51 protein-coding genes, 1 tRNA gene and 1 other RNA gene (2 of these 53 cut by a window edge) are annotated in these 57,479 nt (G+C 70.5%); 33 read left to right on the forward strand and 20 right to left on the reverse strand.

Annotation, left to right across the window (positions count from 1 at the left end; translation table 11 throughout):
• Positions 1–91, forward strand: the end of a protein-coding gene (locus tag O3597_RS04490; protein WP_281603318.1) for a copper resistance CopC family protein. It extends 500 nt beyond the left edge of the window; 91 of the gene's 591 nt are visible here — the last part of the coding sequence; the start codon falls outside the window, past its left edge; its stop codon occupies positions 89–91.
• A gap of 59 nt (positions 92–150) precedes the next feature.
• Here the strand turns inward: O3597_RS04490 and gltX are convergent, their stop codons facing one another.
• Genes gltX through O3597_RS04505 form a run of 3 tightly spaced genes read right to left on the reverse strand, consistent with a single transcriptional unit; the run spans position 151 to position 4,225 of the window.
• Complete coding sequence (gltX, locus tag O3597_RS04495) at positions 151–1,560, reverse strand: glutamate--tRNA ligase (protein WP_281603319.1); 1,410 nt, start codon at positions 1,558–1,560, stop codon at positions 151–153.
• 50 nt (positions 1,561–1,610) lie between these two features.
• A complete protein-coding gene (locus O3597_RS04500; RefSeq protein WP_164449328.1) occupies positions 1,611–2,882 on the reverse strand; it encodes an MFS transporter in 1,272 nt (423 codons plus the stop codon).
• Positions 2,879–4,225, reverse strand: coding sequence for a GH1 family beta-glucosidase (locus O3597_RS04505; RefSeq protein ID WP_281603320.1), 1,347 nt, complete (start codon positions 4,223–4,225; stop codon positions 2,879–2,881). The genes O3597_RS04500 and O3597_RS04505 overlap by 4 nt, the downstream gene beginning before the upstream one ends.
• Positions 4,226–4,416: 191 nt before the next feature.
• Here O3597_RS04505 and O3597_RS04510 point away from each other — a divergent pair, with 191 nt between their 5' ends.
• Positions 4,417–4,863: an SRPBCC family protein gene (locus tag O3597_RS04510; RefSeq protein WP_093401307.1), complete on the forward strand. Its 447-nt coding sequence runs from the start codon at positions 4,417–4,419 to the stop codon at positions 4,861–4,863.
• 95 nt (positions 4,864–4,958) lie between these two features.
• On the opposite strand, the gene O3597_RS04515 is transcribed toward O3597_RS04510, so the two are convergent.
• The 3 genes from O3597_RS04515 to aceE form a co-directional block, all read right to left on the reverse strand.
• Entirely contained in the window at positions 4,959–5,885 is a 927-nt protein-coding gene (locus tag O3597_RS04515; RefSeq protein WP_164449327.1) for a hypothetical protein, read from the reverse strand.
• Positions 5,882–7,171, reverse strand: coding sequence for a choice-of-anchor B family protein (locus O3597_RS04520; RefSeq protein ID WP_164449326.1), 1,290 nt, complete (start codon positions 7,169–7,171; stop codon positions 5,882–5,884). Before O3597_RS04520 ends, O3597_RS04515 begins: the two co-directional genes overlap by 4 nt.
• 305 nt (positions 7,172–7,476) lie before the next feature.
• Entirely contained in the window at positions 7,477–10,221 is a 2,745-nt protein-coding gene (gene aceE, locus O3597_RS04525; protein WP_164449325.1) for a pyruvate dehydrogenase (acetyl-transferring), homodimeric type, read from the reverse strand.
• A 174-nt stretch (positions 10,222–10,395) separates the two neighbouring features.
• Here aceE and O3597_RS04530 point away from each other — a divergent pair, with 174 nt between their 5' ends.
• Positions 10,396–10,800 (forward strand): YjbQ family protein, encoded by a 405-nt coding sequence (locus O3597_RS04530; protein ID WP_281603321.1) that lies wholly within the window; start codon positions 10,396–10,398, stop codon positions 10,798–10,800.
• Positions 10,801–10,935: 135 nt separating this feature from the next.
• On the opposite strand, the gene O3597_RS04535 is transcribed toward O3597_RS04530, so the two are convergent.
• On the reverse strand, positions 10,936–12,594 hold the full coding sequence (locus tag O3597_RS04535; protein ID WP_164449323.1) for an alkaline phosphatase D family protein: 1,659 nt from the start codon (positions 12,592–12,594) through the stop codon (positions 10,936–10,938).
• 192 nt (positions 12,595–12,786) lie between these two features.
• Here O3597_RS04535 and O3597_RS04540 point away from each other — a divergent pair, with 192 nt between their 5' ends.
• The 5 genes from O3597_RS04540 (at position 12,787) to O3597_RS04560 (ending at position 17,401) form a co-directional block, all read left to right on the forward strand.
• Positions 12,787–13,278 (forward strand): MarR family winged helix-turn-helix transcriptional regulator, encoded by a 492-nt coding sequence (locus tag O3597_RS04540; protein WP_164449322.1) that lies wholly within the window; start codon positions 12,787–12,789, stop codon positions 13,276–13,278.
• 37 nt (positions 13,279–13,315) lie between these two features.
• A complete protein-coding gene (locus O3597_RS04545) occupies positions 13,316–16,174 on the forward strand; it encodes a thiamine pyrophosphate-dependent enzyme (RefSeq protein WP_281604474.1) in 2,859 nt (952 codons plus the stop codon).
• A gap of 109 nt (positions 16,175–16,283) precedes the next feature.
• Positions 16,284–16,721, forward strand: coding sequence for a DUF3052 domain-containing protein (locus O3597_RS04550; RefSeq protein WP_164449321.1), 438 nt, complete (start codon positions 16,284–16,286; stop codon positions 16,719–16,721).
• Positions 16,722–16,774: 53 nt separating this feature from the next.
• Entirely contained in the window at positions 16,775–17,239 is a 465-nt protein-coding gene (locus O3597_RS04555) for a peroxiredoxin (RefSeq protein ID WP_164449320.1), read from the forward strand.
• Positions 17,240–17,326: 87 nt separating this feature from the next.
• Positions 17,327–17,401, forward strand: a tRNA-Val gene (locus tag O3597_RS04560).
• A 6-nt stretch (positions 17,402–17,407) separates the two neighbouring features.
• Here the strand turns inward: O3597_RS04560 and O3597_RS04565 are convergent.
• Entirely contained in the window at positions 17,408–18,268 is an 861-nt protein-coding gene (locus tag O3597_RS04565) for a hypothetical protein (protein WP_281603322.1), read from the reverse strand.
• Between the two features lie 144 nt (positions 18,269–18,412).
• Here O3597_RS04565 and O3597_RS04570 point away from each other — a divergent pair, with 144 nt between their 5' ends.
• On the forward strand, positions 18,413–19,210 hold the full coding sequence (locus O3597_RS04570; RefSeq protein WP_281603323.1) for an alpha/beta hydrolase: 798 nt from the start codon (positions 18,413–18,415) through the stop codon (positions 19,208–19,210).
• A gap of 395 nt (positions 19,211–19,605) precedes the next feature.
• On the opposite strand, the gene O3597_RS04580 is transcribed toward O3597_RS04570, so the two are convergent.
• Both O3597_RS04580 and O3597_RS04585 read right to left on the reverse strand, forming a co-directional pair.
• The gene (locus tag O3597_RS04580; RefSeq protein ID WP_281603325.1) at positions 19,606–20,952 is read right to left on the reverse strand and encodes a glycosyltransferase; all 1,347 of its coding nucleotides are present in this window, start codon (positions 20,950–20,952) and stop codon (positions 19,606–19,608) included.
• The gene (locus O3597_RS04585) at positions 20,949–21,134 is read right to left on the reverse strand and encodes a hypothetical protein (RefSeq protein WP_164449316.1); all 186 of its coding nucleotides are present in this window, start codon (positions 21,132–21,134) and stop codon (positions 20,949–20,951) included. Before O3597_RS04585 ends, O3597_RS04580 begins: the two co-directional genes overlap by 4 nt.
• A gap of 389 nt (positions 21,135–21,523) precedes the next feature.
• Here O3597_RS04585 and O3597_RS04590 point away from each other — a divergent pair, with 389 nt between their 5' ends.
• Complete coding sequence (locus tag O3597_RS04590) at positions 21,524–22,669, forward strand: polysaccharide pyruvyl transferase family protein (protein WP_164449315.1); 1,146 nt, start codon at positions 21,524–21,526, stop codon at positions 22,667–22,669.
• A gap of 17 nt (positions 22,670–22,686) precedes the next feature.
• Here the strand turns inward: O3597_RS04590 and O3597_RS04595 are convergent, their stop codons facing one another.
• Together O3597_RS04595 and O3597_RS04600 are read right to left on the reverse strand one after the other, a co-directional pair.
• Complete coding sequence (locus O3597_RS04595) at positions 22,687–22,893, reverse strand: hypothetical protein (RefSeq protein ID WP_164449314.1); 207 nt, start codon at positions 22,891–22,893, stop codon at positions 22,687–22,689.
• Between the two features lie 108 nt (positions 22,894–23,001).
• Positions 23,002–23,871: a PfkB family carbohydrate kinase gene (locus tag O3597_RS04600; protein ID WP_281603326.1), complete on the reverse strand. Its 870-nt coding sequence runs from the start codon at positions 23,869–23,871 to the stop codon at positions 23,002–23,004.
• 89 nt (positions 23,872–23,960) lie between these two features.
• Here O3597_RS04600 and O3597_RS04605 point away from each other — a divergent pair, with 89 nt between their 5' ends.
• Positions 23,961–27,074, forward strand: a complete 3,114-nt coding sequence (locus tag O3597_RS04605; RefSeq protein ID WP_281603327.1) for a DEAD/DEAH box helicase — start codon at positions 23,961–23,963, stop codon at positions 27,072–27,074.
• A complete protein-coding gene (locus tag O3597_RS04610) occupies positions 27,071–28,093 on the forward strand; it encodes an SWIM zinc finger family protein (RefSeq protein WP_281603328.1) in 1,023 nt (340 codons plus the stop codon). The genes O3597_RS04605 and O3597_RS04610 overlap by 4 nt, the downstream gene beginning before the upstream one ends.
• 99 nt (positions 28,094–28,192) lie before the next feature.
• Here the strand turns inward: O3597_RS04610 and O3597_RS04615 are convergent, their stop codons facing one another.
• A complete protein-coding gene (locus tag O3597_RS04615) occupies positions 28,193–28,450 on the reverse strand; it encodes a DUF3040 domain-containing protein (protein ID WP_164449311.1) in 258 nt (85 codons plus the stop codon).
• 623 nt (positions 28,451–29,073) lie between these two features.
• On the opposite strand from O3597_RS04615, the gene O3597_RS04620 reads away from it, so the two are divergent.
• Genes O3597_RS04620 through O3597_RS04640 form a run of 5 tightly spaced genes read left to right on the forward strand, consistent with a single transcriptional unit; the run spans position 29,074 to position 35,111 of the window.
• Complete coding sequence (locus tag O3597_RS04620; protein ID WP_281603329.1) at positions 29,074–30,918, forward strand: DUF1800 domain-containing protein; 1,845 nt, start codon at positions 29,074–29,076, stop codon at positions 30,916–30,918.
• A gap of 8 nt (positions 30,919–30,926) precedes the next feature.
• A complete protein-coding gene (locus O3597_RS04625; protein ID WP_281603330.1) occupies positions 30,927–32,306 on the forward strand; it encodes a DUF1501 domain-containing protein in 1,380 nt (459 codons plus the stop codon).
• Entirely contained in the window at positions 32,303–33,718 is a 1,416-nt protein-coding gene (locus O3597_RS04630; protein ID WP_281603331.1) for a ferredoxin reductase family protein, read from the forward strand. Before O3597_RS04625 ends, O3597_RS04630 begins: the two co-directional genes overlap by 4 nt.
• A 14-nt stretch (positions 33,719–33,732) precedes the next feature.
• The gene (locus O3597_RS04635) at positions 33,733–34,341 is read left to right on the forward strand and encodes an FMN-binding protein (RefSeq protein WP_281603332.1); all 609 of its coding nucleotides are present in this window, start codon (positions 33,733–33,735) and stop codon (positions 34,339–34,341) included.
• A 47-nt stretch (positions 34,342–34,388) separates the two neighbouring features.
• Entirely contained in the window at positions 34,389–35,111 is a 723-nt protein-coding gene (locus tag O3597_RS04640) for an FAD:protein FMN transferase (protein ID WP_281604475.1), read from the forward strand.
• 416 nt (positions 35,112–35,527) lie between these two features.
• Here the strand turns inward: O3597_RS04640 and O3597_RS04645 are convergent, their stop codons facing one another.
• Positions 35,528–36,199 (reverse strand): bifunctional DNA primase/polymerase, encoded by a 672-nt coding sequence (locus O3597_RS04645; protein WP_164449367.1) that lies wholly within the window; start codon positions 36,197–36,199, stop codon positions 35,528–35,530.
• 250 nt (positions 36,200–36,449) lie between these two features.
• Here O3597_RS04645 and O3597_RS04650 point away from each other — a divergent pair, with 250 nt between their 5' ends.
• From O3597_RS04650 to O3597_RS04670, 5 genes are all read left to right on the forward strand, one after another.
• Positions 36,450–37,679 (forward strand): helix-turn-helix domain-containing protein, encoded by a 1,230-nt coding sequence (locus O3597_RS04650; protein ID WP_164449306.1) that lies wholly within the window; start codon positions 36,450–36,452, stop codon positions 37,677–37,679.
• 13 nt (positions 37,680–37,692) lie between these two features.
• Positions 37,693–38,265, forward strand: coding sequence for a flavoprotein (locus O3597_RS04655; protein WP_281603333.1), 573 nt, complete (start codon positions 37,693–37,695; stop codon positions 38,263–38,265).
• Positions 38,266–38,461: 196 nt separating this feature from the next.
• Positions 38,462–39,364: a Nif3-like dinuclear metal center hexameric protein gene (locus O3597_RS04660; protein WP_281603334.1), complete on the forward strand. Its 903-nt coding sequence runs from the start codon at positions 38,462–38,464 to the stop codon at positions 39,362–39,364.
• A complete protein-coding gene (locus tag O3597_RS04665) occupies positions 39,354–40,091 on the forward strand; it encodes a C4-type zinc ribbon domain-containing protein (protein ID WP_164449304.1) in 738 nt (245 codons plus the stop codon). The genes O3597_RS04660 and O3597_RS04665 overlap by 11 nt, the downstream gene beginning before the upstream one ends.
• Before the next feature lie 3 nt (positions 40,092–40,094).
• Positions 40,095–41,303 (forward strand): bifunctional RNase H/acid phosphatase, encoded by a 1,209-nt coding sequence (locus O3597_RS04670; RefSeq protein ID WP_281603335.1) that lies wholly within the window; start codon positions 40,095–40,097, stop codon positions 41,301–41,303.
• Positions 41,304–41,409: 106 nt separating this feature from the next.
• Here O3597_RS04670 and O3597_RS04675 read toward each other — a convergent pair whose 3' ends face one another.
• A complete protein-coding gene (locus tag O3597_RS04675) occupies positions 41,410–42,171 on the reverse strand; it encodes a sulfite exporter TauE/SafE family protein (RefSeq protein WP_164449302.1) in 762 nt (253 codons plus the stop codon).
• A 47-nt stretch (positions 42,172–42,218) separates the two neighbouring features.
• The gene (locus tag O3597_RS04680; protein WP_281604476.1) at positions 42,219–42,725 is read right to left on the reverse strand and encodes a DinB family protein; all 507 of its coding nucleotides are present in this window, start codon (positions 42,723–42,725) and stop codon (positions 42,219–42,221) included.
• 200 nt (positions 42,726–42,925) lie between these two features.
• Between O3597_RS04680 and rnpB the strand changes: the two genes are divergently transcribed.
• Positions 42,926–43,335, forward strand: an RNA gene (gene rnpB / locus O3597_RS04685) — RNase P RNA component class A.
• 659 nt (positions 43,336–43,994) lie between these two features.
• On the opposite strand, the gene O3597_RS04690 is transcribed toward rnpB, so the two are convergent.
• The 3 genes from O3597_RS04690 to O3597_RS04700 all read right to left on the reverse strand — a co-directional run bounded on the left by O3597_RS04690 (position 43,995) and on the right by O3597_RS04700 (position 48,876).
• Positions 43,995–46,532, reverse strand: coding sequence for an N-6 DNA methylase (locus tag O3597_RS04690; protein WP_281603336.1), 2,538 nt, complete (start codon positions 46,530–46,532; stop codon positions 43,995–43,997).
• A 695-nt stretch (positions 46,533–47,227) separates the two neighbouring features.
• Positions 47,228–47,467 carry a hypothetical protein gene (locus O3597_RS04695; RefSeq protein WP_281603337.1) on the reverse strand — a complete coding sequence of 80 codons (240 nt, stop codon included), beginning with the start codon at positions 47,465–47,467 and terminating at the stop codon, positions 47,228–47,230.
• A 995-nt stretch (positions 47,468–48,462) separates the two neighbouring features.
• Positions 48,463–48,876: a GntR family transcriptional regulator gene (locus tag O3597_RS04700; protein ID WP_281603338.1), complete on the reverse strand. Its 414-nt coding sequence runs from the start codon at positions 48,874–48,876 to the stop codon at positions 48,463–48,465.
• Between the two features lie 645 nt (positions 48,877–49,521).
• On the opposite strand from O3597_RS04700, the gene O3597_RS04705 reads away from it, so the two are divergent.
• From O3597_RS04705 to O3597_RS04720, 4 genes are all read left to right on the forward strand, one after another.
• Positions 49,522–49,764, forward strand: a complete 243-nt coding sequence (locus tag O3597_RS04705; RefSeq protein WP_281603339.1) for a hypothetical protein — start codon at positions 49,522–49,524, stop codon at positions 49,762–49,764.
• Positions 49,751–50,095: a hypothetical protein gene (locus O3597_RS04710; RefSeq protein ID WP_281603340.1), complete on the forward strand. Its 345-nt coding sequence runs from the start codon at positions 49,751–49,753 to the stop codon at positions 50,093–50,095. The genes O3597_RS04705 and O3597_RS04710 overlap by 14 nt, the downstream gene beginning before the upstream one ends.
• Before the next feature lie 127 nt (positions 50,096–50,222).
• Positions 50,223–51,044, forward strand: a complete 822-nt coding sequence (locus O3597_RS04715; RefSeq protein WP_281603341.1) for a GntR family transcriptional regulator — start codon at positions 50,223–50,225, stop codon at positions 51,042–51,044.
• On the forward strand, positions 51,032–51,808 hold the full coding sequence (locus tag O3597_RS04720; RefSeq protein WP_281603342.1) for a glycosyltransferase: 777 nt from the start codon (positions 51,032–51,034) through the stop codon (positions 51,806–51,808). The genes O3597_RS04715 and O3597_RS04720 overlap by 13 nt, the downstream gene beginning before the upstream one ends.
• Here the strand turns inward: O3597_RS04720 and O3597_RS04725 are convergent.
• A complete protein-coding gene (locus O3597_RS04725) occupies positions 51,792–52,241 on the reverse strand; it encodes a hypothetical protein (protein ID WP_281603343.1) in 450 nt (149 codons plus the stop codon). The genes O3597_RS04720 and O3597_RS04725 overlap by 17 nt on opposite strands.
• A 459-nt stretch (positions 52,242–52,700) precedes the next feature.
• On the opposite strand from O3597_RS04725, the gene O3597_RS04730 reads away from it, so the two are divergent.
• The 6 genes from O3597_RS04730 to O3597_RS04755 form a co-directional block, all read left to right on the forward strand.
• Positions 52,701–53,096, forward strand: a complete 396-nt coding sequence (locus O3597_RS04730; protein WP_269737608.1) for a transcriptional regulator — start codon at positions 52,701–52,703, stop codon at positions 53,094–53,096.
• A gap of 183 nt (positions 53,097–53,279) precedes the next feature.
• Entirely contained in the window at positions 53,280–54,869 is a 1,590-nt protein-coding gene (locus O3597_RS04735; protein ID WP_281603344.1) for an FtsK/SpoIIIE domain-containing protein, read from the forward strand.
• Complete coding sequence (locus tag O3597_RS04740; protein ID WP_281603345.1) at positions 54,866–55,120, forward strand: hypothetical protein; 255 nt, start codon at positions 54,866–54,868, stop codon at positions 55,118–55,120. The genes O3597_RS04735 and O3597_RS04740 overlap by 4 nt, the downstream gene beginning before the upstream one ends.
• A gap of 3 nt (positions 55,121–55,123) precedes the next feature.
• On the forward strand, positions 55,124–55,312 hold the full coding sequence (locus O3597_RS04745) for a hypothetical protein (RefSeq protein WP_269737606.1): 189 nt from the start codon (positions 55,124–55,126) through the stop codon (positions 55,310–55,312).
• Positions 55,309–55,842 (forward strand): DUF2637 domain-containing protein, encoded by a 534-nt coding sequence (locus tag O3597_RS04750; protein ID WP_281603346.1) that lies wholly within the window; start codon positions 55,309–55,311, stop codon positions 55,840–55,842. Before O3597_RS04745 ends, O3597_RS04750 begins: the two co-directional genes overlap by 4 nt.
• Positions 55,839–57,479, forward strand: partial view of a replication initiator gene (locus tag O3597_RS04755; RefSeq protein WP_281603347.1) — the 5' portion only. It continues 111 nt past the right edge of the window; only the first 1,641 of its 1,752 coding nucleotides appear in the window; its start codon is at positions 55,839–55,841; its stop codon lies beyond the right edge, outside the window. Before O3597_RS04750 ends, O3597_RS04755 begins: the two co-directional genes overlap by 4 nt.

Genomic DNA, 57,479 nt, shown 5'->3' on the forward strand with positions numbered 1-57,479 from the left:
ATGGTGGTGGGCGGCCGTCGCGGTGCTGCTGTTGCTGGCCGTCCTGGCCGCTGCCCGGCTGATCCGCCGTCGCTCTGCCGGCCGCCGCTGAACGCTTCCGGCCCAGCCACGCGGGCCGGTGCGCCGGGCCCGGCGCACCGGCGTGGAGGGTCAGACCAGGCGGACCCGGGCCGCGCGCATCCGGGTCAGGGCGCGTTCGCGCCCGAGCACCTCCAGCGACTCGAACAGCGGCAGACCGACGGTACGACCGGTGACCGCCACGCGTACCGGCGCCTGGGCCTTGCCGAGCTTGAGCCCGCGCTCCGCGCCGACCGCCTCCAGCGTTGCCTTGAGCGTCTCCGCGTCCCACGAATCGACCGCCTCGAAGGCGGCGACGGCGGCGTCGAGCAGCTCCGCCGACCCCTCCTTCATCGCCTTCGTCCAGGCCGCCTCGTCGATCAGCGGTGAGTCGACGAAGAGGAAGTCGACATTCGGCACGATCTCGCTGAGCACCGCGATGCGGGTCTGCGCCAGCGGGGCCACCGCGGCGAACACGGCCGCGTCGAACTCGGCCGGCTGCCAGGGCGGCGGCGCGATGGTGCCGGTGCCGGTCAGCCAGGGCTGGCAGGCCTCGACGAACTCGGCCACGGGCAGCGCCCGGATGTACTCACCGTTGAACGCGCGCAGCTTCTTCTCATCGAAGAACGCCGGTGAGGGGTTGACCTCGGTCAGCCGGAACTCGTCCTCGATGACCGACCAGGGGACGATCTCCCGGTCGCCGGAGGGTGCCCAGCCGAGCAGCATCAGATAGTTGCGCATCGCCGCGGCGAGATAACCCTCGTCCCGGTACGCCTCCAGGGCGACCTTGTCGCGGCGCTTGGAGAGCTTCTGCCGCTTCTCGTTGACCACCACCGGCACGTGCGCCCAGATCGGCGGCTTCACCCCGAGCGCGTCCCAGAGCAACTGCTGCTTCGGGGTGTTGGGCAGGTGCTCCTCGGCCCGGATCACGTGGGTGATGCCCATTGTCATGTCGTCGACGACGTTGGCCAGCAGGAAAACCGGCGAGCCGTCACCCCGGGCGATGACGAAGTCCTCGATGAGCTTGTTCTCGAAGGTCGGCTCGCCCCGGATCAGGTCCGTCACCACGGTGGCGCCCTCGTCGGGGGTGCGGAAGCGCAGCGCCCGGCCGTCGCCGGGCGGCAGCCCCCGGTCGCGGCAGTAGCCGTCGTAGCCGGTGTACTGGTTGCCGGTGCGGGCCTGCACCGCCTCGCGGGTGCAGTCGCAGTAGTACGCCCGACCCGCCTCGTACAGCCGCCGCGCGGCGTCCCGGTGCTCAGCGGCGTACGAGGACTGGAAGTAGGGTCCTTCGTAACTGCCCCGTTCGATGCCGATCCAGTCCAGCGCGGACAGGATGCCCTCGGTCCACTCCGGGGAGTTACGGGCCGCGTCGGTGTCCTCGATGCGCAGCACGAACACCCCGCCCTGCTGCCTGGCGTAGATCCAGTTCTGGAGTGCCGAGCGGGCACCGCCGACGTGGAACATACCGGTCGGGGAGGGGGCGAAGCGCACACGTACCGTCACGACCTCCAGCCTACGGCGACCCGCTACCGCATTCGGCCAAGGGGTGCGCCTCAGGGCACCGAGCGGATCTTCAGGACCAGGACGCTACCGAGCAGGGTCACCGCCGCGGTGGTCGCGTACAGCGCCGGGTATCCGCCCAGGTGCACCACGATCGGCGCGGAGACGGCCGGACCGAGCACCTGCGGCGCCGAGTTGGCGATGTTGATCACGCCGAGGTCCTTGGCGCGGTCGGTGGCTCTCGGCAGCACCTGGGTGATCAGCGCGGCGTCGACCGACAGGTACACCCCGTAGCCGGCACCGAGGACCAGCGCGGCGACCACCGCCACCGGCCAGGTGGGCGCGGCGGCCAGCAGCAGCGCGGCCACGGCCATCACCACGCCCGCGGCGATCACGAACACCTTCCGCCGGCCGGAGCGGTCGGAGAGCCGGCCGGCGATGACCGTGGTGGCCATCAACCCGGCGGTGTAGAGCAGGATCAGCACCAGCAGCCCGCCCTCGGGGTCGGCGACGCGGACCTCGTCGGTGAGGAAGTAGAGCAGGTAGAGCGTGCCGAAGGCGTTGCCCAACTGGACCAGGAACCGGGTGATCCAGGCCCAGCCGAAGTCCGGGTACCGGCGCGGTGAGACCCACATCCCGGCGAGCAGGCCGCGCAGCGCCGGACGGTGGGTGCGGGGCAGCGGATCGTCGACCGTGCGCAGGGCGAACGGCAGGGCGAGCAGCAGGACGGCGGCGGCCACGGCCAGGTAACCGGCGGTGTTGCCGGTGACCAGGACGGTGACCAGCACGACGCCGAGGACCAGTCCCAGCGCCTGCGGGATGCCGACCCAGCCGGAGACGCCGCCCCGCTGGGCGACCGGAACCCGGTCCGGCACCGCGGCGGTCAGGCTGGCCAGCATCGCGTTGAAACAGACCTGCGCGGCCACCCAGCCGACGGTCACCGCGAGGACGGTACGCGCCTGGGCGAGCAGCACCAGGGCCAGCGCGCCGAGCACCGCGCCGCCGAGGGTCCAGACGTGCCGGCGACCGAACTCCCACCGGCCCAGGCGCAGGCAGGTGCGGTCCGACAGGGCACCGGCGAGCGGGTTGGCGAGCACCGCCGCGAGGGCGCCGAAGCCGGTGACCACGGCCAGCATGGTCTCCTTGTCCGTCGGTGCGATCTGCCCGATCTGCTGCGGCAGCAGCACCTGGATCGGGGTGAAGAAGGCCATCCAGACGCCGAGGTTGGCGGCGAACAGCAGCGCGATCCATCCGCGCCGGACCGGCACGGTCGGCTCGGCGAGCGCGGCCGGCAGCGAGGCCGGGGTGGGGTCGACGGTGGTCACCGAGGTTCCCGCCGGTTGGTCGCGATCACCTCACGCAGCCAGGCGTACGAAGACTTGGGCGTGCGCCGCCCGGTCTCGAAGTCCACGTGCACCAGGCCGAATCGCTTGGTGAAGCCCTCGGCCCACTCCCAGTTGTCCAGAAATGACCAGACGAAGTAGCCGGTCACGTCGACCCCGTCGTCGATGGCGCCGCGGACGGCCCGCAGGTGACCGTCGAGGTAGGCGATCCGGTCCGGGTCGGGCACCTGCCCGTCGGTGTCGGGAGCGTCGTCGTAGGCGCAGCCACTCTCGGTGACCTGGATCGGCGGCAGCGCCGTGCCGTAGCGGTCACGCAGCCGGCCGAGCAGCTCGCGCAGTCCGTCCGGTACCACCGGCCAGTCGAACGCGGTACGCGGGTAGCCGGTGAGCGGCACCAGCTCGAAGGGCAGCGGCGAGCCCTCCTCGGGGGCGCGTACCGCCGTGGGGTTGTAGTAGTTGACGCCGAGCACGTCGATCGGCGCGGCGATCACCTCCAGGTCGCCGTCGCGGACCACGGCGGTGTCGAAGCCCAGCTGCGCCGGGTACCCGCGACCGAGCAGCGGGTCGGTGAAGAGGTGGTTGTGCAGGGCGTCGTAGGTCGCCGCCGCGGCGGCATCGGCCGGGTCGGCGCCGACGACGCGTACCGGAGAGTAGTTGTTGGCGATGGCCACCGGGCTGGTGCTGCGGGCGCGCAGTGCGGCGACCGCGAGGCCGTGGCCGAGCAGCTGGTGGTGGGCGACCGGGAAGGCGTCGAAGAGCAGCATTCGGCCGGGGGCGTGGACACCGGTGGCGTGCCCGAGGCTCATGTGGATGAACGGTTCGTTGAGGGTGATCCAGAGCCGGACCCGGTCGCCGAGGCGGGCGGCCACCAGGTCGGCGTACTCGGCGAAGCGGTGCGCGGTGTCCCGATTCAGCCAGCCTCCGGCGTCCTCCAGCGACAGGGGCAGGTCCCAGTGGAAGAGGGTGGCGACCGGATCGATGCCGTGCGCGAGCAGTTCGTCGACCAGCCGCTCGTAGAAGTCCAGCCCCGCGGAGTTGACCGCACCGGTGCCGCCGGGCAGCACCCGGGGCCAGGCGATCGAGAAGCGGTACGCGCCGACGCCCAGCCCGGCCATCAGGGCGACGTCCTCGGCGTACCGGTGGTAGTGGTCGCAGGCCACGTCGCCGGTGCTGCCGTCGACGATCCGGCCGGGCGTGTGGGCGAAGGTGTCCCAGATGGACGGTCCCCGTCCGTCGGTGCCGGCGGCGCCCTCGATCTGGTACGCGGAGGTGGAGACGCCCCACCGGAAGCCGGTGGGGAACTCGGGCATCGGTGCGGTCGACATACGCCCTCCCGGTCGCTCTAACGCGAAATGTGCTCGGAACTCTAGGGGGCGGCGAGACCGTGCGCCATAGGCTCCCGAGCGGCCAGGGGCAATACCTTTCGGCGTGTCTTTTACGAACCCGTCCATATACGTCCGTTTTTGCGCATAGAGTGCCGAATATCGTGGGATGTCCTCACTGGAGGAAGACGGAAATGATCCTCGTGGAACGCAGCGCGCACGTGGCGGCGCCGGTGGAAGCGGTCTGGGACGTGGTGCAGCGGGCCGAGCAGTTGCCGGCCTGGCTGGCCGGGGTCCGTGCGGCCGAGGTCCTCTCGGGGGAGGGCTTCGGTCGGCGGCAGCTGGTCCAGGCCGGACGCGGAGCCGCGCATGAGGCTGAAGTGATCGCCTATCAGGAGCCGACCCTGATCGGCTGGCGCGAACGCGCCAAGGGCGCCGGTGCCCGAGCGGAGGCGCGCACCGAGATATACGTCCAGCTCACACCCGACGAACAGGAGGGTGGCACGGTCGTCCGGCTCATCGTCGTGCGCTGGCCGGCCGGCCCGGTCAAGGCCGCCCTGCTCCGGCTCGGCCTGCGTCGGGTCGGCGCCGACCTGGAGGACTCGCTGGCCCGGCTGACCGACCTGGCCGCCGTCGGCTGACGGGCCGCGTCCCGGCGTCACCCGCGAAGGTGGCGGCCCCGGTGCCCCCCTCCAGAGGCACCCGGGCCGCCACCGCTCGTCGCAGCCCTGTCACCTCACACGATCACGGTGAACGCGGCGACGCGGACCTCGTCGAGGTGCCGGAACTCGAAGAACAGCCGGTAGGTGCCGGCCGACGGCACGGTGACACCGAACGCCACCACCGAACTGGGCTGGCTGGCCGCTGCCGGGTGCACGTGCAGGTACGCCAGGTCGCCCTGGCGCAGCGCCACCAGGTGCCCGTACGCGCCCAGGTGGCGTTGCAGGTCGTCGACCGGCCGCCCGCCGTGGCCGAGCCAGACGAGCACCTGGTTGGACTCGCCCGCCCGCAACCCACCGTCGAGGGTGACCGTGTAGCCGTCCACCAGGATCGTCTCCTCCGGTGGTGCCAGCGGGCCGGCGGCGTACCGCCCGGGGACCGGCACGTCGACGCCGAGCGTGACGCCCGCGGGCGCACCCTGCGGCCAGAAGTCCGCGATGGCCCGGAGCGGGCCGGGCCTGGCCGGCGTGACCGTGACCCGCCAGGTGCCGTCGGCCGACATCTCCGGATGCACGTGCTGGTAGCCGGAGAGGTCCCGACCGACCAGGATCAGGTGCATCCGGCGCTCGTGGTTCTCCTGGAACGTGGTGAGCGCCGCGCCGGACGCGTCGGTGATCCGGAAGGCCAGTTCGCCCGGCCGGCCGACGGCCAGGCTCGGCGTGTCCAGGGCCAGCGTCCAGCCGTCGCGGGACACCTCCAGCCCGCCCGGGCCGTGGCCGAGGTGCGCGGTGGACGCCGCCTGCGGCACCGGGCCGGAGGCCGGCGCACCGGCGCGACCGGCGAAGAACCCGACGGCCAGGGTCAGGCTGAGCACCAGCGCGGCGGCGACGTACCGCCACACCGGGCCGCCCGCCGGCGACAGGTCGGGGCGGGGGCGCCCCGGGTGGGACGCCCCCTCGACCTGGCCGGCGGCCGTTGCCGGCCGATGGTCGGTGGTGGTCATGACAAGCGGGGCTGGAGGACGAACAGCCCCTGCTCGATGCCGCTGACCACCACGATGCCGCTCGGGTAGTACGGATAGGTGCTCCACGCCCCGTTCATCGAGGCGCTGTTGCTCGACGGGTAGATGTCGAAGTACCCGGCCTCGGTGGCCTGACCGCTGGCCACGTTGCGCAGGTCCAGGATGCGCAACCCGGCCCGGTAGTTGGCCTGGTAGCTGTAGCTGCCCTTGACGTACTGGTTGTGGTCGGTGGCCTGCACCCCGGACGGGGCGCTGTAGGTGCCGATGTGCCGAGGCGCGTCGAGGTCGGCCAGATCCCAGATGTAGGTCTGCGTCCGCACCCCGCGCCGGGTCTCGTCCAACTCGTCGTCCAGCAGGAAGTACCGCTGGTTGTCGGTGAACCAGCCCTGGTGGGTGTACGCCCGCCCGCTGTAGCCGATGCGGGACAGCTGCCGGGGAGCCGACTTGGTGGTCACGTCGACCACGGTCACCGTGTCCTCGTTCGAGCTGACGCAGATCTCCCGCCCGGTGTAGGTGGTGTCCGGACCCCGGTAGACCACGCACTGGGTGTCGTGGGTGTAGCCGTCGTTGCTGACACAGCCGGCGTACACCGGCGACTTCGGGGTGCGGATGTCGATCATGTGCAGGCCGCCGCTGCACGTGTTGGTGCCGACCGCGTAGGCGTACCCGGTCTGCTCGTTGATGGCGATGTTGTGCGAGTTGCCGAACCGGCTGTAGTGCACGTTGGCCGTCCAGGTCTGCGGCGCGGTGACGCCGCGGAGCCGGGTCAGGTCGAACACCTGCATGCCGTGCCCGGAGACGTCCGCCACCACGTACGCGTGGTCCCGGTAGACCTTGATGTCCCGCCAGATCGCGGTGCGGTTCTGGTACGCGGGCAGGTTGCCCAGGTAGACCGGAGCGGTCGGGTTGGACACGTCCACGAACGAGGTGCCGTTGCGCCGGCCGACGAGCGCGTACTCCTTGCCGGTCTGCGGGTCCGTCCAGCCCCAGATGTCGTTGGCCTGGCTGCCGCCGATGCTGGACAGCGGCATGAACGACAGCAGGTCCACGTTGCGGCAGGGGTAGCCCGACGCCTGGCCGTTGGTGCAGGTCGCGGCGGCGGCCGCGACGAGTTGCTGAGTCGGTTCGCGCTGGGCCATGAACTCCTGGGCCGACGCGCGTCCGGCCGGAGTGGCCGGGTCGTGTGCCACCGACGGCGAGCTCGCCGGGAGCATCGACACCACCAGGGCGCCGACGGCCAGGGCGAGACCGATCCGGACGATTCGCATGAACGCTCCCTCCCGTCGCGCGCCGAGGCGGCGGTGACGTCCCGGCCGGCGGTGGACGGGCGCGACGGGGGTGGCTCCACCGGCCGGCCTGGTGTCCCCGGGTACCACTGAAACACCTATCGGCAATTGTGGATGCGCTGTGTTACATGAAACAGATGTCCATCGATACCGGATGGGTCATATCTGCGGACCGCCGCGGCGATCGCGGCGCCGGGCCCACCGCGCCGTGCTCCGCCGTCACACGCGGAAGGGCCCGGCGCGGTGTGACACCGCGCCGGGCCCTCCAGGAAGACCTTTCCCCTGGTTCAGCTGTCGCCGCCGGTCTCGCCGACCGGGGCGGCGGTGACGTCGTCGATGGCGTACTTCTTGGCCGCCTCGGCAGGCACGTGGGCCGGCACCGCCCCGCGCAGCGCGAGCTGCCGCAGCGTCGCGACCGCGACCGACTCGGCGTCGACGTGGAAGTGCCGCCGCAGCGCGTGTCGGGTGTCGGACAACCCGAAACCGTCGGTACCCAGCGAGGTCCAGTCACCCGGCACCCACCGGGAGATCAGGTCCGGTACCGCGCGCATCCAGTCGCTGACCGCGACCTTCGGCCCGTCGGCGTCGGCCAACTTGCGCTGGATGTACGGCACCCGCTGCTCGGCGCCCGGGTGCAGGAGGTTGTACTCCTCGCACTCCACCGCGTCCCGGCGCAGCTCCGTCCAGGACGTCACCGACCAGACGTCGGCGGCCACCCCCCAGTCCTGCGCCAGCAACTGCTGCGCCTTGAGCGCCCACTGCATGCCGGTGCCGGAGGCCAGCAGGTTCGCCCGGGGGGCGTCTCCGTCCAGCGACGGGGCGGGGGAGTAGCGGTGGATGCCCTTGACGATGCCCTCGACGTCCACACCGTCGGGTTCCGCCGGCTGGTGGATCGGCTCGTTGTAGACGGTGAGGTAGTAGAAGACGTTCTCCTGCTCCTCGCCGTACATCCGGTGCAGGCCGCTCTCCATGATGTGCGCGATCTCGAACGCGAACGCCGGATCGTACGCGACCACCGCCGGGTTGGTGGCGGCCAGCAGCAGGGAGTGCCCGTCCTCGTGCTGGAGGCCCTCACCGTTGAGCGTGGTGCGTCCGGCGGTGGCGCCGAGCACGAAGCCCCGGGTCATCTGGTCCGCGGCAGCCCAGAAGCCGTCGCCGGTGCGCTGGAACCCGAACATCGAGTAGAAGATGTACATCGGGATCATCGGCTCGTCGTGGGTGGCGTACGACGTGCCGGCCGCGGTGAACGAGGCGACCGAACCCGCCTCGTTGATCCCCTCGTGCAGGATCTGCCCGGCGGTCGACTCCTTGTACGACAGGAACAGCTCCCGGTCCACCGAGGTGTACCGCTGGCCGTGCGGCGAGTAGATCTTGGCGGTCGGGAAGATGGAGTCCAGGCCGAAGGTGCGCGCCTCGTCAGGGATGATCGGCACCCAGCGCCGGCCGAACTCCTTGTCCTTCATCAGGTCCTTGAGCAGCCGGACGAAGGCCATCGTGGTGGCCACCTTCTGCTTGCCCGAACCGCGCTTGACGTCGGCGAAGCGCTCCGCGCCGGGGATGGCGAGCGTCTTGGCGCTGGTCCGCCGGGTCGGCAGGTAACCGCCGAGCTGCTTGCGCCGCTCGTGCAGGTACTGCATCTCGTCGGACTTCTCGTCCGGCCGCAGGTACGGCGGCAGGTAGGGGTTCTCCTCCAGCGCCGAGTCCGGGATGTCGAGGTAGAGCCGGTCGCGGAAGGTCTTCAGGTCCTCCAGCGTCAGCTTCTTCATCTGGTGCGTGGCGTTGCGGCCCTCGAAGTGCGAGCCGAGCGTCCAGCCCTTGATCGTCTTGGCCAGGATCACGGTCGGCTGGCCGGTGTGCTCGGTGGCCGCCTTGTAGGCCGCGTACAGCTTGCGGTAGTCGTGCCCGCCCCGCTTGAGATTCCAGATCTCGTCGTCGGTCAGCCCCTCGACCATCTTGCGGGTACGCGGGTCACGGCCGAAGAAGTGCTCCCGCACGTACGCGCCGGACTCCGCCTTGTAGGTCTGGTAGTCACCGTCGGGCGTGGTGTTCATCAGGTTGACCAGCGCGCCGTCGGTGTCGGCGGCGAGCAGCGGATCCCACTCCCGCCCCCAGACCACCTTGATGACGTTCCAGCCGGCGCCCCGGAAGAACGCCTCCAGCTCCTGCATGACCTTGCCGTTGCCGCGTACCGGCCCGTCCAGCCGCTGCAGGTTGCAGTTGATGACGAAAGTGAGGTTGTCCAGCTCCTCGCGGGCGGCCACGCCGATCGCGCCCAGGGTCTCCGGCTCGTCCATCTCGCCGTCGCCGAGGAAGGCCCAGACGTGCTGGTCGGAGGTGTCCTTGATGCCCCGGTGGTGCAGGTACCGGTTGAACCGGGCCTGGTAGATGGCGTTCAGACCGCCCAGACCCATGGAGACCGTGGGGAACTCCCAGAAGTCCGGCATCAGCCGGGGGTGCGGGTACGAGGGCAGGCCGCCGCCGGGGTGGGACAGCTCCTGCCGGAAGCCGTCGAGCTGGTTCTCGCTGAGCCGGCCCTCCAGGTACGCGCGCGCGTACATGCCGGGGGAGGCGTGCCCCTGGTAGAAGAGGTGGTCGCCGCCACCCGGGTGGTCCTTGCCCCGGAAGAAGTGGTTGAAGCCGACCTCGTAGAGCGAGGCCGAACTGGCGTAGGTCGAGATGTGACCACCGACGCCGATCTCCGGCCGCTGCGCGCGGTGCACCAGCATCGCGGCGTTCCACCGCACGTACGCCCGGATCCGGCGCTCGACGTGCTCGTCGCCGGGGAACCACGGTTCACGCTCCGGCGGAATGGTGTTGATGTAGTCGGTGGTGGTCAGCGACGGCACGCCGACCTGACGTTCCCGGGCGCGCTCGAGCAGCCGCAGCATGACGTAGCGGGCTCGCTTGGTGCCACGGTCGCCAATGACACCGTCGAGCGACTCGACCCACTCGCTGGTTTCTTCGGGGTCGATGTCCGGAAGCTGGCTCGGCAGGCCGGCCGTGATCACCGGGCGCTTGCGTTCCGTAGCCACAGGCGTTCCCTCGGTTGTGTGTGGGATAGGTCTCTAGCGCCATCCTGCCCCGTCGTGGCACTCGCCGTCACGTCCACCCGGCTTAAGGGCGACGCTCGACACAGGTACCAATCAGTAACTTTGCCGTTCCACGGCGGTGCGGCGGGCCGCTGCCCGGTGCGGAAGAATGCGGGTGTGCGCAGCGAGCTGATCACCGTCCGGACCGGTTCCCGGCCGACCGTCCGGGACATCACCGCCGAGGCCGAGCAGTTCCTCGCCGGCTGCGGCGACGGGCTGCTGCACGTCTTCGTGCCGCACGCCACCGCCGGCGTGGCCATCATCGAGACCGGGGCAGGCTCGGACGACGACCTGCTCACCGCGCTGGACGCCGTGCTGCCGACCGACGAGCGGTGGCGGCACCGGCACGGCTCACCGGGACACGGTCGTGATCACGTGCTGCCCGCCTTCGTCGCCCCGTACGTGACGCTGCCCGTGCTCGGTGGGCGGCTGGCCCTCGGCACCTGGCAGTCGATCTGCCTGGTCGACACCAACGGTGACAACCCCACCCGGCAGGTCCGCTTCTCCTTCCTGTCCGGCTGACCCCCGTCCGCCCTCCGGCCCACCCGTCACCCAGCCGGCTCGCCCGCCCCCGTCCCGCCGCCGCCCGTGACCGCGTCGCCCCGATGGAGACGGCGCGGTCACGGGCGGCCCCGCGAACCCTGCCGGGCGCACCGGTCAGGGCCGACGGGTCTCGCTCTCCACGGTGCGTTGCCCGGCGTCGACGTCCGCACCGGCGGCCCGCGCGGCGGCCGGCGGGTCGTCCCGGGTCAGGTGCAGCCCCGGGACCCGGTCCTCGATGACGAACCGGGCGCGGGTACGGGCCGGGGCACCCGGGCTGCTCACGAACGGCAGCACGTCGAAGTCGGCGGTGAGCTGTTCCCTGGTGAGCGTGGTCCGGACGTAACCCCGCAGGTTGTTGTGGAAGCGCAGGTGCGGATTCCAGGCCAGCCACGGGTGCGTGCCGGTCGCCGAGTCCGCCCCGTCGCCACCCGAGGTGATCGAGGAGCACACCAACTCGCTGCCGACGGTGCGTGAGGTCGGATCGGCGTAGTCGAGCTTCAGGTCGCTGGCCCAGTGCGCGTGCACGTCGCCGGTGAGCACGACCGGGTTGCGTACCCCGGCCGCCAGCCAGCCCCGCGTGATCCGGTCCCGCGAGGCGAGGTAACCGTCCCAGGCGTCCATGCTGGTCACCGTGAGTGGTCCGGAGTCGCGGTCCCGTTGGGCGAAGAAGACCTGCTGGGCGAGGAGGTCCCAGCGGGCCGAGGAGCGGCGGAACCCGTCCAGCAGCCACGCCTCCTGCCGCCCGCCGAGGATGGAACGGCTCGGCTCGGCCGCCTCCGGGCACGACTGGTAACCGTCACCGCAGGCCTGGTCGTCGCGGTACTGCCGGGTGTCGAGCAGGTGGAAGGTGGCCAGCCGGCCCCAGCGCAGCCGCCGGTAGAGCTGCATGTCGACACCGCGCGGTAGCGAGGTGCGGCGCAGCGGCATGTTCTCGTAGTACGCGCGGAAGGCGGCCGCCCGCCGGGCCGGAAATTCCGGGTCGGGTGCCTCCGGCACGTCGTCGGCCCAGTTGTTCTCCACCTCGTGGTCGTCGAAGACCACCGCCCACGGCGCGACGGCGTGCGCCGCCTGAAGATCCGGGTCGGTCTTGTACTGGGCGTGCCGCTGCCGGTAGTTGGCGAGCGTGCGGGTCTCCGGACCCTCGTGGTCGCGCGGATTCCCACCGGGTGCGTTGTAGGTGTCCCGGGCGTACTCGTACTGGTAGTCGCCCAGGTGCAGGACGAGCTCCGGTTCGGTCTCGGCCAGCCGCCGGTACGCGGTGAAGTACCCGTGCTCGTACTGCGAACAGGAGGCGAAGGCCATGGCGAGCGTCGCGGGCAGGCTCCACGGTGCGGGTGCGGTGCGGGTCCGCCCGACCGGCGACAGGTGCCGCTGCACCCGGAACCGGTAGAAGTACTCCCGGCCGGGGAGCAGACCGGTGAGTTCGACGTGCACGCTGTGCGCGCTCGCCGCGTGCGCGTCGACGACTCCCCGCCGCACGACATGCCGGAACCGCTCGTCGGCGGCGAGTTCCCAGAAGACCGGCACCATGCGGTCGGGCATGCCGCCGAGACCGTCCTCGGCCAGCGGCTGCGGCGCCAGCCGGGTCCAGAGCACGAAGCCCTCGTGGTCCGGGTCGCCGGAGGCGACACCGAGCGTGAACGGGTAGGCCAGGGCTTGCCCGGCCGGTCGGGACGGAACGGGCGCCGCGCCCGCGGGCAGCGCGCCACCGGCGACTCCGGCGGCACTCGCCGCCAGGCCGGAGAGCAGGATGGTACGTCGGGACAACGACACGATTGCCTCCCCAGGTCGGTACGTGGTCCACGGGGAGACTTGCTGCCGTCGATGAATCGGGGGTGAAAGGAAGAGCCCTTTCCCGCCGCTATTGCCCGAACAAGGGCCGAGCGCGGCAGATCCGACGGAGCTCTCGGCGCCCGACACCGATCGGACGAGGTCGGCGGGGGTACGCCGACCTAGGATGTGACCATGTCACGGCCGATCATCGCCCCGGTCGGCCGGGAACCGGTCGACCGGGCCGGGCTGGCCGGTGACGCGGTACGCCGGATCATGCACGTCGCCGCCGCCCTGCGGCACCACCAGGATCTCGACATCGCCGCGCTGGGTCTGACCCCGGCCGTGGCCCGCGCCCTGTACCAACTCGACCCGGACCGTCCACTGCCCGCCCGCGACCTGGCCGAGCAGCTGCGCTGCGACCGGTCCAACGTCACCGCCCTGGTCGACAAGCTGGAGCAGGCCGGGCTGGTCGAGCGCCGGGCCGACCCGACCGACCGGCGGCAGAAGACGCTCGTGGTGACCGACGCCGGCCGGCGGATGCGCGAGCGGGTCCATCTCGTGCTCTCCGACTCCCGGCTGCTGACCCCGCTCGACAACGAGGAACTCGCCGCGCTGCGTGAGCTGGTGTGGAAGGTCTCCGACGGCGGCTGCCCCGAGGACTGCGGCCCGACCGGGCGGGCGTGAAACGCACTCGACTGTGCGATGCGTGCCCCCGTCGGTAATGCTGTCGGACGTGACCACCCCGCAGGATCTCGACGACCGGTTCCGGGAGAGCCTGGCCGCCCTCGCCGCACCGCCACACCGTGGCGACCCGGCGCGTCCGGTGGCCGAGGGCAGCGCGCTGACCGGTACCCAACTGCTGGACCTCTTCGACGCCCAGGTCACCAGCCGGCAACTCGACCTGGCCGCCCGTTGGCTGCGCAGCTTCGGCGAGGGCTACTACACCATCGGTTCCGCCGGTCACGAGGGCAACGCCGCGGTGGCGGCGGCCCTGCGGCCCACGGATCCGGCGCTGCTGCACTACCGCTCCGGTGCCTTCTACTGCGTCCGTGCCGCCCAGGCCGACCCGTCCGCGCCGCCCACACCGGCTGTGTCTCCCGCGCCGGTCGTGCCCGCCCCACCGCTCGTGCCGCCCGCCCGGCCGCCGGCCGAGACCGTGGAGATCGCCGGGGACGGTCCGACCACGGAGGTGGCGGAGAGCGGACAGCCCGTCGAGGTCGACTCCTCCGGCCGGCAGCCCGCCGCGCCGGACCTGGCGGAGACCGGCGAACGACAGGTCGGCGGCGCGCCGGACGAGTCGGCGAGCGGTCCGGTCCCGGCGGAAACCGACTCGCCGAGCGGTGCGAGCGCGCCCGGTGACGGGACCGGCGCCGCGGGTGCCGAGTCGCCGGGCGGTGCGGGCGCGCCCGACGGTGAGCCCGACGCGGCGGCGATCGACCGGACGGACGCCGCCGACGCCCCCGCCGGTGACCCGGGCAAGGCAGCCGCGGCCGGAGACCGGCCGGCAGCCGTGCCACTGACCGACTCCAGGTCGGCCACCCTGACCGTGCCGGTCTCCGGGCCGGGCGACGGCGTCGGACCCGGCGGCGTCCGGATGGCGGTGGTCAAGCGGCCGGTGCGCCCGGCGTACGCCGAGGCGGCCCGGGACGTGCTGCGCGGCATGGTGGCCTCCAGCCGGGAACCGATCGCCGGAGGCCGGCACAAGGTGTTCGGCCGGGCCGACCTCGCGGTGGTCCCGACGACCTCCACCATTGCCTCGCACCTGCCCCGTGCGGTCGGGATGGGTCTCGCTGTCGAGCGACTGCGCCGGCTCGACGCCCGAGGGGAAGCGAACCGAACCGGCGCGGAGCCCGGACCGACGCCCTGGGCGGCCGACGCCATCGTGGTCTGTTCGTTCGGGGACGCCTCGATCAACCACGCCAGCGCCACGGCCGCGTTCAACACCGCCGGCTGGTACGACCACACCGGCCTGCGCATCCCGGTGCTCTTCGTCTGCGAGGACAACGGGCTGGGCATCAGCGTCCGGTCGCCGCAGGGATGGGTGGCGACGGCCCTGCGGTCCAAACCCGGCATCCGATACTTCGCCGCCGACGGTGCCGACCTGGTCGGCACCTACGAGGCGGCGGTCGAGGCGGCGGCCTGGGTGCGCCGGCACCGACGCCCGGCCGTGCTGCACCTGACCACGGTCCGGCTGATGGGCCACGCCGGCGCGGACGCCGAGAGCGCGTACCGCCCCGCCGCGGAGATCGTCGCCGACGTGGCCCGGGACCCGGTGGTCGCCACCGCGCGGCGGCTGGTCGACGCCGGGCTGGCCAGCGGGCCGGAACTGCTGGACCGCTACGACGAGATCGGTTGGCAGGTCCGCCGGATCGCCGAGGAGGTGCTCGACGAACCGAAGCTGGCCGACGCCGCGGAGGTGATCGCCCCACTGGCACCGCGCCGCCCGGTCCGGGTCGCCCTGGCGGTCAAGGACGCGGGTGCCCGCGCCGCCGGCCCGGACGCCGGGGCCCGGGTCGAGGCGTTCGGCGGCAAGCCGCCGGAACTTGCCGGGCCGCTCACCCTCGCGCAGAGCATCAACGCGGCGCTCACCGACGGGCTGCTCAGTCATCCGCAGATGGCGGTCTTCGGCGAGGACGTCGCCGCCAAGGGCGGGGTCTACGGGGTGACGAAGGGGTTGCGTGACCGGTTCGGCGCCGCCCGGGTGTTCGACACGCTGCTCGACGAGACCTCCATCCTCGGCCTCGGCCTCGGCGCGGGCCTGGCCGGGATGCTGCCGGTGCCCGAGATCCAGTACCTGGCGTATCTGCACAGCGCCGAGGACCAGCTGCGGGGCGAGGCGGCGACCATGCGGTTCTTCTCGCAGGGGGCGTGGCGCAACCCGATGGTGGTGCGGGTGGCCGGGCTGGCGTACCAGGAGGGCTTCGGCGGGCACTTCCACAACGACAACTCGGTGGCCGTACTGCGGGACGTGCCGGGCCTGGTGATCGCCGTGCCGGCCCGGCCGGACGACGCGGCGGCGATGCTGCGAACCTGCCTGGCCAGCGCGGCGGTGGACGGCAGCGTCTGCGTGTTCGTGGAGCCGATCGCGCTCTACCACACCCGCGATCTCTACACGGACGGTGACGGCGAGTGGCTCGCCCCCTACGCCGAGCCGGGCGCCTGGGCCGGCGGCCACGTCCCGGTGGGGCGGGCCCGGGTGTACGGCGTCGGTTCGGCCGAGGACGTCACCATCGTCACCTTCGGCAACGGCGTACGGATGGCGCTGCGGGCCGCCTCGGTGCTGGCCGACGAGGGCATCGGCACCCGGGTCGTGGATCTGCGCTGGCTCGCGCCGCTGCCGGTGGCCGACCTCATCCGGGAGGCCACCGCGACCGGTCGGGTGCTGGTGGTGGACGAGACCCGCCGGTCCGGTGGGGTGGGCGAGGGAGTGATCGCCGCGTTGGTGGATGCCGGATATGTCGGTGCGGCACGCCGGGTGGCGGCGGTTGACTCTTTTGTGCCCCTGGGTCCGGCCGCCCGACAGGTCCTGGTGTCCGAGGAGGCCATCACCCAGGGTGCCCGTACGCTGCTGGCACGGTAAATTTCGTTCCACCCGGTGCGCCACTTGCGCAGGAGGGCACAACTGTGTGGACTTTGCCTGACGGCGTCGAGCAGACGCCGGCTCGGACGAGATGAGGAGGCACGCGACAGTGAGCGCGACCGCTGGTCAGGCTGCTGACGGGGTACGCAGCCTGGCGGACCGGTTCGGCATCGAGCCGGGGATGGTCGTCATGGAGATGGGCTACGACGACGACGTCGACTCCGATCTCCGGGACGCCCTGACCGACCGTTGTGGAGATCTGGTCGACGAGGACACCGACGAGGTCGTCGACGCGGTGCTGGTCTGGTACCGGGACGGCGACGGTGATCTCTTCGAGTTGCTCGTCGACGCCCTCGGCCCGCTGGCCGACAACGGGGTCGTGTGGCTGCTGACGCCCAAGGCCGGCCGCGAGGGCCACGTCGAGCCGAGCGAGATCGCCGAGTCCGCACCCACCGCCGGCCTCCAGCAGACCTCCACGGTCAACGCCGGCAAGGACTGGAGCGGTGCCCGACTCGTGCTGCGTCGCGGCGCCAAGGGCAAGAAGTAACCCGACCCGCGGCGAGCGACCGAGGCCGTCCCGAACCCACCCGAGGAGTTCGCATGCCCATCGAGGTTGGCGTCGAGGCGCCCGACTTCGTGTTGAAGGACCAGAACAACCAGCAGGTCCGGCTCTCCGACTTCCGCGGCCGACGCACCGTCCTGCTGGTCTTCTACCCGCTGGCGTTCACCGGCGTGTGCCAGGGTGAGCTGACCGAGGTGCGGGACAACCTCGACGAGTACGTCAACGACGAGGTCCAGGTGCTGACCGTCAGCGTCGACTCGGTGTACGCCCACAAGATCTGGGCGGAGCGGGAGGGCTACGAATTCCCGCTGCTGTCGGACTTCTGGCCACACGGCGCGGTCGCCCAGGCGTACGGCGTCTTCAACGACGTCGCCGGCATCGCCAACCGCGGCACCTTCGTCATCGACCGGGCCGGCGTGGTCCGCTTCGCCGAGATGAACCCGCCTGGGGAATCCCGCGATCAGCAGAGCTGGCGCAAGGCCCTGGCGGAGGCCGTGGCCTGACCCGACGCGTCGGGGTGCGAGGCATCCGTCCGGGCCGGCGGGTGGCAGGGTAAGCTTGCCAACCGCCGGCCCGCCGTACGGCGTCCCGGGCGCGTAGCTCAGTGGGAGAGCACTCGCCTTACAAGCGAGGGGTCGCAGGTTCGAAACCTGCCGCGCCCACCACACCCTCTACTCGGTTCGTCCGCTCAGGTTGAGGATGGCGGGCAGCAGCGTCAGCCCGAACAGGATCAGCATCACGCCCGACCCGAGGTCGAGCACGCCGATCAGGCTGCCCACCGAATTGTGCGTGGTGAAGGGTGACTCGCCCAGGAAGGACATGCTCGACGCGGTGTGCAGGCAGGCCGCGGCGACGGCGCTGGGACCGTAGCCGACCGCGCTGCCGTCGAGGTACCGGTAGGAGCCGAAGGAGACCGCTGCCGTCAGGCAGGGCATGGAGTTGGCCAGCACCATCGACGCGGCGAGGTAGATGTAGATCCGCAACTCCGCGAGGTTCTCCCCGGTCGAGTCGACCCGGGTCCGGTGGAAACCTGTGGTGAGGAACCGGCGGGCGTAGCCGCGTACGGTCAGATACCAGGTCAGCGCCTCGAAGAACATCGCGATGACGATGGCGGCGGCGACGAGTGCGGCGCCGAGAGTGAGCCAGCGGGCGCCCGGCGGCCGGGGGAGGAAGAAGGCGGGCCCGGCCGTGCTGAGGACGGTCAACGCGACCAGCCCGGGCGCGGTGAAGCAGACCGTGGCCCAGAGCCGCAGCGCGACGGCCGCCGCCCGCCACCGCCGGGATCGTCGCTGCCACCGCAGGTACCGTCGCCGGATCCGGTGATCTTTGGCGCCGAACGGGAAGAACGTGCCGCCGCACTCGTCCAGCAGGCGAAGCTTGGCCGCGTCGTCGGCGGGCGGCATCCGGTCGTACGCGAGCCGGTAGTCCCGGCCTCGTTCGCTGATCCAGCGGATCGCGTTCGTGATCGCGGTCACCTTCAGCAGCCCGTGCAGGATGATCGTGACGTTGAGCAGGTCGACGACGACGGCCACCGCAGCTCACCTCGTCCGGGTGGGCACCTACCGAGAGTATCGAGACCCACCGATCGTATCGGCGTCGACCCACTCGGCACTGGTCCGCTCGGACGGGATTCGGTGCGGCGTGGTCGGTCCCGACCCGGACGTGGAAGGAGGCAGATGGGCTACGCGCGGCTCGACGGCGTCCGATTCTGGTACGAGACGTACGGCACCGGTCGACCGCTGGTGCTGCTGCACGGCGGGTTCGGCGCGGTGGAGACCTTCGCCGCGATCCGGCCGGCGCTGGCGCGACGTCGCCTGGTGGTCAGCGTCGATCTGCCCGGTCACGGCCGCACCCCGGACACCGGACGCCCCCTGCGGTACGAGTCGATGGCCGACGACGTGGCGGCGCTGATCGTGCACCTCGGCCTGGCCGAGGCCGAGGTGCTCGGCTTCTCCCTCGGCGGTGGGGTCGCGCTGCGGATGGCGGTGCAGCACCGGCAGTTGCTCCGTCGTCTGGTGGTGGTCTCCGCGCCGTGTCGGCGGCAGGGCTGGTTTCCCGAGGTGCTCGCCGGCATGCCCGAGCCCGACGAGGCGGCCGCCGAGCGGATGCGTGGCACCCCGCCCGAGCAGCTCTACCGTCGCGTGGCGCCCCGGCCCCAGGACTGGCCACTGCTCTGGACCAGGACCGGTGAGCTGCTGCGCCGTGACTACGACTGGTCCTCGGAGGTCGCCTCGATCACCACCCCGACGATGCTTGTCTTCGCCGACGCCGACTCGGTCCGCCCGGCACACATGGTGGAGTTCTTCGGCCTGCTCGGCGGCGGGCATCGGGACGCCGGGTGGGACGGCACCGACCGACCGGCCGCCCGGCTGGCCGTCCTGCCTGGACTCACCCACTACGACGTCGTCGACTCACCCGCCCTGCCCACGGCGGTCCTCCCCTTCCTCACCCACGTCTCCACCCCGCCCACCTGACACCCCCCACCCCACCGTCCCCAAACTGTGGCTGTTGCTGGGCCGCCGGGGGCGGGAGGCAGCAACATCGGGGATGTTGCGGAGTCGTCGTCGGTCGGAGGCAGCAGTTTCGGGGATGTTGCTGGCTCGCCGTCGGGTCGGAGGCAGCAGTATCGGGGATACTGCTGCCTCGACGATCGGGCGCGGTGTCCAGCAGGCCGGGCCGCGAGCCGCCGAGGGCCAGTCGACCACTGTGACGCGGCCGGTCCGGTCGACGAGCAGGTTGTCCGCGCGGAGATCCACGTGGCACAGGGTGTCGCCGGTCAGCGACGCGGGGCCAGTGTCGAGGTGCGAGACGTCCGTCCGGGCCGGCGGTCGGCAGGGTGAGGTTGCCAACCGCCGGCCCGCGTACGCGGTCAGCGCGCCAGCAGTACCTCCACCTGCTGCCGGGTGCCCCAACCGGTCCGCCAGCACGTCGCCGCCCCGTACCAGCGGATCACTCGCAACACCACCGCCGCGAACACCACCGCCACCGGCGCCAACAGCCACGTCCACACCCGGCGGCCGGTCGACTCGTCGGACCGGCGGACCGTCAGATAGCGCAGCGTCTGTGCCCACCCCACGATGAAGGTCACCGACAACAGCCACGGCAGTGCCGTGAGCGTCGGTTCGACCATCGGGGACACGAACACGACGGTCACGAACACCACCGTGGCGACCACCATCGACGCCCAGCGCAGCAGATGTGCCCACCAGGCGTACGACCGCAGCGGCAGGTACCGCACCCGCCACCAGGAGCGGATGAAACTGCCCCGCATCCACCGCAGGTACATGCGGCACAGGTGGCCGAACCGGTCCGGCATCAACGCGAACGCGAACGCGGTCGGCTGCTGCACGGTGCGCCCCTTGACCATCGCGTACAACGTCAACAGGGAATCATCCGAGAAGGCCACGTGCCGGCCGAAGAACCGCTCCGTCAGGTAGCCGTCGAGGTTGTCCCGGACGACTTCAGCCCGATAGGCGGCGATCGGCCCGGAGTTGACCCACACCGCTCCGAACACCGACAGCGACGACCGGTCGGTGAGCTGACCCGTGACGAACCACAGGTCGGTGATCCGCGCGAGAAACGACGACCCCACGTTCGCGGCCATCACCACGCCGGCCACCGACTGCACACGAGGATCAGCGAACGGCAGCAGCAGCTCGTCGAGCGCCCGCGGATCGGAAACGGTGTCCGAGTCGACCGTCCAGTAGATGTCCGCGTCGCCGGTGGCGCGTACGGCCACGGCCTGCGCGTGCCGCTTGCCGGCGTTGGCCTGGACATGCCACGACACCGCGATGCCGTGCCTGGGGGCGGTGGCGAGAAACCACCGCTTCACGGTCTCGTACCCGCCGGTGTCGGTCGAACCGTCGTCCACGACGTAGATGACGTCAGGGGCACGTGTCTGGCTGACCATGGATTCGAGGCAGGCACGCAGCGCCGCCGGGTCCTCGTTGTAGACGGGGACGATCGCCACCACCCGCAACCCGTCCAGATACTCGCGAGCCTGGCCGGTCGCCGTCGCCGGCCGCTCCAGATAGGCACCGCCGATCTGCCACAACAGCAACAGGAACATGCCCGCGTACACGTAGGTGAAGCGGTGCCCGGCGCCGTCGAGAGCGCCCGAGACCGCGAACACATGGTGTATCGCCCACACCGCCGCGGCGGCCAGCACGACCGCCGCCGCGAGCAGCACCCGTCGGGGTCCGATGCGCGCGCTCATCCGTCGATCGGCCGTCCGCGTCGGAACGTCATCCGGATCATGCAGGCACCGGCGACCACCATCAGCACACCGACAGCGGCGATGACGAGCGGCAACGACAGTTGCACGACGCCGACACCAGCGGTACCGCCGATGGTGACCACGTCGAATCCGGTGCGGGGCAGGGTGCTACCTGACGACATCGAGTTCTCCGCTCGGGGCTGCGGGGGCTGTGGCGGCGGGCAGGGTGCAGCCCCAGTCGTGCCCCGGCCGCCGCTGGATCAGCCGCTCGGGGTGCGGGATCCGGTCGACACCCTCGCAAAGCCGTCAACCAGGGTCAACCACGCTCTGTCACCCCATCGAGCTAATGTGTGACCGCCTGACGCGCGCCGCAGCCGGTCGTTGCCCGGGTAGTCGGCTTGTCGACAGCGGCCCCGCGTGGAATGCCGCAGTCTGTCCGGTCGGCCCCGAGTGCCCGGCCGCACCCATCCGCCAGCCGCACCGTCTGATCCGGTGGCCGAGCAGACCGCGAGGACTGTTCACCAGCGCAGCGGGGAAACCTCGAGCGGACGCACCTGGGGAGGAGCGACGGATGACGCGTGCCGGACTGACCATCGGCGTGCTCGGCTCGTACGGTGGGCGCAACCTGGGCGACGAGGCGATCCTCACCGGTCTGCTGACCGATCTGCGTCAGCAGGAGCCGCACGCGCGGATCATCGTGTTCTCACGGAATCCCGCGCACACCGCCGTCGCCCACCCAGACGTGGAGGCGGTGCCGTGGGAGGGGGTCAGCCGGACCGACTCGGCCCTCGTGCTGTCCCAGCTCGACCTGCTGATCCTGGGCGGCGGCGGCATCCTCTACGACAAGGAGGCACGCCGCTACCTGCGGGTGGTCCGGGTGGCGCAGGAGCGGGGTCTGCCGCTGCTGACGTACGCCGTTGGCGTCGGGCCGCTCAGCGAGATGGTGGACACCGGCATGGTCCGGGAGACGCTGGCCGGCGCGGTCCAGGTGACCGTACGCGACCAGGAGTCGCGGATGGTGCTGGAGGAGGCCGGCCTGCTCAACCCGATCACCGTCACCGGCGATCCGGCGTTCCTGCTGGAACCGGAGGACTTTCCCGCTCAGTTCCTCCGCGAGGAGGGCGTGCCGGACGGCAAACGGCTGGTCGGGATGAGCGTGCGGGAGCCGGGCCGGGCGGCGGAACGGCTGGACGTGGACGGATACCACCGGCTGCTGGCGCAGATCGGTGACTTCCTGGTGCACCGGATCGACGCGCACGTGCTGTTCGTGCCGATGGAACGCGACGACATCCGGCACTCGCACGGCGTGCTGTCGCACATGATCGCCGCGGAGCGAGGGCGGATCCTGCACGGCACCTACTCACCGCAGCAGATCCTCGGGCTGATGAAGCACTTCGACCTCGCGGTTGGTATGCGCCTGCACTTCCTGATCTTCGCGGCGATGATGGGCACCCCGTTCCTGCCGCTGCCGTACGCCGGCAAGGTCTTCGACCTCGCGCAGCGACTCGGGGTGCCGGCGTTGCGTGGCGTGGAACGCGAGGTGGAGGGCCCGCTGCTGGCCGAGGTGGACCAGTTGTGGGACGAACGTGAGCAGCGGGCCGAGGTCACCGCCCAGCGGGTGGCTCGGGTGTGCGACGAGGCCAGGGGCACCTCTCAGGTCACCCGGGCGGTGCTGGAGAGCCTGCGCAACCGGTCCCTGGTCGAGGTCGGCGCCTGACCGGCGCGGGGGTCGGGTCAGACCGCCGGCCCCCGCCAGCAGTAGCGCCACTGCTGCCGGTCGGCGTCGACGGACTCCAACTCGTAGATCTCCGCTGCCGCCAGCCCCTGTGGCCCCAGGTGATGGTGGGTCAGCGGGGGCCGGCCGTTCGGGTCCAGTTCGACGGTGACGTGCTCGCCGTCGGCCGTGCCGCCCACCAGTGGGATCTCAACCGTGGATGCCATGCGCCCATCCTGCCCCGGCCGTCGGTGACCCGCAGGGCGAAGCGAGATGATCCGCCTCGGCCCGCTGCTCCTCGGGCCGGCAGTCCGGTTCGGACCGGCGCCCGTCGGTCAGTCGCGGGGCAGCAGGCCCGGTGGGTACTCCATGCCGTCGTGGGTGCAGGCCGCGGCGGTGACCCGGGACGCGTACCCGGCCGCCTCCGCCCAGGTCGCGCCGCGCGACCGGGCCGTGATGATCCCCGCCGCGAAGGCGTCCCCGGCGCCGTTGGTGTCGATTACCGGGCCGGGCGGCTCGGCCGCCGGAATCCGCCGCACGTCGCCGCCCAGGTACAGGTCGGCACCGTCGGCGCCCCGGGTCACCAGCACCGGGCGCGGCGCCAGCGTGCCGGCCACGGTCGCCGCCCGGTCGTCGAGCGCCGCACCGCTGACCAGCACCAGCTCGGCGACGTCGGCGAAGGGACGGTGGTACGGGTTGTGCCCGTCCCAGTCGTGCAGGTCGGTCGAGCTGCCCACCCCCTCGCTGAGCAGGTCACCGAGGTCGGGCAGCAGTTTTCGCACCCATCCCATGATCGACAGATGGACGTGGGTGGCGTCCTGGACCAGCTCCGCCACCCGGGCCGCCGCGACCGGGGGTGGACCGTCCGAGTCCCGGGGGTCGTACAGCGACATCCGCCGTCCGCCGGGGTCGACCAGGTTCACCGACCGCCGGGTACCCGCCGGGTCGTCGGCCAGGACCGTCCGCACGCCGGTACGGGCCAGCGCGGCCCGCACGACGGCACCGGCCGGGTCCGCGCCCACCGTGTCGAGCACCGTTACCCGTAGCCCCAGCGCGTGTGCGGCGAGTACCACCCCGGCTCCGGTGTTGCCGACCCGCAGCTCGATCGGGTCGACGGTGACCGAGTCGACCACCGGCAGTGGCAGCCGGGGCACCCGCACCCGCACGTCGACGCCGAGGCCGCCGATCACCAGGAGGTCGCACATGGCGCCGACGCTAGTCGGCCGGCGCCGCCTATCCTGGCCCCGGGTCGCCGCCGCCGTCGCGCGGGCCCGTCCGGTCCGAGGGGGAGTGCGTGCTGGTCGTCCATGGGATGTGGCTGCCCGGTCGGGGGCTCGCGGTCTGGGCCGAGGACAGCACCCTGCCGGCCCAGGCCCCGCGCCGCCCCGGCCGGGCACCGCGGGCCCGCCCACACCCGTTCGCCGCCGGGCACGCCGCACTCGTCGCGCTGCTGGCCGACGCCGCCGAACCGGACGACCTCGGCACGGCGCTGCTGCGCCTGCCCACCCGCGCCGGCTCGCCGCTGGACTCGCCGGAACTGGTCCGCACCACCGAGCTGGCACCGGTGCGTGGTCCGGTCACCCTCGCCGGGTGGCGGGTCCCGGTGCTGGCGTACGCCCCGGACGCCGCGCTGTCGTTGCTGCGTACCGTCGAGAAGCTGGCCGCCGCACCCGGGGCGAGCCTGCGCCACCTGGCCGAGCTGGCCGACTTCGCCACCGACCTGGCCACGCGCGGCCGGGTCCTGCCCAGCCTCGCCGACCCGGCCTCGGCCGCCGAGGGCTCCGCCTGGGCGGTGTGGCGGCCGTTGCTGACCGGCACGGACGCCGCCTGGGCCCGGTCACTGGCGCTGGCCCTGCCTCCCGCCGCCCGAGCCGTCGTCGAGGCGGAACTGTCCGCGACCCGGGGGGCCGGCCCGTCCGACGGGACGGTCGAGGTGCCCGGGCTGCTGGTCGCCGACGCGCTCGACGCGCTCACCGACGCGGCCGTACGCGCCGTCCTGCCACCGATGACGCTGGCCCGGGGGGCGCGACCGAACGGTGCCGTGGCGGCCTGGCTGGGTGCGTTGACCGGGCCACGTCGCGGGTTCACCGCTGAGGCGGCGGCGCTGCGCACGCTCCGTAGCGAGCTGGACCAGTGGCAGCGCGACGTCGCCGGTGGCACGGTGCGGGCCAGCTTCCGGCTGGTCGAGCCGTCGGCCGACGAGCTGACCGAACCGGTGACGGTGGTGCCGGCCGACCCCGGTGCCGTCGTCGCCACCACCGGCCCGTGGCGGATCGAGTTCGGACTGCGCGCCACCGACGAGCCGGGGCTGCACGTCGACGCCGGGCAGGTGTGGCGCGGCGGCGGCGTGACCGTGGCCGGCGACCATCCACAGGAGATCCTGCTCGCCGAACTCGGCCGGGCCAGCCGGCTGTGGCCGGAACTGGACGAGGCGCTGCGCACCGCCCGACCGGAAGGGCTGGAGCTGGACACCGAGGGGGCGCACCGGTTCCTGCGCGAGGGCGCGCCGACGCTGCACGCCGCGGGCTTCACGGTGCTGCTGCCGTCCTGGTGGCGGCGCCCCGCCTCGCGGCTCGGTGCCCGGCTGCGGGCCCGCTCCCGCAGCGCGCCCGGCGCGGTGACCGGCCCGGACGACCGGGTCGGACTTGACGCCCTGGTCGACTACCGGTGGGAGCTGGCCCTCGGCGACGAGCCGCTGACCTCCGACGAACTGACCCGGCTGGCGGAGCTGAAGACCCCCCTGGTACGGCTGCGGGGGCGCTGGGTCGAGCTGGACCCGAAGCGGCTCGCCGCCGGCCTGCGCCTGCTGCGGTCCACCGGCGAGCTGACCGTGGCCGACCTGCTGCGGCTCGGCCTGTCCGACGCCGAACAACCGGACGCGTTGCCGGTGCTGGAGGTGAGCGCCGACGGCGCGCTCGGCGACCTGCTCGCCGGGGCCGTGGATCGCCGGCTCGCCCCGCAGGACGAGCCGCCGTCCTTCCAGGGCACGCTGCGGCCGTACCAACGGCGGGGGTTGGCCTGGCTGGCGTTCCTCCAGTCGCTGGGGCTCGGTGGGGTGCTCGCCGACGACATGGGGCTGGGCAAGACGGTGCAACTGCTGGCGTTGCTGGCCGCCGACCCGCCGCAGGCCGGTCCGACCCTGCTGATCTGTCCGATGTCGCTGGTCGGCAACTGGCAGCGGGAGGCGGCCCGGTTCACCCCGGACAAGCGGGTACACGTGCACCACGGCGCCCAGCGGGCTCGCGGTGCCGAGTTCAGCGCCACCGTGCACGCCGCGGATCTGGTACTCACCACGTACTCGGTGGCCGCCCGGGACGCCGCGGAGCTGGCCGGCGTCGACTGGCACCGGGTGGTGGTGGACGAGGCCCAGGCCATCAAGAACGCCGCCACCCGGCAGGCCGAGGCGGTACGCGCACTGCCCGCCCGGCACCGGATCGCGGTCACCGGCACGCCGGTGGAGAACCGGCTGGCGGACCTGTGGTCCATCATGCAGTTCGCCAACCCGGGCCTGCTCGGCCCGGCGGCGACGTTCCGCAAACGGTTCGCCGAGCCGATCGAGCGGCACGGGGACACCGAGACCGCCGAACGGCTCCGCCGGATCACCGGCCCGTTCGTGCTGCGTCGGCTCAAGACCGACTCGTCGATCATCTCGGACCTGCCGGAGAAGCTGGAGATGGAGGTCTTCTGCAACCTCACCGCCGAGCAGGCGGCGCTGTACCGGGCGGTCGTCGACGACATGCTGGCCCGGATCGAAGCCAGCGCCGGCATCGAGCGGCGTGGGCTGGTGCTGGCCACCATGACCCGCCTCAAGCAGGTCTGCAACCATCCCGCGCAGTTGCTCCGCGACGGCTCGCCCCTCGACGGTCGGTCGGGCAAGCTGGCCCGGTTGGAGGAGATCCTCGACGAGGTCCTGGCGGCGGGGGAGAAGGCCCTGCTGTTCACCCAGTACGCGGAGTTCGGCGGGATGCTGCGCGGGCATCTGTCGGCCCGGTTCGGTCGGGAGGTGCTGTTCCTGCACGGCGGCGTCGGCAAGGCCGACCGGGACGCCATGGTGGCCCGCTTCCAGTCCGCCGGTGGGCCGGCGATGTTCGTCCTGTCGCTCAAGGCCGGCGGGACCGGGCTGACGCTGACCGCCGCCAACCACGTGGTGCACGTCGACCGGTGGTGGAACCCGGCGGTGGAGGACCAGGCCACCGACCGGGCGTTCCGGATCGGACAGCGGCGTCGGGTGCAGGTCCGCAAGTTCGTCTGCGCCGGCACGGTGGAGGAGAAGGTCGCCGCGCTGATCGCCGACAAGCGTGGCCTGGCCGCCTCGGTGGTCGGCACCGGTGAGCAGTGGGTCACCGAGCTGTCCACCGCCCAGCTTCGTGACTTGTTCGCCCTGGAGGCGGGGGCGGTGGCCGAGTGAGTGCCGACGACGGCGGCCGGTTCGCCGACTACGGCCCGCCGCGCCGGGTCGACGGGGGCCTACGGGCTCGGAGCACCCGGGGCGCGATCGGGGTCTCCTGGTGGTCCCGCCGCTTCCTCGAGGTGCTGGAGTCGTTCGCGCTCGGCACCCGGCTGACCCGGGGCAGGTCGTACGCCCGCGCCGGCCAGGTGCTCCGCCTCGACGTCGCACCGGGCGTGGTGACCGCGGTGGTGCAGGGCTCGCGCGCCAAGCCGTACCAGGTGAGCGTCGCGCTGCCGCCCTTCCCGGCCCGGCTGTGGGAACGGATCGAACAGGAACTCGCCGCCCAGGCGTTCTTCAGTGCCCGGCTGCTCGCCGGCGACCTGCCGGCCGAACTGGAGGAACTGTTCATCGCGGCCGAGGCCCCGCTGTTCCCGGCGGCGATCGGCGAACTGGACCAGCGCTGTTCGTGCCCGGACGTCGCGGTGCCCTGCAAACACCTCGCCGCCACCTTCTACCTGCTCGCCGAGGCCTTCGACGCGGACCCGTTCACCCTGCTGCACTGGCGTGGTCGCAGCCGGGCGGACCTGCTCGCCCGGCTACGGCGACTGCGCGTCGAGGACCAGGCATCGACCACACCGCAGCTCCGCGACGGTGCACCGGTGGCCGGTGTCGACGCTGCGGCGGCGCGGGACGTGGCAGGGCCGCCGGACCTGACCGGTCGACGTGGCCGCTCGCGCACCCGGGACACCGGGCATCCCGACACCGGCCGGGAGGCCGACGGCGGTCGGCCCGGGCACCACCAGGTGGACGTGCCCGCCGCCGGTGCCCTCCGGGCGCTCGCCGACCTGCCCGGCACGCCGCTGGCCGAGGCGGTGGACCGGTTCTGGTTGCCGCCCGTGCCACTGCCGGACCGTCCGCCGAGCCTGACCGCCCGGCCGGATCTGCTGTTACGACAACTGGGCGCGCCCGCGCCGGCCATCGGTGGACCGGGACTCGTCGAACGCCTGCGTCACGCCTACCGCCAGCTCGGCGAATAGGCCGGGTTCGCGCCGCCCTGGTCAGGTTCGGTCCCGGATCGAGCGGCTTCCGCCGCACCGTGCGGTCACTCGATTCTGGGCGGCACGCGGCCCCGGCCCTCACAGCCAACGTTGACGGAACCGCCACATCAGCGCGGCGTTCGTCACCAGCACCACCGCGAAGATCGCCCCGGCCAGCCGGCCGGCGAGTACGGTGGTCGCCGGCAGCGCCGCCCAGAGCACCACGGTCAGCAACAGCAGCCAGCGGCCGTGGCGGCCCCGGGCCCGACTGTCGAGCCGGGCGAAGAACGCCGGATCGCTCTCCCGCAGGTGGCGGGTGATCTGTTCGAATCTGCGTTGATCCTCTTTGCTGAGCATGTGCCTTCCCCTCACGCGTTCAGCAACGGTGCGGCGGAATACCCGCTGCGGAGCGGGCTCACGCGCTCTTGCTGGTGCTACTTTCACCCGTGACGAGCTGCCACAACAGCTCCTTATCGGGACCTTAATTCTTACTAAGCCGCCGAACCGGACCCGTGGCGCTCGCGTGCGTGGCAGTGGCGCTGGTGGGCGCTGTCGCCGAGGAAACACCCCTGCTCGCGGCGTGTCTGGCCAACTGGCCGGTAGCCGGCAGTCCGGCATCCGCGTTGAAACTCGTCTTAAGTGCGCGGGAGCGCCGTGGACGGCTGCCTTGTTAGGCCGGATGCCGGTGACTACGTTCCCCTGGCAACCCCCCTCGGACATTAGTCGCCGCACCTCAGGCCGAGGCACGGTCGTGCGTCGACGTTAGAAAACAGGAACGGTATATGGCCGACCATCAGGTGCCACCACACCGACGGCAGGACGATCGCGGATGGGACGGGCGCCGGTACCCGCAACCACACCCCCAGCACGGCGATCCGACCCATCGAACCGATCCGTACCGACCGGAGCCCTACGTTCACCAGGGCCAGCGGCCGGCCCCGAACCCTGGACCGCAGTGGATCGGCCCGGACGGGTACGGCGTGCCGCTGGACCCGGCCCGGCCCGGCAGTGAACTGCCCGGCCTGGACGGTGACGACGAACCCCGCCGTGCGTCCGGCCGTCGCCGAGCGTTGGCCACCCTCGGCGGTAGCGCCGCCGTCGTGGCCGGTGGCGCGATGCTCGCGATGAATCCCCGGGTACGCGCCTTCTTCGGCGACGAGGCAGCGGTCGCCGGCGACGCCACCATCGCCAAACCGACGGATGGCTCCCCCACCCGCCCGAGCGGGCAGCAGGCGAGCACGGTACGCACGTACACCGAGCAGAACGACAGCTACATGGGCTCCCGGGGCGGCGAGGCGCTGAAGAAGAACGCGCCGAAGAGCGGGCGCACCTTCTCCGGTCCGGCCGCCGCGGCGGCGGCGACCAAGGTCACCGTGAAGACGGTGCTCGCCAAGGACCCGGAGCTGCACCTGGCCCGCCGGTTGACCTTCGGCCCCACCGCCGCGGTACTCGCGGAGATCAAGGAGCGCGGCATCGACGGCTGGCTGCGCTGGCAGCTAGAGCCGGAGAAGATCGCCCCGACGAAGGCGGAGTTGAAGCTCGCCGAACTGCCCACTCTCAAGCTGTCGCCGGAGCAGTTGCGCGAGCAGCGCGACCAGCTCAACGAACGTGGCGCCCAGCCCGAGCGGGAGATGGTGGATGCCACGATCGCCCGGCAGATCTGGTCCGACCGTCAGCTCTTCGAGGTGATGGTCGACTTCTGGAACGACTTCCTGCACGTGGCCGCCGACTTCGACGGCGGCGAGATCTACCGCAACTCGTTCGACCGGGACGTCATCCGTAAGCACGCGCTCGGCAGTTATCCGGAGATGTTCCTGGCCGCCAACCGGCATCCGGCACTGCTGCTCTACCTCAACCAGGTCGACTCCCGTGCCGACGCGGTCAACGAGAACCTGGCCCGGGAGAACCTCGAGCTGTACTCGGTGGGTGTCGACGGCGGCTACACCGAGGCCGACGTCCGCCAGGCGGCCCTGTTGCAGACCGGCCGGGGCGTCAAGGACGGCAGCTACGTGTTCCGCCCGGAGCGGCACTACGTCGGCAAGGTGAAGATTCTGGGGTTCACCCACGCCAACAACTCCGCCGATCCGGAGAAGGCCGAGGCGGCGATCGACGCCTACCTCACGTATCTCGCGCTACATCCCTCGACCGCCCGGTACGTGGCACAGAACCTCGCCGTCCGGTTCGTGTCGGACACCCCACCCAAGTCCCTCGTGGACCGGCTGGCGAAGGCGTACACCTCCCACCGGGGCCGGATCAAGCCGGTGCTGCTCGCGCTGTTCAGCTCGTCGGAGTTCTGGGCCGCGGTGGGCCAGAAGGTGCGCCGCCCGCTGGAGTACCTGGTGGCCACCTACCGCACGCTCGGTGTGTCACCCGAGGCCGCGCCCAACCACGACAACGGCGGCAACCAGCGGACCGCGTACGCCCGCGGCCTGCGGCAGATCCACGACAAGCTGCGCGAGCTGGGTCACCACCCGATGGGTCAACCGACGCCCGACGGCTACCCGGACGTCTACCTCGCGTGGACCTCCGTCGGCACCATGGTCAACGGCTGGAACGAGGCCCACGACCTGCTCGCCGCCAACCGCACCGTGTTCACCTTCACCCGCGCGGAGAAGCTGGTCGCCACCCCACCGGCCACCGCCGGGGCGTACGTCGACGCACTGGCCCGACGGCTGATCCGGCAGCGGCTCACCGACCGGGAACGGGCGCTGATCCTCGGCGTGGCCGGGGTCTCCGCCGGTACGAAGGTCGACGCGACGTTCAACGGGGCCATCACCGCCGTCGCGCGGGCGATCCTCGCATCCCCCCAGCACCACCTCCGGTGAGGCATCCGATGGAGAAGACTGTGTACCCGTATCACCTGCACCCCGACTGCCCCGACGTGCGACGGCTGGCCGACAACCCGGCCGAGGCACTCCTGCGGGCGGAGGCCGACGTGGTGGCCGCCGAGAACGCCGCCGAGGCCGACCGTTACCGGCGGCTGGAGGAACTGGAGGAGGCGCAGCAGGATGGTCGCGGGGTGACTCGGCGTACCTTCGTCGCCGGTGCCGCCGCCACCGCCACCGCCCTGGCGACCGCCCAGTTCGTGACCACCTCGGCGTCGTTCGCGGCGACCAAGACGGGCACGCTGATCCACGTCTTCCTGTACGGCGGCCTGGACGGCCTGAGCCTGATCGCGCCGGACAACGACCCGGTGCTCGACCGGGCCCGTCCCGAGCTGCTGCTGCCCAACGACTCACTGGCGCTCGGTCGAGGCTTCAAGCTCACCAGCGCCTTCGCGCCGCTGCAGCCGTGGCTGCGGTCCGGACAGTTGGGCTTCATCCCCGGTGTCTCCGACGAGCGGCTGTCCCGCAGCCACTTCCAGGCCGCGGACGCCTGCAACCTCGGCGGCCTGCCCGGCGAGACCGGCGGACGGGGCTGGCTCGACAGCCTGATCGACGCGCTCGGCAAGGGCACCGCCTTCCGCAGCGTCGGCATCGGTAGCACCCTGCCCCGGTCATTGGTCGGCAACAACGGCGCACTCTCGCTCAACAACGTCGGCTCGTTGCGGCTGGCCGGCAGCGAGCGGCAGCGGGAGGCCACCGAGAAGGCGATCAAGGGCCTGTTCACCGGTATCAACCACCCGGTGGAGGACGCGGTGCAGGCCGGGCTCGGCGCACTCGCCACCGCGCGCAGGCTCGCCGCCGAGCCGTACCGGCCGGCCGAGGGCGTCGAGTACCGGGGCGTCGGCTCCGCCTTCCAGACACTCGCCCAGCTGATCAAGGGCGATGCCAACGTTCGGGTGGCGACCGTCGGGATGGGCGGCTACGACACCCACGAGAATCAGGGCACCACGAACGGCGGCCAGTTGTACCGGCGGTTGAACGAGCTGGCGACCGCGCTGGCGGCGTTCTTCACCGACCTCGGTGACCGGGCCGCCGACGTGACAGTGATGATCTCCAGCGAGTTCGGTCGCCGGGTCGCGTCCAACCGCGGCGGCACCGACCACGGCCACGGCGGCGTGGTGACCATCCTGTCCGGGCGCAAGCTCGCCGGCTCGCTACTCGGTGCCTGGAACGGACTGGACAGCCTCGACTCCGGTGACGTACCCGAGTACAACAACATGTTCAACGTCTACGGATCGGTGGCGCAGGGTCGGTTCGGGCTGACCAACGCGGAGGTGGACAAGATCTTCCCCCGGATGAAGTACGCCCCGATGAAGCTGTACGCGTGACCCACCCCGACCTCTACTCCGACCGCCGGACCGCGGCGCACTCCCGGTCCGGCGGTCGGCCCACCACCGGGAGTCCGTTGCCGGTCGTACCACGGCGCGGTGCCGGTGGCCGGCGGCTGCTGGTCGGACTGTTCCTGCTCGGGCTGGTCGCCGCCGTGCTGCCCTGGTGGACGGACACGCCGGCCAGCTCCCTGGCCGGCAGCACCGCGATGCTCACCGGCGCGGGTCAGATCAGCGGCCTGCTCGCCGGTTACCTGCTGCTCGTGCAGGTGTTGATGATGAGCCGGCTGCCGGTGCTGGAGCGGGTGGCCGGTGGCGAACGGATCGCCCGCTGGCATCGGGACGTCGGGGCCACCCTGCTGGTCGCGGTGCTCGCGCACATGTCCCTGATCCTCGTCGGCTACGCCCGGCTGGAAGGCCGGTCGCCACTGAGCCAGGCCGGCGTGATGCTGCGCGACTACCAGGACATGGTCTCGGCGTTCGCCGCCGCCGGCCTGCTGGTACTGATCGGGCTGACGGGTGTCCGGGCGGTACGCCGGGCGCTGCCCTACGAGCTGTGGCACGCCACCCACCTGGCCGCGTACGCGGTGCTGCTGCTCGGCTTCGCCCACCAGTTCAGCAACGGCACCCAGCTGTTCCGCCCCGGTCCGGTGCGTACCGGATGGATCGGCCTCTACCTGCTGGTGGTCGCCGCGCTGCTGTACGGCCGGGTGATCGCCCCGCTGGCGTTCAACCTGCGGCACCGGTTGCGGGTGGCCGACGTCGTCGCGGAGAACCCGGACACCGTGTCGATCTATCTGACCGGCGAGCGACTCGACCGGCTGACGATGCTCGGCGGGCAGTTCTTCCGCTGGCGGTTCCTGACCAGGGGCTGTTGGTGGCAGTCCCATCCCTTCTCGGTGTCCGCCGCGGCCAACGGCCGATGGCTGCGCCTGACGGTCAAGGTGGTCGGTGCGCACACCCGTGACCTGCGTGAGCTGGAGCCGGGGGTCCGGGTCTGGGCGGTCGGCCCGTCGGGCACCTTCACCGCGGCGCACCGCACCCGCGAGCGGGCCCTGCTGATCGCCGGCGGCAGCGGCATCACCCCGCTGCGGGCCATGCTGGAGGAGCTGCCGCCGGGTTCCGCGCTGATCTACCGGGTGCGTGCCCCGGCCGACGTGGTGCTGCACCGGGAACTGGACTGGCTGGCGCAGGCACGCGGCGTCCAGGTCTGGTACGTGGTCGGCTCGCGTGACGATCCCGGACCCCGGCAGGTGATGACCACGGACGGTCTGCGCCGGTTGGTGCCGGACGTGGCTCGGCGGGACGTCTATCTCTGCGGCCCGCCGGGACTGGTCGAGCAGAGCCGGCAACTGCTCCGCCGGGTCGGCGTGCCACGCCGACAGATCCACCTCGCCACCTTCGAACTATGAGAGGGCATCGCCGCATGCGTCGTGCGCTGTTCGCAATCAGCGGCCTGGCGGCCAGCACCACCGCTCTGGTGGTGCTCAAGGCGGCACCGGACACCAGCACGGTGGCCCAGCAGATACCCGCGCCGGCGACATCCGGCGCCGGGGAGTCGACGACGGCAGCCGAGCCGACCGCCGAACCAGCCGAGGCGACCGCCACGGTGAGTCCGCGACCGCGTACCAGCAGGTCGGCAGAGCCCGGCCGGAAAACGGCGAGCCCATCCGCCGGCCGTACCGGCCCGTCGAGCGACGCCACGAAGAAGCCACCGGCGGCACGACCCAGCACCGCCGCCCCGCAACCCGCGGTCCGTCGTGTCGTCGGGCCCTTGGTCAGCAACGAGTTCGGCAACGTGCAGGTGGCGATCTCGCTGGACGGCGCCCGGATCGTGGACGCGGAGGCGCTCGAACTACCGGAGCGCACCGCCCAGTCCGACCAACGCAGCAGCCAGGTGGACGATCGGTACAGCGGCATCGCGGGACTCGTGGTGCAGCGGCAGAGCGCCGACCTGGACACCGTCTCCGGGGCGACCGCGACCAGCGAGTCCTACCAACGGTCGTTGCAGGCTGCCATCGACCGGGCGCGATGAGCGCCGCGAGTTCACTCCGGCCCGGACTGCGCCGCGTCGAACACGTCATGGGCACGCCGGTCAGTCTGGACATCGCCGACGACCGGCCCGCGACCGAGCTGGCCACGTTGGCCGACGAGGTGTTCGCCTGGCTACGCGAGGTGGACGCGAGGTTCAGCACGTACCAGCCGGACAGCGAGGTGTGCCGCTTCGACCGGGGCGAGCTGCTGCTCTCCGAGGCGTCCGCCGACCTGCGCCGGGTGATGGAACGCTGCGCCGACCTGTGGGACGCCACCGACGGCTTCTTCGACGCGTACGCCACCGGCGGGCTGGACCCGTCCGGGTACGTCAAGGGTTGGGCGGTCCAGGTGGCCTCGGATCGGTTGCGTGCGGCCGGTGCCGACAACCACTGCCTCAACGCCGGTGGTGACGTCCGGGTGCGGGGGCATTCGTCGACCGGGCTGCCGTGGCAGATCGGTGTGCGGCATCCCTGGAACCCGTCGGCGGTCTGTCTGGTGCTCAGCGGGACGGACCTCGCGGTCGCCACGTCGGGTGTCTACGAACGCGGCCACCACGTGCGGGATCCGCGCCGTGGCACCCCCGCCCGGGGCCTGCGCTCGGTGACGGTGGTCGGGCACGACCTCGGGCTGGCCGACGCGTACGCCACCGCGGCCGTGGCCATGGGCGTGGCCGGGATCGGCTGGCTGGATCGGCTGCCCGGCTACCAGCACGCGGTGGTCACCGACGACGCCCGGTGCCTGCACTCCACAAACCTGCCGCTCACCGACTAGCCGGACCGACCCCCAGCCGTGCGGCAGCCGGGTGTCCGTGACAGTCACGGCAGTCGACACGCCGGTCGGAGACCATCTCGACGGCCACGGAGGCGGGCCGCGCGGGTCGACCTGGTCGGGCGAGGTGTGGCCGGGACCTGGCTTCGGGTCAGGGCCAGCGGGCCGGGCGGTGGATGATGGCCGGGCGGGACCCGGTCGGTCGCGGACGGCCGGGTCGGGCGCCCGGGGGACGCGTGGCCCCCCAGCGGTGGCCGGGCCGGTGTCGCCGGGGCGGCTCTGCTCCGCCCGGGTGGTGCCTGGTGTCGCCGGTGGACATCGCATCCCCGCTCCCGGCGCGGACGCGCCGTCGAAGGGTGCAACGAGCGCCGGTCCGTCCGGGTCTCGCTGCCGGCGCGTCGGACCGTGGGTCATCCGCCTCAGCGGCCCCGGCGGGGCAGCGGCAGCTGGCCGGGGACCAGGGCCGAGGTGAGCGTCGCGCCGGTGGAACGCAGCGCCTCGACAACTGTGTTCTGCACCAGGTAGGCATCCGGTAGCTGCCACCGGGCCTGCTCCGGTGCGACCGCCCAGCGGACCTGTCCCTCGGGCAGCCGGGTCGGTGGCGCCGCGACCCAGGAGCCGCGACCGTGCAGGACCACGTCGAAGCAGTGCTCCAGTTCCGGCCGCAACGGGTCGCCGGGGCGGACCAGGAACATCCACCGTCCGGTCGGGGTGACCAGCACCGGTCCGCGTACCCCCGGGCCGACCGGGTGCACGCGCACCGCGTCCAGGACCAGCCGACCCAGGTGGGCGGGGATCTCCAGCACGTCGAAGGAGCGGCCGGTGGGCAGCAGCAGGCCGTGCGGCCGGGACCGCCACCAGGTGGCCACCCGCGCCGGATCGGTGCTGGCCGCGTGCTCCCAGTCCTCCAGGGCGGGGTGGCAGCCGACCGTCGGGCAGCCGGCCCGGCCGCAGACGAAGCGGCTCCGCGCCAGGCAGGCACCCGGGGTCACCGCCCACCCGTGCAGGGCGTAGCGCACGGCGACCCGGCGCAGTCGTACCCGTTCCAACGGCGACAGACGCGCCACGTGCGGTCCGACATTCCCCCACATTGGTGTCATCTCCCCTCGCCGCGCCCGGCCGGCGTCAGCTCGTACGTCGAGACCCGTCACTGCCGCAGCCCGTCGTCGTTCTGTTTGACAAAGTGACCGATGCAACTTGCACGAAAAGTACGAGGTTCGGCCGGACGGCTGACGCACCTCCTGTGCGACCAGCGGAAACCTGAGATACGGACGGATCGCCGCGCCCACTGAACGGCCCCCGGCCCCCGGCCAGGGCTCCAGCAAGGGGAGGACTGGGGAGATGGACGAGCTACCCATCGGGCGGCGGGTGGCCTACTGGCGCGGCCGGCGCAAGATGTCGCAGCAGGTGTTCGCCGACCGGTTGGGCAAGTCGAAGAGCTGGGTCGACAAGATCGAGCGGGGCGTCCGGCGACTGGACAAGTTCTCCGTGCTCTACGAGATCGCCGACATCCTCCAGATGGACGTGCAACTGCTGCTCGGCAAGGACCCGGAGCGGCGCACCGACGCGCTCAACTGCATCGAACAGTTCGAGGTCGAGGAGATCCGGGCCGCCCTGGAGCGGTACGACTCGATAAGCGCGTACTTCGACGCCGCACCGAGCCCGCCGCCACTGGCCGACATGAGCAAGGCGGTCACCCACGCCTGGCTGACCTACCAGTACGGCCGCTACGGGATGCTCACCCGGGCCCTGCCGAAGCTGCTCCGCGACGCCCAGGCGGCCGACGCCGTGTACGGCGGTGACCAGGCCCAGCGCGCCGCCCACCTGCTCGGGCAGGTCTACCAGCTCGCCTCCTCGGTGCTGCGCAAGCTCGGCGAGTGCGACCTCGCCTGGCTCGCCGCCGACCGTTCCATCGCCGTCGCGCAACGCGCCGACGACCCACTGCTCGCCGGGGTCGCCACCACCCGGGTCTGCAACGCGCTGGTGGCGATGGGTCGGCCCCGGCCGGCGCTGGAGCTGAACGTGCGGATCGCCAACCAGCTCGCTCCGGGCGGCGGCAACGACAGCCGTCCCGAACGCCTGTCCGTCTACGGGATGCTGCTGCTGCAGGGCGCGATGGCCGCCTCCCGCATCGGCGACACCGCCACCGTGGAGGACCTGCTCGACGGGGCGCACGCGGCCGCGATCGAGCTGGGCGGCGACCAGAACCACTACTGGACCTCGTTCGGGCCGACGAACGTGGAACTGCACCGGGCGGCGGCCGCCGTCGAACTCGGCGACGGCGGGCGGGCCGTCGAGGTGCACCGCCAGCGGATCCAGCCGGCGCCGTTCGACGCGATGCTGCCCGAACGCCGGGCGCACCACCTGCTGGACCTGGCCCGGGGCTACGCCCTGATCGGCGATGTCGCAAATGCCGGGGAGATGCTGCTGCGCGGTGACCGCCTGGCGCCGTCCGAGATCCGCTGCCGCCCGATCGCCCACGAGGTGATGTCGGACGTGCTTCGTCGCACACGTGGTGCGCCGCCTTCTCCGATCGCGGAGTTGGCTGAGCACATGGGAGTAGGAGTATGACCTCGGAGCAGGCATGACCGGTTCGCACCGCCACGACGGGCACCGCCAGGTGCTCTACATCATCGCCTGTGGCTCGCCGCTGGCCCGAGACGTGGGCCGGCTCGTCGACCTGGCCCAGCAGGACGGCTGGGACGTCTGCGTGATCACCACCCCCGACGGCGCCAAGTTCGTCGATCGCACCGCACTGGCCCGTCAGACCGGCCACCCGGTACGCACCCACTACAAGAACCCGGGCGACCCCGACGTGCTGCCCACCGCCGACGCAATGATCGTCTGCCCGGCCACGGTCAACACCGTGAACAAATGGGTGGCCGGCATCGCCGACACCCTCGCCCTGGGGCTGCTGGTGGAGGCCCAGGGTCGGGGGATACCGCTGGTGGCCGTGCCGTACACGAACGCGGCGATGGCCGCCCATCCGGCCTTCCGGGCCGGCCTCGCCCGGCTCACCGAGTGGGGAGTGAGCGTGCTCTTCGGCGACGACGTCTACCCGCTGCATCCGCCGGGCACGGGTGAGCGGCACCAGCACACCTTCCCCTGGGCGCTGCCGCTGACCGCCGTGCGTGACCATCTCTGCCGGACCGGTTGAGCGGCAGCCCACAGTTGACGAGCTCCGGTCCGGACCTGGCCCCGCGCGACAACCGGGACCGGCCGCCGGAGCATCCACGACCCGGCCCGGGCGTTCGCCCGTGGCCGGGTCAGCGGTGTCGACGCGGCCCGGACCGAGGCGTGGTGTGGCCGGGTGACGTCCGGTAGAAGTGCTGACGCCGGTAAGCTCACCGGCCGTGAGCACAACCGCAGCCGTACCGACCGTCGCCGACGTGGTGGCCGAGGTGGCGCGGCACTACCCGCCGGCCTGGGCCGAGGAGTGGGACCGGGTCGGCCTGGTGCTCGGTGAACCGTCCGCCCCGGTACGCCGGATCCTCTGCGTCGTGGACGTGGTCCCCGAGACGGTCGCGGAGGCGCTCGACGCGGGCGTCGACATGATCATCGCGCATCATCCACTGCTGTTGCGCGGGGTGTCGTCGGTGGCGCCGACGACCTACAAGGGCCGCATCGTCCACCAGCTGATCAAGGCCGATGTCGCGCTGTACGTCGCGCACACCAACGCAGACGTGGCCGCCCCGGGCGTGTCCGACGCCCTCGCCGCCCGCCTCGGCCTGCTCGACCTGGGCCCGCTGCGACCCGCCCGCCCGGGCACGCCCGCCGAGGGGGAGGGGCGGGGCGCCGGCCGGATCGGCCGGCTGCCGCAGCCGCTGACCCTGGCCGCACTGGCCCGCCGGGCCGCCACCGTGCTGCCGGCCACCGCCGCCGGGGTGCGCGCCGCGGGCGATCCGGACCGCACGGTGCGTACCCTGGCGGTCTGCGGTGGCGCCGGGGACAGTTTCCTGGCCGACGCCACCGCGGCCGGGGTGGACGCCTACCTCACCTCGGATCTGCGCCACCACCCGGCCGGCGAACACCTCGCCACCGGGGGGCCGGCGTTGCTCGACGCCACCCACTGGGCCACCGAACGGCCGTGGCTGGACGACCTCGCGGCGCTGCTGCGGACCGCGCCCGGCGTCGACACCCTGGTGTCCGACCTGGACACCGACCCGTGGACCGTGCACGCCGCCGCACCGCACCCCGACGAACGCACGCCGGACGAACCCGCAGCGGACGACAAGGAGCCCGACCGTGAAGGCTGACCCCCAGGTCCAGCGCCGCCTGCTCGATCTCCAGGCGATCGACACCGCCCTCGCCCAGCTCGCCCACCGGCGTCGGTCCCTGCCCGAGCGGGCCGAGCTGGAAGCCCTCGCCCGGGAGTTGTCCGCCCTGGAGGACGAGCGGGTCCGCGCCCAGGTGGCGGTCGACGACCTGGACCGCGACATCGCCCGGCTGGAGAAGGACGTCGATCAGGTCCGGGCGCGCAAGACCAAGGACGAGGACCGGCTGGCCGCCGGCACCGGCCCGGCCCGTGAACTGGAGGCGCTCCAGCACGAGCTGGCCTCCCTCAACCGCCGGCAGAGCGACCTGGAGGACGCCGAGCTGGAGCTGATGGAGCAGCGGGAGACCGCCCAGTCGGTGCTGGACGGCGTGGAGCAGCGGCTGGCCGAGGTGCGGGAACGGCGGGCCGCCACCGAGCAGCGGCGCGACGACAGCCTCGCCGAGATCGGTCGCGAGGAGGAGTTCAAGCGCTCCGCTCGGCAGCCCCTCGCCAACGACCTGCCCGCCGATCTGGTGCAGCTCTACGACCGGATCCGCACCGACACCGGACTCGGTGCGGCGCTGCTGACCGCCGGCCGCTGCGGCGGATGCCGGATCGAGCTTTCCGGTGCCGACCTGGCCCGCATCCGCAAGACCGACCCCGACGACGTGGTCCGCTGCGAGGAATGTCGCCGGATCATGGTCCGCACCAACGAGTCCGGGCTGTAGCCGGTGGCCCCCCGGACGGTGCTCGTGGAGGCCGACGGTGGATCCCGGGGCAACCCCGGACCGGCCGGATACGGCGCGGTGCTGCGCGACGCCGCCACCGGCGAGGTGCTGGCCGAGCGGAGCGAGGCGATCGGCACCGCCACCAACAACGTCGCCGAGTACCGGGGACTGATCGCCGGCCTTGCCGCCGCCGCCGAGCTCGGTGCCGACGAGGTCGAGGTCCGGATGGACTCGAAGCTGGTGGTCGAGCAGATGTGCGGCCGCTGGCAGATCAAGCACCCGGGCCTGCGCCCGCTGGCCGCCGAGGCCGCCCAACTGGTCGGCGGCTTCACCGCCGTACGGTTCAGCTGGATCCCCCGGGAACGCAACACCCACGCCGACGCCCTCGCCAACGCCGCGATGGACGCCGCGGCCGCCTCCGGCGTCGCCACGCCGACCGTCGAGCCACCCCGCCTGGTCGAGCCGCCGCGCCGCCTCGGCGGCCCGGAGCCCGCCGGTGGCGGTGCCGCCGAGGTCGCCGCCCGGGCCGAGTCACCGGGCGCCGACCTGACCAGCGCACCGGTGTCCTGGGAGCCCCGGCCAAGCTTCACCGCCACCCGGCTCATCCTGGTGCGGCACGGCGAGACCGAGTACACCGAGCAGGGTCGCTACTCCGGTCGCGGCGACATCCCGCTCAGCGGCAAGGGGCAGGCCCAGGTGCGGGCCACCGCCGCGCGGCTGGCCGCGCTCGCGCCGGACGCCGTGGCAGTGGTCAGCTCACCGCTGTCCCGCTGCGTGGCGACCGCCGAAGCGATCGCCACCGCCCTCGGCGACCTGCCGGTACGCCGCGACGACGAACTCATCGAATGCGACTTCGGTGCCTGGGAGGGGCGCACCTTCGCCGAGGTACGCGAGGGCTGGGCCGGTGAACTCGACGCCTGGCTCGCCTCCACCCGGGTGGCTCCGCCGGACGGCGAGTCCTTCGCCGCGGTCGCCGAACGGTGCGCCCGGGTGGTGCGTCGGCTGCTCGACGCGTACCCGGGGCAGACCGTCGTGGTGGTCTCGCACGTCTCGCCGATCAAGCTGATGCTGCGCGACGCGCTCGCCGCCACCGACTCCTTCCTGCACCGCCTCTACCTCGACGCGGCCGGTGTGTCGGTGCTGGACCGCTGGCCCGACGGCGGCGTCGCGGTCCGTTCCGTCAACGAAACCGCCCACCTCTCTTCCCTCTGACCCGCCTCCCCGTCGCCCTCGCCTCGCCTCGCCGATCTTGCACCTCTGGTCGCCGAAAGGTAACTGATGCCCGCTTCGCGGGGTCGGAAAGTGCAAGATCGCGGGCTCAGGACAGGGCGCGCCAGAGGAGATAGGTGCCGATCACGGTGCCGAAGACGACGATGACGGTCTTCAGGATCACCGAGGGGAGCCGGCGGACCAGGCGAGCGCCGGCGTAACCGCCGACGAGCGTGGCGGGAGCGACCACCGCGACGCCGGCCCAGTTCACCGGGCCGGCGATGGCGAAGACGACCACGGTGGTCAGGCCGATCACGGCGGAGAGCAGATTCTTGATCGCGCTCACCCGGGCCAGCGTCGCGTCCAGCACCAGGGCCAGCCCGGCGACGAGCATCACCCCGACGGCGGCACCGAAGTAGCCGCCGTACACCGCCGCCACCGCCACCACCACCTGAACGGTCACGGCCCGGCGGCGCGGCGCCAGGTCACGCGGGTGGCCGACCAGCCGGCGCAGCGGATCCTGGAACGCCAGCAGCGCGGTCGCCCCCAGCACCAGGAAGGGTACGACCAGCTCGAACGCCCGCGCGGGGGTGACCAGCAGCAGCCCGGCACCGGCCAACGCACCGACCACGGCGGTGGGCAGCAACGCGGCAAGCAGCCGTGACCGAGGCAGATCCACCCGGCTGCCCGCCACCGCCGCGAGGTACCCGGGAGCGACCGACAGGGAGTTCGTGACGTTCGCCGAGATCGGCGGCAGCCCGATCGCGAGCAACGCCGGAAACGTGATCAGCGAACCACCGCCGGCCACCGCGTTGACCGTGCCCGCGGCGAGACCGGCGGCGACCAGCAAGGCGGCTTCGGCGAGTTCCATGATCCGCAGGCTAGCGGTCCGGAACGCGCGCCGGTCGCCCTCCCCGGCTACTCGCCGACCGGGCCACCGGCCAGCTCGGCCACGATGTCGAGGTGCCCGAGATGACGGGCGTACTCCTGCACCAGGTGGAACAACACCCGCTCCAGCGACGCCGGGTCCGCGCCCTCCCACCGTGGCCCCGGCGCACCGCGCGCAGCCAGATCGGTGCCCTCGACCACCGCCCGGGTGTGCGCGCCCTGAGCCCGCAAAGTGGCCGTCAGCTCCGCGAAGCTCTCCTCCGGCGCCACGTACCACCGACCGTCCCGCTGATCGCCCCACGGGTCCGCGACGTCGCGGCCCTCAAATCCCCACTCGATCCAGCGGAGTTCCACGTGGCGCAGGTGCTTGAGCAACTCCAACGGGGTCCAGCCGGACGGCAGCCGGCTATTCCGCCGTTCCTCCTCGGCCAGCCCGGCCACCTTCTCCACCACGCTGTCCCGAAAATAGTCGAGGTAGCGCAGGAACACCTCGGCCCGCCCGTCGGCCGGCACCGTCGGGTCGGGAAACGGCGGCATCGTCACCGCGCCATTATGCGTACGCCCGTCCGCGCGCCGTCACCCCGGCACCCGACCACTGACCGGTGTGCGTGAACCGTGGCAGTGGAGACGCACGACACGCCGGCCAGGAGCCACCTCCACTGCCACGGACATCGCCCCTGAGACCCGGTGCGGCAATAGGCGCGGACCGAGGGTCGTTAGGATGGGTACGCGACGGACGAGTCGACCGGGCGGTCGCGTCGGCGGGTTCCGGCCCGCCGCCGAGGAACGTCCGGACTCCACAGGGCAGGGTGGTTGCTAACGGCAACCCGGGGTGACCCGCGGGACAGTGCCACAGAAAACAGACCGCCGGCCCCAACGGGGACGGTAAGGGTGAAACGGTGGGGTAAGAGCCCACCAGCACCCCGGGTGACCGGGGTGGCTCGGTAAACCCCACCCGGAGCAAGGCCAAGAAAGGGTTGTCATCGCAGGATGACGCCCGCGCAGACGCTTGAGGGCGGCCCGCCCGATGTCTGCGGGTAGGCCGCACGAGCCTGTCGGCAACGGCAGGCCGAGATGGATGGCCGCCGCCGGCACGCACCCCGGTGCGTGTCGCGCACAGAATCCGGCGTACAGGTCGACTCGTCCGTCGCCCACCAGCTCAGAGCTTGGATCAAGGCTCTGAGCTGGTTCTATGTTCGGGTGTCGATGGTCGTCGTTGGTCAACTTTGGCCGGCGTTTGACGCCCTGAGGACGCCCTGACGCCCTGGAGACGCCCTGAGCATGGGCTCGGTTGGCTTGCCTCGGACCGGGCGGGCTGGGCCGTCGTGAGGGCTTTTCCGGGGTCGGTGCTTGGAGATCTCGGTCGGAGCCGGCGGCTGTGGGGGAGGGATCGGGCACGTCCTGGCGGTGGAGCTGCTCCCGTGACCTGGTGACCCGGTGGCAAGCCAGTCCCGGGGTTGGACTGGCGCGGCAGCCGGAAGCCCCAGCCACGCGACCAGGCCGACTCGCCGGCTTCCGTTACGGCCTCGCTGGGCCTGGCTCCTGACGTGCTGGGGGCGGTGTCCCGGCGGCTGTCGGTGGCTCACCGTCCCGGCGCCGTAGGCGGCCGGGGCGGCTTGCCGCCGGCCGGGCTTGCCGCCCCGCACCGCGCGGAGCGCGGTGCCTTGATCCAGAACAGAGCAAATCGGCAGTTTGCGAGGCAGCCGCAATCCAAGTTGCTATTGCCTCCCGCCCGTCCAATGACGTGACAACCGAACGAAAGTCAAAGCCCACGGTGGCACCCGCAGTATGACTTATGTGAGCGAGCTAAGCTTTGGGCTCCGGCACCACCCGTGCAACGGTCTCATCTATCCTGCGAGCGAGACCTGATTCGGCGAGAGACTCACGAATAAGGCGTCGGGCGGCCTTGAAATCGCGAGCATGCTCAAGATCCATGTCCTGGGCGACTCTCTCGGCCTCAGCCGCTAGAGTTGCCAACAGAACGTGACTAGGGTCTTCCGCGTCATAGGTTGGGATAGGAACGGAGAAGACAGCTTTGTCGAAATGTCGCGTACCGAAAAGCCCTAAAGCCTGCAAGGGCTTGACGCGTTCGAGCACCGTCGTAGAGTTCAGGATGGCGGTAAGGTAGCGAGCTTCCTCAAGACTGCTCGCGGCCGCCCAGTAGAGCATGTGATCAATGACGATCTCTGGGTTGGAAATTCGTGCTGCAGCGAGGGTGTTGCCTGCCTTGCTGTACAGCACACGGTGGCCTGCTGCGGGCAACTGCGAAGCGAGTTGCCCATGGTAGTCGAGGCGTTCCAAGAGTGCCGAGGAATCCCCTTCTGACTTGTGCGCATCCCAGATCTTTTCGACCTCTGCCCACCATGGTCCGAGCCCTGGATATTCCTCCACGGTCCCTCGTTCCAAGATGTTGGTCGCTGAGATGGGTAGAACCGCGCGCAAGGGCTCAGACATGCGGTACGGCAGCAGCGTCTCACCCAAGTGAACCTTACGGACGAAAGCCTTTTCTACCGTCCCGGTGAGTGACGCAACGTGCTTCCAGGGAGGCTTTTCATTACGCGTACGGCGCGATTGCAGCCGAAGACGTCCGGCTCCCGCTCCGAGCGGCCCAGCTGGCATCTCAGTCACAAACAGGAGGGCCCGCGGTACAAAGATGGCTCCCTGCCGGAAGCGCTTTTTGTAGGGAGACGAGGTTAGGTCGCTCCCATCGAGTGCCGAGAGAGGCTTACTGTAAATCCTAAATTTCTCTCGCGCCGCTGCCCAAGTAACATTCGGACTAGGTAGCCTTGCAGACCACGCCATTGCATTCGATGGCATCCGCTTCGCTTGACCGGCGCCCAGAGCGCCCTGGATAACGCACGAGACCATAGGGAATCCGGTAGGCGCCTCCGACAGGTCCCACGGCTCGTCAAACTTGACCACCAAATCGCCAATGGTTTGCGAGCTCCAAGCTCCCGATCTAAACCCATCATGAGGCTTTCGAGTCAGGGTTCCATGAGGCATTACGAAGGCGAATCTGCCGCTCGGTTTGAGGTAGAGCTCAATACTGCGTACGGTGAAGAGCGTTGAGAGGTCGCGGCCGGATGCTCCAAGGCCACCGGACAGCAAACCTCGCTCCCCGGCAAGTCCCTTATAGCGGTCTTGCATAGGCTTCGTCATCTTCGAGAATCGCAACCATGGCGGGTTGCCTACAAGAACGTCTACCTTGTTGGGCTTCTCAGACAACCACAGAGGTCGAATGAGGTTGCGAACATAGTAGCCCCAGATGTGGTTGCGGCCCTCGTTTTGCAAGCGACGCATTGTATCGAATGTGGCGGTTAGTTGGCCTACGTCGTCGGTGTGGACGCCAAACTGCCGTAGTACTGGAGCTATGAGCTCTCTGCTAGACTTTCCGGACTTGCTGGCCTTTTCCATCGCCTTGTTGGCCATCGCCGTTACAAGGCGGTCGAAGGTTGCGGCATCGCGGAGCACCGTGCGAGGAAAAGAAAGGTCATCCCCGAACAGCACTCCTGCGCCGCCATCAACTAGATCATCGCCCGCAGTCGAGATGGTAACCGTGTCGAGACCACCGAAAAGATCCTGGCGCTGCTCCCACTGAATTGAGTCGCCCAAATACACGGGTACGGTGATTGGCCCTCTGTCGTCCGCCGCCAGCCTATCTTTACCAATGGCTAGGAGATACGTGACGCGGGCCAGTGTTACTGCGACGGGGTGGATGTCCATTCCATAGACATGTTCAGTAAGAGACTCTACCGCCTTGCCGTTAGGAATATCAGCCTCTTGAGCCGCCCGCAGGTAGGCTCGCACGGCATGGAAGAGAAATGTGCCGGAACCGCAGGCGGGGTCAAGAACTCTCTGCGCGAGTGGCTGCGTAACGGCAGCATCTACCACTCGGTCGGCCAACCAGTCGGGGGTGTAATATTCCCCAAGGCTGGCTCGTGATTCAGCTCCGATGACGGATTCATATATCGTCTTCAGAACGTCATGTTCAACCTCGCCCCATTCAAATCGCGCGAGGCGGCGAGCGAGTTCGTTGACGAACTGCGGGCCTCCGGGTGCGTGAAGAACCCAATCGAAGAAGTCAGCCTCGACGACACCGTGGATCTCGGCGCTAGCGAAGGCGGTACCTTGGACGAGAGTCGCGGCAGGCATCTCGGCCGGATTGGATACATCGAATCCGACGACGGCGTGGGCGATGACCTCTGCTGTGAGTACTAGCAGTGTGTGGTTTATGAACAGATGCTCATCGTCGGTGAAGGCGCGTCCGAACGCCGTGCGTAGCAGCTTTGCCCATAGATCTCGCTTCAGCTGCACTTCGGGAATTGCTGCCGCTTGATCGTACATTGCACGAAGAGTTGCTTGGTCGAGCTGGTGCGCTGGTGACTCCGCTCCGACTCGGCGTGCTATCTCTCTCGGAGTAGGCGGGACGGAAGGCTGCGTGGCTAGAATCGCCTCCAGCCAGACGAGCAAACGGTCGGCGTCGGGTGCACTGGGGTTGAGCGCAAGGTGTGCTGCCTGTCGTAGAACCCCACTGTTTAGGTGATAGAGGAACCAATCCGTGCCATCGGTGAGGATTCCTACATACCGGGTGTTGAGCCGGTCTGATTGTGTGCGCACGTAGCCCCCGAGCTGTGCCTCGGCGTCTGAACGCACGCTCGGGACCTGCAGGTCCCTCTTGACCTCGATCACGCAGTGGCCGATCTCCACATCAAGACGACGTCTGGTCCCGTCGTTGGTAGGCACCTCAAGGCGTGCGACCTGCCACGGCTGAAGTGCCAGGCTTCCCGAGGTCAACAAGAGGTAGACGTCGGCTTGGATGTCCGCCTCCGTGCGGGTGCCCTCTCGTGAGGCAAGGCGGCTGATGGCGTCAAGCGCAGCGGTGTGGGGCATAGGTCATCCAGACGTCGCGGACCAGTGCTCGCAGAGTACCTGCCTAGGGTTTGGCAACTGCATATGTACGGTGCGTGGTGGGCTCTGGTACGTACCGTGCGTGCAGACCCACTGATGGCGTAGAACCGGGCATTTAGGGGTAACAGCCGTTACGGACCACCAGACGCGCCGAAGAACAGGCCAAACCTGCGGCCGCCGGCCATTTGTAGCGGGACAACCGCAGTGGCTAATGCTTGGCGACGCCGCAGGCCAGTCTCATTGGTAACCTCAAGGTTGAACACATCGTTGCCATCGGCATCTATCTCATCGGCCCGGTCGAAGATAAGGACGGTGTTGTCGTAGGTATCGGGGCCGTCTCGACCTGGAATCGGAAGATTGATCTTATCCATTCCATTTGAGCCGACTCGAATGGTCCGAGAAACCCGTGTAAAGCCAGCTGCACGTATGGATATTGTGCCAATAACGCCAGGCTTTCTCCGGGTAGATAACCCGAAAAATGCGCTAACGCCTAAGGGTGTATCTATCTGGCTCCCCGGCTTGCCCTGTCCTCGATTTCGAATTGCCCTGTCTACGTACACGTAGAGGGCTTCGGCGCTCGCGAGTCTCGCCGTAAGATCTGGTGGCACAGCGCCTTCCAGTGCGGAGGCTTGGGCATACGCGTGTGCGGAAGGCGAGGAATCCTCGGGTGGCAGCCCTCTCATTACCGACTTGCCTGCGCGAATTCGGTAGGACGGGAGAATTGCGTCAAGTGGATCTGCCCCGTTCCATACTTGCTCAAACCAGTCCATCAATTCTTTGCCGCCATCGGATCGTGGCGTATTTCTTGGGCTAGTAGTCCATGTATGCGCTGCGGCGACTTCGCTTCCAGTGGCAAGGCCGCTCACCGTTAGGTTGCCCGAGCCTGCAACCACTGATATTGGTGTCTTGGCCCGTGATTTATAAAAGATCCACACCTTGCTATGGAAAGGCACCCTGGGTGCTAGCGCAGCACGGCCCAGAACCTCTCTGCCGCGAGGAATCCTCACCTCCGAATTCGGCAAGCGTCGGAGCCTGTCCAGCGCAGACGGCTCAGTCGTGCCGAAATCGATACTTACCAAGAAGCGCTTCCGCCAACTCCGCCAACTGGCTATGCTGTTCAGCGTATTTTTTAGAATGTCTACCCCGGCCGCGCTCGCATAGGCTACCGCAACGTCCATTCGGTCAACGCCTGCGGCTGATGCGCCAGCTTCTATAGCATCAATGACGCCGTTGATTCTTCCCAGCGTGGCGTCTTGGACGAAAATTGATGTAACCACAGTGCGCCCTCTCACGAACTCGCGCTGTAGCCGACCTGCGGCTCGGCGTACCGATTTTAATTTTCTGCCTTGATGTTGGAAATGTGATGCTATGATCGGGATCTCGGGCATAGCCTATAAGAATTGAGAACCACTTCGACTCGGTTATCTCGCCGGATGACGGTTTCCCGCTCGATCAGCTTCGCACCGACCTCAACCCCGAATAGGGCTGCAAGACGGACGTCAGCAGATACCTCCCGCTGCCTCGTTTCCTGCTGGCCCGCGTGGTCGAGGTTGCGCTTGGTCGCGTACGTTCCCCTGCCGTGTTCTGTGGTCGCATAGCCGTCTCTCCGTAGTACGTCGATTGCCTTGCGGATGGTGCCTCGGGCTGCATGGAACTCCGCAGCAAGGACGCTTTCCGGTGGCAGCAGAGTGCCGGACTGGATGACTCCGTCGTCGATTCGCTCGCGCAGGTCATCGGCGATGACCCGGTAGCGGGGCTGTCCATAGTGCGGGGTGGGCACGTGGTCACCGTACCTGGCACTTGTCTTATCAAGTGTCAACCGAAAGCGCCGTTTTGGCGTGTAGACAAGTCGTCCACTTGTAGGTACGTTTCCGAGTGTGCGGCTGGGATGACGTTCTGCATCAGGGTTGATAGCGCGTCGGCCTGGTCGTACGCGAGGCGCGGCGTCCTGGTGGGCCGGTTGCGGTGGCCGCGCGTACAAGGTGGCTCGGCGATACCCGACCCGTCCGGTGTCGGACGGTGCGCCGTGCCCTCTGTCGGGCCGGCGGCCGGCTGATTCCCCCTGGTCGGCCGCCGGCTCTTCTACACGTGGAGGTGCGATGCCTGGCTCTCATCGTCGACGTCCCTGGTTCTCGTTCTGGAGGTCCCGCCGACAGCCGGACCAGTCCCGATCCGCAGCCGGTAGCCGTTCCGACGGTTCCGCTCCGGCTTGCAACTCCGGTCCGCTGCGCTGGGCCATGGAACGGACCCGTGAGCTGCCGGCGTTGCGTCATGCGCCTCTGCTGACGCGGGGGCAAATCTTTCGGGGCAACGGTGGGCGGTGGCCGCGATGAGTCACGCGGACAGGCGTCCTGCCGTGGCGAGCCATCCTGCGTGGTGTGCACCGGATCGATGCGGGCACTTGGTGCCGCCTGTGCTGGCGCACATGGCGCGACGCCATCGGGGCATGCTGCTTCGGGTCGGTGAGGTCCGGTCGGCCGGGCTGGTCGTGTCGTATTTGATCGGCTCCGACGACGAACCGCCGTCGGTCGTGGTGCATGCCTCGTGCCGGGCCGGTGCCGGCTGGGCCGAACTCACCCTCCCGCAAGCAGGGCAACTGGTCGACCAACTCGGCTCGCTCCTGACCCAAGCCGGCGGCCAAGGGGAGGGCGAGCATGGGCAACAGTGACGACCCGACCAACATCCACACGGTCAACACTGCCGGTGAGGCGTCGTGTCCTGATTGGTGCCGAGGTTGCGGGCCGAACGATCCGATGCACCGGGGGCTGCTGGCCACGATCGGCAGCGAGGGCGGCGGCTGGGTGAGTCTGCAACTGCTCCTGGACCGATTCCGGCGCCGTGACCCGGTCGTCAAGGTCGACGCGACCCGCTACGGGGCGTCGCAATCGGTGCTGCTGTCGCGGGCGCAGCTCGATCGGCTGATCTACGAACTGACCTACGCCCGGTGGCGAGTGATGGCCAAGGGACAACCGTTGGAGGGACACTATGACCGCCACTGACCGCAGCTCCCGCCGTACTCCGATGCCCGTGCATCGATCGCGACGGCCGGCGGTGGCGGTGGATCCGGTGCCGGAGCGGCCGGCGGGTGGGACCACCTGGCAGTCGTTGGAACGTCTAGGGGGTACGGTGACCGGTGTGCATGGCCGGGACTGGCGCCCTCGTTACCTGCAACTCGCCGAAGAGTTGCGGGTCAAGATCACGAGCGGGGAACTTGCCCCCGGCACGCTGATGCCGTCCGAGACGGAGTTGGCCGACACATCGGGCCTGTCACGCACGAGTGTCCGCAACGCCATCCGCCAGCTCCGTGAGTGGGGCCTGGTCCGCGCGGAGCAGGGGCGCGGCACCTACGTACGGGCACCCCGGCAGCGGGTACGGCGGCGTAACGCGGAGCGGTACCAGTGGGAGAAGGACCGGGTCCTGCTCGACCAGGACGAGCGGCTCAAGACCGGCGCGACCGAGCACGACACCGGCCTGACCGTCGATGACCTCAAGTTCCACGCCGAGTACACCCGCGTCGAGGCTGACGCGGACATGGCGGCGGCCCTGCACGTCGAGCCGGGTACGCCGCTGCTGTGCCGGGTCTACTGGACCTCGTCGCGCCACGAGAACGCGCCGCTGACCATGTCGTACTCGTACCTGCCCTATGACCTGGTGGCCGCGAACCCGGACTTGCTCGACGCCAGCAACGAGCCCTGGCCCGGTGGCTCCCAGCACCAGCTCTACACGATCGGCGTCGAGCTGGACCGCATCGACGAGGAGGTGCGGGCGCGTCCGCCGTCGCCCGATGAGGCCGAACTCCTCGACATCGACCCCGGCGTCTCCGTGCTGACCGTGCGCAAGACCTCCATCGACACCACCGGCCGGGTCGTCGAGGTGGCCGACGTGGTGATGCCGGGGGACCGGACGGAACTGGTCTACTCCCACAAACTGCAACGGTGGAAAACTTGACGCACCTCGTTTCGGTCATCACCCCGGTCCACGCCCCGAGTGTCGAGTACCTGGCCGGCGCGTACGACTCGTTGGTTAAGCAGGACATGCCCGACGGGTGGGACTGGCAGTGGCTCGTCCAAGAGGACGGGCAGACCGGGACACTGGCCCAGGTGCTGCCGGACGACCCTCGCATCAGCATCGGCGGCGGTCGTCCCGGCGGCCCGGGTGTTGCCCGTACCCTCGCTCTTTCCCGTGTCGCCGGTCAATACGTCAAGGTGCTGGATGCGGACGACCAGCTCATGGCCGGCGCGCTCGCCCGGGACGTTGCCGCCTTCGAGGCGCATCCGCAGATCGGCTGGACGACTTCACGGGTCCTGGACCTGATGCCCGACGGGTCGACCGTCGGATGGGACAAAGACCCGGCCGGTGGAACCATCGGCCGCGGTGCCGTCCTCGCCTTCTGGCAAGCCAACGGCTACCGCGCCCAGGTCCACCCCGCCACCCTCTGCATCCGCCGAGATCTGCTGCTGGCCCTCGGCGGCTGGATGGCACTGCCTGCCTCGGAGGACACCGGCCTACTCCTTGCCGCGAGCGCGGTCAGCGAGGGCTACTTCACCCGTGAGCACGGCCTGCTCTACCGCAAGTGGCCCGGCCAGGTCACCAGCCAAGCCGCCCACCGCGAACCCATCGAGTATGAAGGCCGCATGAAGATCATCGAGGCCAGAGCCATAGCCCTGGCCGCGATGCTCCCGAACGGGCTGCCGGTCACTCCTGCGGCGTAGCCTCATGGCCCGGCATCCCGTGGGTACGCCGACGCTCCTTCATCTCCGCCTCGTAGATGTGCCGCCGACCTCCGGCCAGAGTCTCCCGGGCATACCGCTCGACCTCCTGGAACGCCGCGTAGTAGCCATCGTCGAACTCCTCCATGATCTGGAAGGTCCAACGTCCGGGTAGCACGTTGCGGCCAAGCAACTCGCGCTCGACCCGGTCGGCCACTTCGTTGTGCCTTGCCTGCCGCAGCAGCATTACCACCCGATCAAGGGTTAGATCCGCCCCACCGACGAGCTGGTGGGCCGAATATAGGTGTCCGCGTACCCGGTAGATCGTCTCCAGTGCCTTACTCAGCTCACCCAAGGCCTCAACGGTCTTATCGTCGAGTCCAGGCGGTCGGGCATGCCCTTTATCAACGCTCGTTGCCTGCTTACCTTCGGTCATGGCGGACTCTTACCCAGGGAGCGATAGTCCTACCCGTTTGCCCTGGATGAGACCATGATCGGTCTAGCCAGTTGCCGACATCAGCTGAAGCGCAACGAGCAAAACCATTGCAGTGCAGGTGAAAACGGCTCGCGAGACTGTGAGTGACACGCTCAAGGAAAGCATGATCTTCTCTCCAAAATGGGGGTAGCTCATCTGTTGAGCAGCTTGCCAAAAACGTACCTTAGGTGCGGCCACAATGCAAATCCCCAAATGCTACACCGTTCTCGGGTAAATGCGCTACACGTTGTTGCGCTCTTATTTGTCGTCGCATTCAAGGGTTATTGGTGCCTGACTTGCGGGCAAAGCCCTGCAAATGCCCGTGGATCACGCGAACCGGGTTGTTGACTTGTCTGCCAAGTGCCGTCTACCTTGGACCCTGCAACTTGGCAGACAAGTCAACAAGTTGGAGGGTGAGCGATGGCTCTGCGTGGCGGTACGAGGTTCGCCGTGCGGTTCGAGGACGTGTTCCCGGCGGGGTGCGCGTTGGTGCCCGAGTCGCTGGGTGAGGTCGAGGACTACGACGAGAAGACGGGTCGGCGGTCCCCGGCGAAGGACAAGGTGACCGGTCAGCGGGTGTGGCAGGTCCGGGTGATGGACCTTGACCCTGAGCTGGGCAAGCGGTCCCGGGAGACGACGGTGAAGATCTCGGCTGACTACCAGCCGGTGCCGCCGTCGGGTGCGCCGTTCGAGGCGGTGGAGTTCGACGGGATGACGGTGACGCCGTACGTGGCGAATAACGGTCGGATGGCGTATTCGCTGCGGGCGACCGGGCTGCGGGCTCCGGTGGTTGGCGGCAAGAAGGTGGCGGCGTAGCCGCTGTTGGTGGGGGCGGGGCTGTCTGGTCTTGGCGGACGGCAGCCCCGCCCCCTGGTGTCTCTTCCCCTGCTCTGTCGAGAGAGGTCGTGACGTGTCCAAGGGTATGCCCGTCGTTGGGCGGGTGCTGGTAGCGGTCGTGCGGGGTGTTCGATGATGCGCCGGCCGCGTGGTGAGGTCGTGATGACCACGGCCGGAGATCTGATGGTGATCCGCCCGCGTCGGCTGGAACTGCCGCTGTGGCTGATCGCGCTCGGCATGCTGCTGCGATGGCTGTTCCGGGCGGCGGTCTGGTGTGTGCGGCATCCGGTGATCGTGGGCCTGGTCGTGGCCGGCGTGTGGCTGTACGTCGAGTTCGGCCGGGCCGGGCTAATCGTGCCGCTGGTCCTGGCTGGTCTGGTGTCGGCGCTGTGGCGGTGGAAGCACGAAACATTGTGGTGGACCTGGTGCGCGGGGCCGGTGCTGGGCTGGTTCCGTCAGGTGTTCGTCTACCGGCGGGCCTGGCGGGAGGCCATGACGCTGTGCGGCCTGACCCGCACCTACGACCATCGACCGGTCATGCCGCAGCTGCTGCGGGTGCGCTCCGATCAAGCGCTGGACGTGCTGACGGTTCGCATGGTGCGCGGGCAGACGCCGGAGGAGTTCCAGAAGGTCACGGCGAACCTGGCGTACGCCTTCGGTCGCCGCCACGCCCGCGTCTACTCGGAGCGCCCTGGCGACCCGCCGACCCGGACGGGCTATTGGGCGCTCGTACTTCGCGCCATCGACCGGCTGCGGTACCGGGACCGGCCGTCGCTGGTGTACCTGGTCGTGGTCCGTACCGATGCCCTGCGCACGGTCGTCAAGCCGTTCGACGTGCCGCCGGTCCCAGACCTCACCGCGCTACCCCTGGCGCGGCGGGAAGACCTGCGGCACTGGTCGTTGCACCTGCTCGCCACTCACGTCCTGATCGGTGGGGCGACCCGCTCCGGGAAGGGCTCGGTGCTGTGGTCCCTGGTTCGCTCCCTGGCGGGTGGGATCTCGTCGGGGCTGGTGCGGCTGTGGGTGATCGATCCCAAGGGCGGCATGGAGTTCGCCATGGGTCGACCGCTGTTCGCCCGGTTCGCCGGCAAGTCCTTCGAGGCCATGGCCGATCTCCTCGACGAGGCGGTCACCGTGCTGCGCGAGCGGCAGACCCGGCTTGCCGGCACGGTCCGGGTGCATACGCCGACCGAGGCTGACCCCCTGGTCGTGGTCGTCATCGACGAGATGGCCGCCCTCACCGCCTACCTCCAGGACGTCGAGCTGCGCAAGCGCATCGCCTCCTCGTTGGGGCTGCTGCTGTCCCAAGGGGCCGGCGTCGGCGTCCTGGTCGTGGCCGCGTTGCAGGACCCGCGCAAAGAGGTACTGCCGTTCCGGGACCTGTTCCCGACCCGCATCGCGCTCGGCCTGACCGAGGCCGCTCAGGTCGACCTCGTCCTTGGCGACGGTGCCCGCAACCGGGGCGCCCTGGCCGATCAGATGCCCCGCTGGGCCAAGGGCGTCGGGTACGTGATCCTCGACGGCACCCCCGAACCTGCCCGGGTCCGCTTCTCCCACATCACCGACGACGACATCCGCCAGCTCGCCGCCGAGTACAGCGCGCCGGCTGATGCGGCGGACATCCTCGCCCAGGTCGGCCGGGAAACCGCCCCCGAACCCACCCGTCCGCCGCTGCCCCGCCCACGCGGGCCGCTGCTGCCGGATTCGCTGCTCAACATCCTGCGCGACACCGACGGGGGTGAGCCGCGGTGACCACCCCGACCTTCTACCGGCTCCGCGCCCCGCACCCCGACGGCACGACCAGCACCGCCGTGTCCGTCCGCGTCGACCGCGAGCGGCCCGACCCGTACCCGGTCTATCTCGCGGTCGGCGGCGGCCGGCGTCGCATGCACCTCACCCCCGACGAGGCGTGGGCGCTGTGGCGCTGCCTGTCCGAAGCCGTCGCCTCCCTCGGCGAACCACCCGAGCACATCCGTACCCGCGTCGCCCCGGCCCGGAGGTAACCGATGTCCCTCAAGCGCTTCTTCCTCGGCACCCACCGGATCAAGCCCCTGCACATCGAACTGGACGGCACCCCGGACCGGCTCGCCGCCGCCCTCCACGGCCTCGCGCACATGGTCAACCGCCGCCGCGACCTCGACGGCCAGAGCATCCGCATCACCCTGACCGTCCGCGACACCGGGAGCCGCCGGTGAGCCGCGACCGCATCGAATCCGCCGTACGCCTGCTCATCCTGCTCGCCATCGGCACGATGGCCGGCGCCGCCGCCTTCACCCACGTCCATGACCTGTCCGTCGCCCACGGCCAACCACACTGGATCGGCTGGGCCAACGCCGTAGCCGTCGAACTCATGGCCATCTACCTCGGCCTCGAAATCCGCGCCCGCCGCCGCAACGGTCGACCGGTCGGCTTCGTCGGCGTCCTCCTGGTCGCCTTCGCCCTGCTCTCCCTCGCCGCCCAGGTGGCGGAGGCGGAGCCGTCGGTGTGGGGCTGGATCGTCGCCGCCGTCCCCTCGCTGGCCTTCCTCGCCCTGGTCAAGGTCGTCCTGTCCAGCGCACCCGCCACCGCGCCGGCACCGGAGCCGGCCCAATCGCAGGCCGACCGGTACGACGAACCCGAGCAGGCCGAACCTTCGGCGGTGATGCCGCCGGCATCAGTCTCGGTGCTGCCTCCGCGCGGCGCCGTCCAGCCCGACCGGCGTCAGGTGGTGGGGATCATCCGATGACCGCCCCCACCCTGCCCGGCCTCGAACCCGCCCCGACCCCGGCTGCACCACCTCGGCCGGGGTCGCGGGCGGCCCGCATGGCACTACCCCGCTCGGTCGACGTGCTCAAGGAGATCGCGGCTGAGTACGGCGTCTGCGTCCGTCCCCTCGCCATGCGCCGTACCGACCTGAACACCGGCCTGACCGAGGTCATCGACCTGCCCTGCGGCGCGACCCGCGAAGACAAGTGCGCGCCCTGTGCGAAGAAGAACCGCCGGCTGCGGCAGGCCCAGATCCGCGAGGGCTGGCACCGAGACGAGGAGCCGCTACCGCCACCGGAGCCGGCGACCGAGGAACAGAAGGCGCTGATCCTGCTGCGCGGGCATCTGGAGTTCTCCCGCGACGAGGCATCCCGGGCCAGTCAGTGGGACCAGGTCGCCGACCTCGACGAGGCGATCCGCGAGGTGGAAGAGGCAATCGCGGCCGAAGGGCTCCGGGGACGGGTGGCGCCGCCGCACTCGACCGACGACGAGGACCAGGCGGACGACGACAACGGCCGGCGGCGCAAGCGCTCCACCCGCCGTCGCCAAGATGCCCCCGACCTACCTCGGCGCAAGGTCGAGCGCCGCACGGTCGGCAAGACCTACACCGCCCCGGACGGCACCACCTACCGGCCGTCGATGTGGCTCACACTCACCCTCGACTCCTACGGCCCGGTCCGCCCCGACGGCACCCCGCTCAACCCCGACCGGTACGACTACCGCCGGGCGGCGTGGGACGCCGTGCACTTCCCTCGGCTGCTCGATCGGTTCTGGCAGAATCTGCGCCGCTGCGAGGGCTGGAACGTCCAGTACGCCGGCTGCGTCGAGCCGCAACGCCGACTCGCCCCCCACGCCCACTTCGCCATCCGAGGCACCATCCCGCGTGACGTGCTCCGCACCGTGGCGGCGGCTACTTATCACCAGGTGTGGTGGCCGGCGGTGGATGTGCAGCGGTACACCCTCGACCGGCCCCCGGTCTGGGACGAGCAGGCTTCCGCGTGGGTCGACCCGGACACCCGCGCGCCGCTGACCACCTGGACGGAAGCCCTCGACGCTATCGACGACGACCCCGACGCCGAACCGGTGCACGTCGTGCGCTTCGGCTCCCAGGTCGACGCACGCGGCGTCATGCCCGGCACCGAGGACGCGGAACGGACCATCCGCTACGTCACGAAGTACATCACCAAGCACACCAGCGACGTCCACAAGGCGACGACTGGCCGGCAGCGTAAGCACCTCGACCGGCTTTGGCAGGAACTCCAGATCACTCCGTGCACGGATCGCTGCGCGAACTGGCTGCTCTACGGCATCCAACCGAAGCGGGCGCACGCGAAGCTCAAGCCGGGCCGCTGCAAGGGCAAGGTCCACCAGCGGGACACCCTCGGTATCGGCGGCCGGCGCATCCTCATTTCTCGCGACTGGTCCGGCAAGACCCTGAGCGACCACAAGCACGATGTCCGGGCCTGGGTGCGGGCGCTGCTCGGCGTCAGTGTCGGCCTGGAGGGCGTCGACGACCAGGGCGCCACCGTCGAACCGGTCCGGTACGCCTGGGAACTCGCCCGTCCCGACGATCCCGACGTCGGCCCGGTGGCACACCGGCTACTGCGGGCTATCGGC

The sequence above is a fragment of the Verrucosispora sp. WMMA2044 genome, from assembly GCF_027497155.1.
Classification (GTDB): domain Bacteria; phylum Actinomycetota; class Actinomycetes; order Mycobacteriales; family Micromonosporaceae; genus Micromonospora; species Micromonospora palythoicola.

Bases quoted from the DNA above. Each gene is read 5' to 3' on its own strand.
- O3597_RS04745 (WP_269737606.1), top strand. From the start codon at position 55,124: ATGTCCCTCAAGCGCTTCTTCCTCGGCACCCACCGGATCAAGCCCCTG.
- O3597_RS04510 (WP_093401307.1), top strand. From the start codon at position 4,417: ATGATCCTCGTGGAACGCAGCGCGCACGTGGCGGCGCCGGTGGAAGCG.
- O3597_RS04540 (WP_164449322.1), top strand. From the start codon at position 12,787: ATGTCACGGCCGATCATCGCCCCGGTCGGCCGGGAACCGGTCGACCGG.
- O3597_RS04515 (WP_164449327.1), bottom strand. From the start codon at position 5,885: ATGACCACCACCGACCATCGGCCGGCAACGGCCGCCGGCCAGGTCGAG.
- O3597_RS04650 (WP_164449306.1), top strand. From the start codon at position 36,450: ATGGACGAGCTACCCATCGGGCGGCGGGTGGCCTACTGGCGCGGCCGG.
- O3597_RS04710 (WP_281603340.1), top strand. From the start codon at position 49,751: ATGGGCAACAGTGACGACCCGACCAACATCCACACGGTCAACACTGCC.
- O3597_RS04570 (WP_281603323.1), top strand. From the start codon at position 18,413: ATGGGCTACGCGCGGCTCGACGGCGTCCGATTCTGGTACGAGACGTAC.
- O3597_RS04725 (WP_281603343.1), bottom strand. From the start codon at position 52,241: ATGACCGAAGGTAAGCAGGCAACGAGCGTTGATAAAGGGCATGCCCGA.
- O3597_RS04705 (WP_281603339.1), top strand. From the start codon at position 49,522: ATGGCGCGACGCCATCGGGGCATGCTGCTTCGGGTCGGTGAGGTCCGG.
- O3597_RS04600 (WP_281603326.1), bottom strand. From the start codon at position 23,871: ATGTGCGACCTCCTGGTGATCGGCGGCCTCGGCGTCGACGTGCGGGTG.
- O3597_RS04675 (WP_164449302.1), bottom strand. From the start codon at position 42,171: ATGGAACTCGCCGAAGCCGCCTTGCTGGTCGCCGCCGGTCTCGCCGCG.
- O3597_RS04505 (WP_281603320.1), bottom strand. From the start codon at position 4,225: ATGTCGACCGCACCGATGCCCGAGTTCCCCACCGGCTTCCGGTGGGGC.
- O3597_RS04590 (WP_164449315.1), top strand. From the start codon at position 21,524: ATGACGCGTGCCGGACTGACCATCGGCGTGCTCGGCTCGTACGGTGGG.
- O3597_RS04545 (WP_281604474.1), top strand. From the start codon at position 13,316: ATGCTGTCGGACGTGACCACCCCGCAGGATCTCGACGACCGGTTCCGG.
- O3597_RS04585 (WP_164449316.1), bottom strand. From the start codon at position 21,134: ATGTCGTCAGGTAGCACCCTGCCCCGCACCGGATTCGACGTGGTCACC.
- O3597_RS04555 (WP_164449320.1), top strand. From the start codon at position 16,775: ATGCCCATCGAGGTTGGCGTCGAGGCGCCCGACTTCGTGTTGAAGGAC.
- O3597_RS04730 (WP_269737608.1), top strand. From the start codon at position 52,701: ATGGCTCTGCGTGGCGGTACGAGGTTCGCCGTGCGGTTCGAGGACGTG.
- O3597_RS04655 (WP_281603333.1), top strand. From the start codon at position 37,693: ATGACCGGTTCGCACCGCCACGACGGGCACCGCCAGGTGCTCTACATC.
- O3597_RS04520 (WP_164449326.1), bottom strand. From the start codon at position 7,171: ATGCGAATCGTCCGGATCGGTCTCGCCCTGGCCGTCGGCGCCCTGGTG.
- O3597_RS04645 (WP_164449367.1), bottom strand. From the start codon at position 36,199: ATGTGGGGGAATGTCGGACCGCACGTGGCGCGTCTGTCGCCGTTGGAA.
- O3597_RS04615 (WP_164449311.1), bottom strand. From the start codon at position 28,450: ATGCTCAGCAAAGAGGATCAACGCAGATTCGAACAGATCACCCGCCAC.
- O3597_RS04635 (WP_281603332.1), top strand. From the start codon at position 33,733: ATGCGTCGTGCGCTGTTCGCAATCAGCGGCCTGGCGGCCAGCACCACC.
- O3597_RS04640 (WP_281604475.1), top strand. From the start codon at position 34,389: ATGGGCACGCCGGTCAGTCTGGACATCGCCGACGACCGGCCCGCGACC.
- O3597_RS04735 (WP_281603344.1), top strand. From the start codon at position 53,280: ATGACCACGGCCGGAGATCTGATGGTGATCCGCCCGCGTCGGCTGGAA.
- O3597_RS04690 (WP_281603336.1), bottom strand. From the start codon at position 46,532: ATGTACGATCAAGCGGCAGCAATTCCCGAAGTGCAGCTGAAGCGAGAT.
- O3597_RS04580 (WP_281603325.1), bottom strand. From the start codon at position 20,952: ATGAGCGCGCGCATCGGACCCCGACGGGTGCTGCTCGCGGCGGCGGTC.
- O3597_RS04680 (WP_281604476.1), bottom strand. From the start codon at position 42,725: ATGCCGCCGTTTCCCGACCCGACGGTGCCGGCCGACGGGCGGGCCGAG.
- O3597_RS04625 (WP_281603330.1), top strand. From the start codon at position 30,927: ATGGAGAAGACTGTGTACCCGTATCACCTGCACCCCGACTGCCCCGAC.
- O3597_RS04595 (WP_164449314.1), bottom strand. From the start codon at position 22,893: ATGGCATCCACGGTTGAGATCCCACTGGTGGGCGGCACGGCCGACGGC.
- O3597_RS04695 (WP_281603337.1), bottom strand. From the start codon at position 47,467: ATGGATAAGATCAATCTTCCGATTCCAGGTCGAGACGGCCCCGATACC.